The organism is Streptomyces cirratus, from assembly GCF_014650775.1.
Classification (GTDB): Bacteria; Actinomycetota; Actinomycetes; order Streptomycetales; family Streptomycetaceae; genus Streptomyces; species Streptomyces cirratus.
Window position 1 is genome coordinate 338,816 of the sequence record NZ_BMVP01000005.1, and the last position, 55,878, is coordinate 394,693.

The following is a 55,878-nucleotide window of genomic DNA, read 5'->3' on the forward strand; positions in this document are numbered from 1 at the left end:
CACAGCGCGTAGAAGACGGCGGCGGCGACCGTCTGCAGGGCGCCGAACGGCTGGGCCCAGGCGGCCCACAGCAGGGCGCCCGTGCCGACCACGGCCGCGGCGAGGCCGGCGCCGGGTGCCGTCCGGCCGACGGCCCGGGCCACGAGTTCGGCGAGCGGGCCCGAGTCGGCGAGGTCGGCGAGCGCCCGGGCGGCGCGGTCGGTCCTGTCGGCCTTGCGGGTCAGCGAGCGCAGGACGCGGCCGGCGGTGGTGTAGAGGGCGCCGAACGCGCAGCCGATGAGGAGGGCGTAGAAGACGGTTCGGGGGCTGGTCACGGCGGTCAGTACGGCGATCATCGCCCAGCGCTCACCGATGGGGAGAATGATCATCCGCCGGACCCACACCGTCCAGCCGACGCTGTCGAGGCGGTCGGAGAGCGCGGCCGTCGGGCTCGTGTTGGCCGCCGCGTCGTGGTTGGCCTCGTTGAAGGCGAAGTCCACGACGTGCCGGCAGGTCATGAGGATCATCGCGCCGAGCGCGAGGGCCCAGACGTCGTCACCGTTCCGGGCGGCGCCGAGCGCGAGGCCCGCGTAGAAGGAGTACTCCTTCGCGCGGTCGAAGGTCGCGTCGAGCCAGGCGCCCATCGTCGAGTACTGGAGCGAGTAGCGGGCGAGCTGCCCGTCGGTGCAGTCCAGGACGAAGGAGACGAGGAGCAGCACCCCGGCGGCGATGTAGCCGCCGCGCTCTCCGGTGGCTGCGCAGGCCGCCGCTATGAGGGCGGTGATCAGGGAAGCGGTGGTGACCTGGTTCGGGGTGAGGCCGCGGCGCGCGCACCAGCGGGCGATGTAACGCGAGTACGGGCTGATGAAGAAGGTGGTGAAGAACCCGTCGCGGGACTTGACGGCGGTACGCAGGCGCACGGCTTCGTCGTCCACGGCGGCGACGGCGGCCGCGGCCGCGCCGCGCTCGGCCGTGGTGGCGGGGACGGCGGCGACGAGGGTACCGAGGTCGGGGCGCTGGACCGGGATCCCGGCGGCCTCGACGGCGGACGCGAGGCGGTCCGCGTAGGGGTCCGGGCCACCGGGTGCGAGGGCCGCGGCCGCGTCGAGAGCGGCGCGGGCACCCGGCTGGACGGCGAAGGCGCCGGTCACGGCGCAGGCCTCGAAGCGCGGGTCGGTGAGGGCGAGGCGCAGGGCGTGCCGGTGGCCGACGAAACCGCTGTCGACGACGGCGACCCGCTGGTCGGCCGGTACGCCGGCCAGGGCGCTCGCGGCGTCTTCGGGTCCGGCGACCGGGCGGACCTCGAAGCCGAGCGACCGCAGCTCGTCGGCGAGCGGTGATCCGGGTACCGGCAGGCCGGTGAGGATGACGGTCGGCAGACGAACCCACTCCTTGCAGCGAACACTGGACGGCCGCCGCGCGGGGCGGCGGCACGACGGCAGAGGCTATCGGATGAACGGAAGCCGGGGTTCACCAGCCGTTTACGCCCGCACAAGCCGAATGTCCCGGGCGGCGGCCCCGGCCCCGCCATCATTGACGATCACGCCGAGGGACCACAAACCGCCTGTGTGTTCCGCCGGCCGGTCCGCAGTTCGACTTCCGGCGGGCCGGGTAGTCCTCACGTGCCCCGCTCGCGGAGCGACGGCCCCGACGGCCGCCGCGTACCACGCGTCAGGGGGCAGACATGCGCGGATCGGTGAAGTGGGGACAAGCCGCTTTTGTACGGCAGACTTGCAAGCCGAAGTCCGAAGCGAAGGATGGGTATGCCGATCACACCAGCCACCGCCGGGAACAGCGCGTCCGCCGGCACCGGGACCCAGGAACCGATCATGCTCGAACTGGTCGACGAGTCCGGCAATACCATCGGCACGGCGGAGAAGCTCTCCGCGCATCAGGCGCCCGGACAGCTGCACCGGGCGTTCTCCGTGTTCCTCTTCGACGAGCGGGGCCGCCTGCTGCTCCAGCAGCGCGCCCTCGGGAAGTACCACTCCCCCGGCGTCTGGTCGAACACCTGTTGCGGTCACCCGTACCCCGGCGAGTCGCCGTTCGCGGCCGCCGCCCGGCGGACCCACGAGGAGCTGGGGCTGTCGCCGTCGCTGCTCGCCGAGGCGGGGACCGTGCGGTACAACCACCCGGATCCGGCGTCGGGGCTGGTGGAGCAGGAGTACAACCACCTGTTCGTGGGACTGGCGCAGGCCGCGGTGCGGCCGGACCCGGCAGAGGTCGGGGACACCGCTTTCGTCACCGCCGAGGAGCTGGCGAAGCGGCACGCGGAGGCGCCGTTCTCCGCCTGGTTCATGACCGTGCTGGACGCTGCCCGGCCCGCGATCCGCGAGCTGACCGGTGAGGCTGCGGGCTGGTAGCCCTCACGCCCGCGGAACGGGTGCGGGCACGGGCGCGGTGAGCGGCAGGGCCGCCCAGATGACCTTGCCGCCGGTGGAGGTGTGCTCTACGTCGCACACCCCGCCGGCCTCCAGGGTGATCTCCCGGACGAGCAGCAGGCCCCGGCCCCCGGTCTGGCCGAAATCGGCTTCCAGCGCCTTGGGGCGGTAGGGGTGGTTGTCCTCGACGGCCACCCGCACCCATTCGCGGCCCACCGCCACCTCGACGGCGACCTCCGGGGAGAGCAGGGCGGCGTGCCGGACGGAGTTCGTCACCAGTTCGGAGACGATCAGCAGCAGCGAGTAGACCAGGTCCTGATGGGCGGGCACCCCCTGCCGGCCGAGGAGGTCCCGGACCGCGCGGCGGGCCTGCGGAACGGATTCTTCAACCGCCGGCGCGGTGAACCTCCACACTCCCTCGTACGCGAGGGGGTCCGCCGGACCGTCCGGCTCACCACCCCTGGCCGGCGGGACACTCCCGCTGTCGTCCATCTTCACGCCCCCGTCTTCGCGCTCGATCGTCTCCACGGTTCAAGGGTGGACAACAGCCAGGTCCGGACCGCATCGCTGACCAGAAGTCAGCGTCAATCGTGCACTTTCTGACCATTGGCGTATGACAGCGTCAGTTGTTCGACCGTTCCTGATCCCCCGGCACGGTCTTCCCCGCTGTCCCCCGCACCCCGTCCGCCTCGCCCGGGCCGGTACCGACCTGGTCCTCCTTCACCTGGCCGAGGATCCGGCGGGCCGCCAGGCCCAGGGCCAGCAGGCTCAGCCCGTCGAAGAGCAGGGCGAGCGAGAAGAAGGTGCCGATGACGTACAGGCTGTTCCCCGGCCAGTTGGACAGGATCAGCAGGCCCAGCAGGATGCCGAAGGCACCCTGCACGAGGGTCAGCCCGAAATTCGACCCGCGCACCACGAGGGAACCCACCAGCCGGAACACGCCGCCGGTGAGGAAGAGCAGGGCGGCCAACATGGTCAGGGCCTCCGCGCTCGCCTCGGGGCGGCGCAGGATCACGAAACCGGCGGCCATGTTGACGGCGGCGACGACGACCGCGAGCCAGAAGTAGTTGCTCTTGCGGGCCTGCACCGCCTGCGCGAGGCCGATCACTCCGCCCGCCAGCAGGAGCCAGCCGAAGAGGAACATGGAGGTGAGGGTGGCCACGCCGGTGTACACCAGGCCCACGAGCCCGGCCGCCACCAGCAGCAGCCCGAGCAGGGCCAGCACTCCGAAGCTGCGGCTCAGCTGCTTCTTCTCCCGCTGTGGCTCGAAGTGGCCGCGGTGGGAGGTGCTCCGGCCGAACCGGCCGGGCTCGTCCTGCTGGTCGCTCCGGTCTGCGCCCATGAAGCTGCCGCCTTTCAGCGCCCCCGGACGGACACCACCGATCATAGGTTCGACGGACCCGGATAGCATCCGGCACATGGACGCAGCCCTCCTTCACACGGTGGCCGACGGGGTCGCCACCGTCGTCATCTCGCACCCGGCGAAGCGGAACGCCATGACGGCCGGCATGTGGCGGGCGCTGCCCGGGCTGCTGTCGGCGCTGGCACAGGACTCGTCCGTACGGGTGGTCGTGCTGACGGGGGCCGGGCCCACCTTCTGCGCGGGAGCCGACATCACCTCGCTGCGGGGTGACGACGATCCGCAGGCGCTTTCCGTGGCCGCGGAGGAGGCCCTCGCCGCGTTCCCCAAGCCGACGATCGCCGCGATCCGGGGCTTCTGCGTGGGCGGCGGGAGCCAGCTGGCAGCCGCGTGCGACCTGCGCTTCGCGGAGGCGGGGGCGCAGTTCGGGGTGACCCCCGCGAAGCTGGGCATCGTCTACCCGGCTTCCTCCACGCGGCGGCTGTCCGCGCTGGTCGGCCCGTCCACCGCCAAGTACCTGCTCTACTCGGCGGAGTTGATCGAGGCGGAGCACGCCTTGCGGGCCGGCTTCCTGAACGAGCTGCTGCCGGCCGGGGAACTCGACAAGCGTGTGGCCGAGTTCGCCCGGACGCTGACGGCCCGCTCGCAGCTGACGCAGGCCGCGGCGAAGGAGTTCGCGGACGGCCGGACGGACCGGGACGCGCACTGGGCCGCCCAGGCGGCCGGAAGCGACGACACCGCGGAGGGTGTCGCCGCGTTCCTGGAGCGCCGGGCGCCCGCCTTCACCTGGACTCCCCCAGCGGATTAGCCCCGCGGGCTCAGACCCGCGGATCAGACCAGCGGGATCAGACCAGCGGGATCAGACCAGCGGATTGGACGCGCGCAGCCGTGCGACGAGCTCGGCCGGGGCCTTGGCGGGGGACCCGGCGTCGTAGGGCGGCTGGGGGTCGTACTCGATCATCAGCTGCACCGCTCGGGCCGCGTCGTCGCCGGCGATGCGGCCGAGGAGGGTGAGGCCCATGTCGATGCCGGCCGACACCCCGGCGGCGGTCACGTACTTGCCGTCCAGGACCACGCGCTCGCCGGTCGGCTCGGCGCCGAACTCGGGGAGCCGGTCGAGGAACATCCAGTGGCCCGTGGCCCGGCGCCCGTCGAGCAGGCCGGCGGCGGCCAGCAGGAGGGAGCCGGTGCAGACGGAGGCGGTCCAGGTCGTGGTGGCGTCGACGGTCCGCAGCCAGTCGAGGACGGCGGGGTTGTTCATCTCGACGTCGGGATACGGGCCGCCGGGCACGATGACGATGTCCGGCCGGGTGACCTCGTCGAGCCCCTTGTCCGCGACGAACGCGAGCTGCCCGGAGTCGCCCCGCACGGGGCCCGGCCGCTCGGCGACGAAGACGACCTCGGCGCCCGGCAGGCGCCCCAGGGTCTCGAAGGGTCCGACGGCGTCGAGAGCGGTGAAGCGGTCGTAGAGCAGTACGGCGATCTGCATGGCTCCTCCGGAGCGGTAGTGGTCGGTTTCGGGTGACGGCTCCCCCGGCGGGGGCCGGCGGGGGCCGGCGGGGGTGCGTCGGTGGTCGCGGGTCACGGCGGAGCCGGGGGCGGGACGGTTCCGGGTCGACCGGCCGGTGGCGAAGGCCCGGCGCCAGGGCCGAAGCGGCGGCGGTATTCGGACGGGGGCTGGCCGAGGGTGCGCAGGAAGGCGCGGCGCAGGGCCTCGGGGTTCCGGTAGCCGGATGCGCGGGCGATCCGGGCCACGCCCTCGCCGCCCTCCTCCAGCAGCCGCCGCGCGTGCTCCACCCGTACCCGCTCGACGTACCGCCCCGGTGTCACCCCCGTCTCCGCCTGGAACGCCCGCGCGAAGTGGCGCGGCGAGAGCGCGGCCCGCGCCGCGAGCGCCTCCACGCCGAGGTCCTCGTCCGGGTGCTCGGTGATCCACTGCTGGACGTCCCGCAGCGGTTCCCGCTGTGCCGTCTGCGCCGCCAGCTGTGCGCTGAACTGGGCCTGGTTGCCGGGCCTGCGCAGGAAGACCACCAGGTGCCGCGCGATCAGCAGCGCCACCTCCCGGCCGACGTCCTCCTCCACCAGCGCCAGCGCGAGGTCGATCCCGGCCGTCACCCCGGCCGAGGTGGCCGTCCGCCCGTCCCGCACGTAGATCGGATCGGGTTCGACCGTGACGGCCGGATAGTCCCGCGCCATCCGCTCGCAGGCGTCCCAGTGCGTCGTGGCCCGGTGGCCGTCCAGCAGGCCCGCTTCCGCCAGCAGCAGTCCCCCCGTGCACACCGACACCACCCGCTCCGCGCGAGCCCCGTGCGCGCGGAGCCAGTCGGTGAGCCCCGGGTCGAAGTCGCCCGAGTACCGGCCCCCGGGCACCAGCAGGGTGGTGCCGGGCCCGGGCCGGGCGCTCTCCAGCTCCCCGTCCGGGACCAGGGTCAGCCCGCTGGTGGTGCGTACGGGCACACCCCCGGGGGAGACCGTCCTGATCCGGTACCCGGCGTGTCCCGGGAACCGGCCGACCCCGCTGAACACCTCCACCGGGCCGGTCACGTCCAGGCTCTGCACCCCGTCATAGAGCAGGACGAGCACGTTTCGCGACGACATGCCTCCATCGTGTTACCCCGGCGGTATGGCCGCAATGACGTACATCCCACCTATCCGGCCACCGGCGGGGCCCTGCCGCCCGCGCGGATAGGATCGACGGACCATGACTGCAACCCTCGTCGCCAAGAACCTCACCGCCGCGCACGGTGAGCGCACGCTCTTCGCCGACCTCGACCTCGTCGTCGCACCCGGCGACGTCATCGGCCTCGTCGGCGTCAACGGCGCCGGGAAGTCCACCCTGCTGCGGCTCCTCGCCGGGCTGGACGCCCCCGAGACGGGTGAGCTCCGGCTCTCTCCGCCCGGCGCCGCCGTCGGGCACCTGCCGCAGGAGCCCGAGCGCCGCCCCGGGGAGTCGGTGCGCGAGTTCCTCGCCCGCCGTACCGGCGTCGCGGCCGCGCAGGCCGAGCTGGACGCGGCCACGCAGGGCCTGGTCGACGGCACCCCGGGCGCCGACGACGCCTACGGGGAGGCCCTCGACCGCTGGCTGAACCTCGGCGGCGCGGACCTCGACGAGCGGGCCCAGGAGGTCGCCGACGACCTCGGCCTGTCCGTCGGCCTCGACCTGCCGATGACGGCCCTGTCCGGCGGCCAGGCGGCCCGCGCCGGTCTCGCCTCCCTCCTCCTCTCCCGGTACGACGTGTTCCTGCTGGACGAGCCGACCAACGACCTCGACCTCGACGGCCTGGAGCGGCTGGAGCAGTTCGTGAAGGGGCTGCGCGCGGGCACGGTCGTCATCAGTCACGACCGCGAGTTCCTGGCGCGGACCGTCACCAAGGTCCTCGAACTCGACCTGGCGCAGCAGCAGATCAACCTCTACGGCGGTGGCTACGAGGCCTATCTGGAGGAGCGCGAGCGGGCCCGTACGCACGCCCGCGAGGAGTTCGACGAGTACGCGGACAAGCGCTCCGCGCTCGAAGGCCGGGCGGCGATGCAGCGCGGGTGGATGGACAAGGGCGTCAAGAACGCCCGCCGCAAGGCCAGCGACAACGACAAGATCGGCAAGAAGTTCCGCAGCGAGGCGAGCGAGAAGCAGGCCGCCAAGGCCCGCCAGACGCAGCGCGCCATCGAGCGTCTGGACGTGGTGGACGAGCCCCGCAAGGAGTGGGAGCTGCGCATGGAGATCGCGTCGGCCCCCCGCTCGGGATCGGTGGTCGCCACGCTGCGCGAAGCGGCCGTCAGCCGGGGGGATTTCCACTTCGGCCCGGCCAGCTTGCAGATCGACTGGGCGGACCGGGTCGCGATCACCGGCGCCAACGGAGCGGGCAAGTCCACCCTGTTGGCCGTACTGCTCGGCCGTCTCGCCCCCGATTCCGGCGCGGCGAGCCTCGGTTCGGGGGTGCTGGTCGGTGAAGTGGACCAGGCGCGGGGGCTGTTCCTCGGCGACGAGCCGCTGCTGGAGGCGTTCTGCGCCGCGGTGCCGGACACCGAACCCGCCGAAGTCCGCACGCTGCTGGCCAAGTTCGGCCTCAAGGCGGCCCACGTGCTGCGCCCGGCGGCCACCCTCTCCCCCGGTGAGCGCACCCGCGCGGCCCTGGCGCTGCTCCAGGGCCGCGGGGTCAACCTGCTGGTGCTGGACGAGCCCACCAACCACCTCGACCTGCCGGCGATCGAGCAGCTTGAGTCGGCGCTGGAGGCGTACGAGGGCACCTTGCTGCTGGTCACCCACGACCGCCGGATGCTCGACGCGGTGCACGTGACGCGCCGCCTGGAGGTCTCGGACGGCAAGGTCGTCGAGCTCTAGTGGGTTTCGGGCGCCCGTCGGGTGCGGGCCATGCGGCGGGCCACGAAGTCCCGCGGGAGGTGGCGGGCGGCGAGCGCGTACGCCTGGTAGCGGCGGCTGGTGACGCTCACGGGGCGGCGCCGGGCCAGGTCCACGAGCGCCTTGGCCACCACCGCTTCGGGCTCCAGCCACACCGCGTCGCGCAGGGCGCTGACGTCCATCCCGGCGCGTTCCTGGAACTCGGTGCGGGTGAAGCCGGGCACCACCGCCAGCACGCGCACCCCGTACGGCTCCATGTCGATCCGCAGGGATTCGCTGAACGCGGTGAGCCAGGCCTTCGCGGCCCCGTAGGTCCCGGTCGGCAGCAGTCCCGCGACCGACGACACGTTCAGCACCGCGCCGCGGCGGCGCTCGCGCAGGCCGGGCAGCACCGCGTGGGTCAGCCGCAGCGGAACCTTGGCCAGCAGGTCGAGCATCCGCTCCTCGTCGCCGACCGGGCTGTAGGGGAAGGGTGCGGGCAGTCCGAAGCCGGCGTTGTTGACCAGGACGTCGACGGGCCGTAGCCGGTCGGCGAGCCGCTCGGCCACCTTCCCGCACTCGGCGGTGTCGAGCAGGTCCGCGGGCAGCACCTCGCAGGACGTCCCGAACGCGCGGCCGAGCTCCTCGGCGAGGGCGGTGAGCCGGTCCTCGTCCCGGGCGACGAGGACGAGGTCACAGCCCTTGGCGGCGAGGCCCCGTGCGAAGGCCGCACCGAGGCCCGAGCTGGCGCCGGTGATCAGGGCGGTCGTCACGTGGGGTCACTCCTGCGGTGTCGGGACGGGCGGCGCGTTCACGCCGGCTGAGGCGTGAAGGAGGTGGTCGCGGGCGACGCGTACGCCTGGGCGACGTGCACCAGGAAGCGGGCCTCCTCGTCCAGGTCGCCGCCTTCCGCGGAGGTCTGGATCGCGGCGGGCAGCTCCAGTGCGGAGGCCTCCCCCGACTGCTGCCCGGGCAGTCCGGCCAGTTTCGCCCGCCGGGCCTCCTTGAGCAGGCAGGCCAGCGCGGCCGCGGACCGCCGCTGCTCGGGCACCCCGCTCCCGGCGACGTGGCTTCGCGCCAGCTCCGCCAGACCCGGGGCCACGTACTCCCCCAGGATCAAGATCGCGTCGCGCGTCTCGATGACCTTGCGGTACACCAGCAGGTTGCGCGGCAGCGGCGGCCACACCAGCTCGGCGACCCGCCCGGCCCGCCGCTTCGACAGCACGACGTGCGGTACGGCCTGGACCAGGTCCCGCCACAGGGGCCACAGCCGCCACGCGGTGGCGATGTCGGCCGTCGTACGGCGCAGCGTGAAGAGGGTCGGGACGACGATGGCGGCGGCGCGCAGCAGCCCGTGCAGGTTCATCATCAGCGGCAGGGCCGGCATGGCCCAGGTGCTGCCGAACAGGGCCTTGAGCAGGTACACGAACCAGAACACGCCGGCGAGGGCCGTGCCGAGGCCGAACAGCCGCAGCCCGAGGGCCAGTCCGCGGCTCTCGGTGCGGCGGCTGTAGCGGGCGCACACGTACACGCAGGTGGTGTTGGCGACGAGGTGCGCCGAGATCAGCACCAGCCAGTACGCGAGGGAGGGCACCGGGTCCCCGACGGGCGGGATGGTGTGCGTCCCGTGCGCGGGCGCGAGGGAGTCCAGCAGGATCAGCGTGCCCAGCCAGAGCACCGTGCCGCTCCAGGAGGCCAGTTGGAGGCGGCGGCCCCGGGTGGCGGCGGCGACGAAGTAGAGCACGGCGCCGGCCGACAGGACGCCGATGAGGTTGCGGACCAGGCCGATCGCGTGCGCGTATCCGGCGTCCCGGCTGGTGGCGTAGGCGACGACGTCGGGCAGGTTCAGGGTCATCGCGGCCGCGGCGGTCGCGACGGCGAGCCACAGGCCGCGCTGCTGCGGGGAACGCAGGGCGCCGGGTGCGCGCAGCAGGACCGCGATCCACAGGACCACCACGCTGGGCACGGCGAGCCAGTCGCCGAAGGCCGTCAGGTCAGCCGCCATCGTGCGCACCCCGTCCGTATCCCATGGCGGACTCGAGGCGGGCGAGGGCGCCGCGGGGCGCGGTCCGCGACTGGGGGCCGTTGCCGGCGGTCCGCATGCGGATCATGCTCGCGAGCATCTCCGCCTCCTGCTCCTGGCGGGTGGTGTAGTTGGTGCGTCCGAGGACGACCGGGGCCTTGCCGTCGGTCTCCTCGCCCTCCAGCGAGTGGTGGCCGAACAGGATGTGACCGATCTCGTGGAGCACGATGTGCTCGCGGTGCAGGGGGGTGGTCTGGGCCTCGTAGAAGACGTAGTCCACGCCGGCCGTGCCGACCCACAGGCCGCAGACGCCGGATTCGGCGGCTTCCTTGGGCAGGGGGTGCAGCCGGATGGGGCGTCCGCGCTGTTCGGCTATGTCCGTGCAGAGGTTCTCGAGCGAGAACGGGCGGCTCAGGTCCAGATGGCCGAGAATCGTCTCGCACCGTTTACGCAAGTTGAGATTCCGATAGGGCATGTGTTCCCTCTTCGGACCCTTTCTCGTGCAGCGTCGATAGGCGGCGTGCGTGGGCATGGGCGTTACATCCTGTGCCTTGAGGCGGCCCCGGGGGTGCGGTCCCTGAGGGGAAAGCGGAAGCCCGTCCGCGTCAGGACGAACGGGCGTTCCACCCATGCCTACAGATCATGTACGGGAATTGGCAAGGCGGTGCGCCCAGGTGGGGAACCTATTCGGCCAACCCGTACGTGTTCACGCGCGGGGCCGCTACCGCTTGCGGCGCTCCTCCTTGCCGGTGAGGCCGGCCCGGCGCAGGGCGTCCGCCATCGCGCTGTTGGCGGGGGCCGGGGAGCTGCCGCCGCCCTGGCCGCCGCTGCGGCTCTGGCCGCCTTGGCCGCGCTGGCCGGTCTGACTGCCCTGCGCGCCCTCGCCGCGCCGGCCACCCTGGCTGCCCTCGCCGCGCCGGCCGCCCTGGCCGCCCTGGCCGCGCTGCTGCGGGGGGCGGCCGCTACCGCGCCGCTCCTCGCGCTGCCTCGGGGCGCCCGGGGAGCGGTCGTCCGTCGCCTCGTCGTCGATCCGCAGGGTCAAGGAGATCCGCTTGCGCGGGATGTCCACGTCCAGGACCTTCACGCGGACGATGTCACCGGGCTTGACCACGTCCCGCGGATCCTTGACGAAGGTCTTCGACAGGGCCGAGACGTGCGCGAGGCCGTCCTGGTGGACACCGATGTCGATGAAGGCGCCGAACGCGGCCACATTGGTGACCACCCCTTCGAGGATCATGCCGGGGGCGAGGTCGCCGATCTTCTCCACGCCCTCCTTGAAGGTGGCCGTCTTGAAGGCGGGGCGCGGGTCGCGCCCCGGCTTCTCCAGCTCGCGCAGGATGTCGGTGACCGTCGGCAGGCCGAATGCCTCCGTGACGAACTGCTCCGGCCGCAGCGAGCGCAGCACGCCGCCGTTGCCGATCAGGGCCGCCACCTCGCTGCCCACCGTCTTCGCCATGCCCCGCACCACCGGGTAGGCCTCGGGGTGCACGCTGGAGGCGTCCAGCGGGTCGTCACCGCCGCGGATCCGCAGGAAGCCGGCGCACTGCTCGTACGCCTTCGGGCCGAGCCGGGCCACGTCCTTGAGGCCCTTGCGGCTGCGGAAGGGGCCGTTGGCGTCGCGGTGGGCGACGATGTTCTCGGCGAGGCCGCCGCTGATGCCCGACACCCGCGAAAGCAGCGGTGCGGAGGCCGTGTTGACGTCGACGCCGACGCCGTTCACACAGTCCTCGACGACCGCGTCCAGCGAGCGGGAGAGCTTCACCTCGGACAGGTCGTGCTGGTACTGGCCGACCCCGATGGACTTGGGGTCGATCTTCACCAGTTCGGCGAGCGGGTCCTGGAGGCGGCGGGCGATGGAGACGGCGCCGCGCAACGAGACGTCCATGTCCGGCAGTTCCTGCGATGCGAAGGCGGAGGCCGAGTACACGGAGGCGCCCGCCTCCGAGACCATCACCTTGGTCAGCCCGAGCTCCGGGTGGCGGGAGATGAGGTCGCCGGCGAGCTTGTCCGTCTCGCGGGAGGCGGTGCCGTTGCCGATCGCGACGAGTTCGACCGCGTGTTCCTTGGCCAGCCGGGCCAGCTTGGCGAGGGACTCGTCCCACTTGTTGGCGGGCACGTGCGGGTAGATCACATCGGTGGCCACGACCTTGCCCGTGGCGTCGACGACGGCCACCTTGACGCCGGTGCGGAAGCCCGGGTCGAGGCCGAGGGTGGCGCGGGTGCCGGCGGGGGCCGCGAGGAGCAGGTCGCGGAGGTTGGCCGCGAAGACGCGTACGGCCTCGTCCTCGGCGGCGGCGCGCAGCCGGGTCCGCAGGTCGATGCCGAGGTGGACCTGGATCTTGGTGCGCCAGGCCCAGCGGACGGTGTCGGCGAGCCACTTGTCGCCGGGCCGACTGTGCTCCGAGGGGGCCCGCACCCCGAAGCGGCGGGCGATCATGCCCTCGTACGTGGACGGGCCGGGCGTCTGGGCCGGCTCTTCCGGCTCCAGGTCGAGGACGAGCACGTCTTCCTTCTCGCCCCGGAGCATGGCGAGGACCCGGTGCGAGGGCAGCGCGGTGAAGGGCTCGGCGAAGTCGAAGTAGTCGGCGAACTTGGCACCCGCCTCCTCCTTGCCCTCGCGCACCTTGGAGGCGAGCCGGCCGCGGCTCCACATCCGCTCGCGCAGTTCACCGATCAGGTCTGCGTCCTCGGCGAACTTCTCGGTGAGGATGGCCCGGGCGCCCTCCAGGGCCGCAGCCGCGTCCGCGACGCCCTTGTCCGGGTCCACGAACGCGGCCGCGGCGGCGGCCGGTTCCACGGACGGGTCGGCCAGCAGGCCTTCCGCGAGGGGTTCGAGGCCCGCCTCCCGGGCGATCTGCGCCTTGGTGCGCCGCTTGGGCTTGAAGGGCAGGTAGATGTCCTCCAGCCGGGCCTTGGTGTCGGCCGCCCGGATGCGGGCCTCCAGCTCGGCGTCGAGCTTTCCCTGCTCGCGGACGGAGTCGAGGATCGCCGCCCGCCGGTCCTCCAGCTCGCGCAGGTAACGCAGCCGCTCCTCCAGGGAGCGCAGCTGGGCGTCGTCGAGCATCTCGGTCGCTTCCTTGCGGTAGCGAGCGATGAACGGCACGGTGGAGCCGCCGTCGAGCAGCTCGACGGCGGCCTTGACCTGCCGTTCCCGTACGCCGAGCTCCTCGGCGATCCTGCCTTCGATGGACATCGTCACGGTGCGGTCCTGCCTGCCTTCGTACGTGTGCGTGGGCTGCGTGGAAGGCTGCCAATTGTGGCAGGTGGCGGTGGCGTCCGCCCGGACGACCCGGCTCAGGCCTTGGCGAAGAGGTCCTTCGGGAAGGCTCCGGCGCCGACGGCCTTGGCGACGAGCGCGCCGCCGAGTTCGGCGAGGCGGGCCAGTCCGTCCGCGCCGAGGTGCTCGTAGGGGGCGGCGTCGAGGCGGTCGGTGTCCGCCTCCAGCTGCTCGCGTACGGCGGCGCCTTCCTCGGTGAGGTCGCCGGCCGCGTCCAGGATGCCGCGCTCGCGCAGCCGGTCGGTGGCGGCGTCGAGGTCGCTCTGCTCCCACCCGCGGATCGACTTGAGCCACTTGTGGCTCATGCCGCGGCCGGTGGCGGTGTGGCTGAGCAGGGCCTCCAGCGGGTCGAGTTCCGCGAGGAGGAGGGCGGCGAGGTGGCCGTCGCCGCGGTGCTCGCGCAGCAGGGTGGTGGCGTGCCACAGCCGCAGGTGCGGCTCCTCGGGTACGGGCAGGTCGGCGTGGGCGGCGTAGAGGGTGCGGCCGTGCCGGGTGCAGGCCTCGGTGGCCCGCATGGCGAGGTCGGCGGCTTCGGCGACCTCCGGCGAGGCGATCGTCTCGTCGCCGAGGAGGCGGCGCAGCGTGCTGTCGGCGGCGCGCAGCCGGGCGGCGAGTGCCTGCTCGGGCGAGGCGGTCTCCCACACCGCGGGCACGTGCCGGGCGATCAGGTCGTGGCGGTAGTTGTAGAACGTGGCGGTGACCACCCCGGCTCCGACGGCTCCCATGGCGGCGGAGCGGGAGGCGAGGTTCACGGCTGCGCGGTCCGTGACGCCGAGGGCGGCGAACTCCTTGCCGAGGTCGGGCGAGAAGTAGATGGTGGCGTGCAGCGGGTTGATCGCTGCGTGCCAGCAGTGGCGGGCGGCGCGCGGGGAGAGAGTCATGCGGAGCAGATTACCGACTGCTTAGTATGCGGACCAGGCCCGATCCCGCCCCTCCCGTGCGAACCCGCCGTTTCCGGCCGATCTTCGACCCCCGATGGCGCGGACGCGGCTGTTCGCGGCGCTGCGCCGCGGCCTGTGACGGCCGAATGGCGATCATGTGACAGCAGGCGCCATGGACATGACGCGGGCCCTCGCGCGTGAATACGGTCGGACCACGCATCCGCGAACGGAACTGTCTCCCCTACCCCTTGGAGCTCTTCGTGCACCGCAAAGTCATCGCCCCGAGCGTGCTCGCCGCTTCCCTGCTGCTGGTGATCCCGGCGTCGGCGGCCAGCTCCGTCCCGGGCGCCCCGGGCATAGGCGACTCCTACTACCCGACCAGCGGCAACGGCGGATACGACGTCTCCCACTACGACCTGCGCCTCAAGTACGAGCCGAAGACGGACCTGCTGGAGGGCACCGCCACCCTCCTGGCCACCGCCACCCAGGAGCTGTCCCGCTTCAACCTGGACTTCGGCCTCAAGGTGAGCGAGATCCGGGTCAACGGCGCCAAGGCGAAGTTCGCGACCTCCGGCGCCCACGAGCTGGAAGTCACCCCGACGCAGGCGCTGGAGAAGGGCAAGCAGGCCTCGGTCGTCGTCAAGTACGCCGGAAAGCCCTCGGAGTTCAAGGTCGACGGGTGGTCGGCCTGGCAGCGCACCCCCGACGGCGGCGTCGCGGCGCAGGAGCCCGATTCGGCCGTCTGGTGGTTCCCGAGCAACGACCACCCGCTGGACAAGGCCACCTTCGACATCTCGGTCAACGTCCCCGACGGCACCCAGGCGATCAGCAACGGCGTTCTGCAGTCGCAGACCTCGAAGCTCGGGTGGACCCGCTACAACTGGCGCTCGAACAAGCCGCAAGCCACGTACCTCGCCACCCTCGCCGTCGGCAAGTTCGACATCACCACCGGAACGACGGCGAGCGGGCTGCCGATCCTCAACGCGTACAGCAAGGACCTGGGCGACAACGCGGGCGCGGCGCGCGCGAGCGTGGAGCGGACCGGCGAGGTCGCGGAGTGGCTGGAGAGCGTCTTCGGCCCGTATCCCTTCAACGCGCTGGGCGGGTACGTGCCGAACGTGCCGTCCGGCTTCGCCCTGGAGACCCAGAGCCGGCCGTTCTACAGCCCGCGCCAGTTCGCGAACGGCGCGAACGTCTCGGTGGTCGTGCACGAGCTGGCGCACCAGTGGTACGGCGACAGCGTGTCCGTCGACAACTGGAAGGACATCTGGATCAACGAGGGCTTCGCACGCTACAGCCAGTGGCTGTGGTCGGAGAAGGAGGGCGAGGGCACGGCGCAGGAACTCGCCGACTGGACGTACCGGACCCGTCCGGCGGACGACCCGTTCTGGCAGGTCAAGCCGGGTGACCCGGGTGCGGACAACCAGTTCCACGGCGCCGTCTACGACCGGGGCGCGATCGCCATCCAGGCGCTGCGCAACGAGATCGGCGACGAAAAGTTCTTCAAGATCCTCAAGGGCTGGCCGACCGAGCACGCCTACGGCAACGCCAAGGTCGGGGACTTCGTGCGGTACGCGGAGAAGGTCTCCGGCAAGCCGCTGGCCCAGCTCTTCGAGACCTGGCTGTACACCCCGGGCAAGCCCGCGTTCGCCCCGCCGTCGAGCCAGTCCCCGCTCGCCCGGTCCTCGAAGGCCCCCGCCGCCGAGCCGGTGGAGCCCAAGTCCTGGAAGAAGATCGCCGCGACGAACTCGATCCACGAGCACTGACGCGTCCCACACCGGTGCTCCGCGCGCCGTCGCCCCTCAGCGGGCGGCGGCGCGCCGGCGTTCCTCAGCGGGCGGCAGCGCGCCGGCGTTCCCGTGCCGCGCGGGCGATGGGCAGGTAGCGCAGCCGCTCGGGCAGCAGCGGTACGAGGACCCGCACGACCGCGCTGAACCGCCGGAGCCTGCGCTCCTGGGCGCGGGTCCACTCCAGCCCGATGGCGGCGCGCGCGTCGGGCGGCATGTAACCGACGGTGACGAAGGCCCGCAGCCGCAGGAACGCGGCCCGCAGCACCGGCCAGGTGAGCCGCAGCAGCAGCCGCAACGGCAGCGGGCCGCCCTCGGGCCGGGGCAGTGCCACGTCCGTGGCGACCAGTTCGCGGGCGACGGGGGTGGGCTCGATCTCTTCGGCGAGCATCCGGCGGTAGTAGACCCAGTACTCCTCGATGCTCTGCGGCATGTCCCGGTCGTGGATGCCGAGGATCCGGCCCACCTGGAGCCACTCGCGGTACAGCTGCCGTTCCTGGGCCGGGGTGAAGCGGCGCAGCAGGTACCGGCCGGCGTAGAGGTAGACCGGGAAGCCGGTGGCGTGGACCCAGGAGTAGCAGGCGGGGTCCAGGGAGTGGTAGCGGCGCCCGCGGGTGTCGGTGCCCCGGATCTCCTTGTGCAGGCGCCGCACCCGGCGTCCCTCCTCGGCGGCCCGCTCGCCGCCGTACACCCACAGCTGGACGGAGCGCAGCGAGCGCTCGCCGCGCCCCCAGGGGTCGGTCCGGAAGACGGAGTGCTCGTCGACACCGGCGCCGATCGCGGGGTGGGCGACCTGCATCGTGAAGGCCGCGGGGAGCATCAGCAGCGCGCGGACGTCCCCGGCTATGGTCCACAGCACCCCACCGGGCGGGGGCGGCTCGGGGTCGCGGCGGTGGGTGGCTGTCCGGGTGGCGGACTCCGTGTCGCTCATGGTTCAAGTATGCGAGTTCCATACGGTCGTGCTGCGGACAGAAAGTCTCTGCACGGGTGTTACCCAGAGGTAACCGCGGCTGCTTGGATGACGGCGTCGATCTTCCCCCGCAGGAATGACGGAGCCCCCATGACGCACACCCTGAACCGCCACGGTCGCGCCGCCACCGCCCTCGCGGCGGTCGCCGCCGGCGCGCTGGCCCTCACCACCGCCCCGGCCGCCACGGCCGCGGAGAGCGCCGCCGTCCCGCGCCTGAGCGTCCTCACGTTCAACACGTTCCTGATGTCGACGAGCCTCTACCCCAACTGGGGCCAGGCGCACCGGGCCGCGGAGATCCCCAAGGCCTCCTTCTTCCAGGGGCACGACGTGGTGGTGCTCCAGGAGGCGTTCGACAACACGGCCTCGGACGCGCTGAAATCCGACGCGTCGGCGCAGTACCCCTACCAGACGCCGGTCGTCGGCCGCTCCAAGAGCGGCTGGGACGCCACCGGCGGATCGTACTCCTCCACCACCCCGGAGGACGGCGGGGTCACGATCCTCAGCAAGTGGCCGATCCTCCGCAAGGAGCAGGTGGTCTACAAGGACGCCTGCGGCTCCGACTGGTGGTCCAACAAGGGCTTCGCCTACGTCGTGCTGAACGTGAACGGCACCAAGGTGCACGTGGTCGGCACCCACTCCCAGTCCACCGACTCGGGCTGCGGCACGGGCGAGGCGGCGGACATCCGCGGCCGCCAGTTCCGCGCGATAGACGCCTTCCTGGACGCCAAGAACATCCCGGCGGGCGAAGAGGTCATCGTCGCGGGCGACATGAACGTCGACTCGCACAGCGCCGAGTACCCCTCGATGCTGGCCAACGCCGATCTTGCCGCCGCCGACTCCCGTACGGGGCACCCGTACTCCTTCGACACGGCGCTCAACTCGGTCGCGCACTACCGCTACCCGACCGACCCCCGCGAGGACCTGGACTACGTCCTGTACCGCAAGGGCAACGCCCGCCCCGCCGGCTGGGAGAACACGGTGGTCAAGGAGGAGTCCGCGCCCTGGACGGTCTCCAGCTGGGGCACCTCCTACACGTACACCAACCTCTCCGACCACTACCCGGTGATCGGGCGCTGACCCGGCTCGCGGGTGCCCACCGGTCCGTCGGGCACCCGCGCCCCGTCAGGCCCCGTACAGTGCCTCGATCAGGCCCGCGTACTTCTCGCGGACGACCCGGCGGCGGAGTTTGAGGGACGGGGTGAGTTCGCCCGACTCCGGGCCCCACTCCTCGCTCAGCACGCGGTACCGCTTGATCCGCTCGGTGCGGTTGAGCCGGTCGTTGGCCGCCTCCACCGCGCGGGCGACCTCCTCCAGGACCTGCGGGTGCACGGCGAGCGCGGCGGGCGAGGCGGCCGGGATGCCGCGGGCCGCCGCCCAGGCCGGGGCCACCTCCGGGTCCAGGACGAGCAGGGCGACGAGGTAGGAGCGGCCGTCGCCGTGGACGAGGGCCTGGCCGATCAGCGGGTGTTCTTTGACCGTGTTCTCCACCAGGGCGGGCGAGACGTTCTTGCCGTTCGAGGTGATGATCAGTTCCTTCTTGCGGTCGGTGAGCCAGAGGAACCCGTCCTCGTCCAGCCGGCCTATGTCCCCGGTGGGGAACCAGCCGTCCGCGTCGCTCGCCCGCTCCACCGAGCCGTCGGGGCGCAGGTAGCCGGCGAAGACGGTCGCGCCGCGGGTGAGTATCTCGCCGTCTTCGGCGATCTTGAGCTCGACGCCGTCGATGGGACGGCCCACCGAGCCCAGCCGGAAGCCGTCCGGGCTGTTGACCGTGCACACCCCAGCCGTCTCGGTCAACCCCCAGGCGTCCATGATCGTGATGCCCCAGCCGGCCCAGAACCGCACCACGTCGATCGGCATCGGCGCGGTGGCGCTCGCCGTCCAGACCAGCCGGTCCATCCCGGCCCGGGCCAGCAGCGGGTCCAGCACCCGTTCCCTGGCCCTGGCGTACGAGGCCTCCAGCGCGGCCGGGACCGGCTCGCCGCGCTCCCGGTGCCCGGCCACGGCGCGGGCCACACCGCCCGCCGCTTCGATGGCGGCCCGCTGCTCCTCGGGGAGCCCGGCCAGCACCGCCCGTACGGCCGCGGCCAGCTTCTCCCAGACCCGGGGCACGCCGAAGAACTGCACGGGGCGGAGTTCCCGTACGGCGCCCGCGACGGCGGCGGGGTCTGCGACGAGGCGGACGTGCGCGGCCCGCAGCAGGGGCAGGTAGATCCCGAGGATCCGCTCCGCGATGTGTGCGAAGGGCAGGTAGCAGATGTGCTCGGCGTGCTCGGGCAGGTCCGTGCGCCGGTCGAGGCGGACCGCCTGGAGCATGATGTTGCGGTGGGTGAGGCGCACGCCCTTGGGGTCGCCGGTGGTGCCGGAGGTGTACACGACGGTCAGCGGGTCCTCGGGCCGTGCCCGGCGCCACCCCTTCTCGAAGTCCTCGGCCCACTGCGGCGGGACGCCGGCCGCGCGCAGCGAGGCGTAGGTGCGGTGCGGGCCGGCGTCGGCCGCCTCGGCGACGACCAGGGCTTCCAGGGCCACACCGGGGTCCTCCAGCAGCGGTTCCCACCGGGCGAGTTCGCGGGCGCCCTCCACGACGGCGAACCGGGCCCTGCTGTGGCGGGCGATGTGGGCGACCTGCCCGGGCGCGGAGGTGCCGTAGACGGTGACGGGGACGGCGCCGAGGTGGACGAGGGCCAGGTCGGTGAGCCAGTGCTCGGGCCGGTTGCCCATCATCAGCAGCACGTGTTCGCCGCGCTCGACGCCGAGGGCCGCGTATCCGCAGGCGAGGGCGGCGACCTCCTGGCGGACCTCGCGCCAGGAGAGGGTCCGCCAGCCGGCTCCCTCGCGCCAGGAGAGCGCGGGGAGGTCCCCGTGTTCCCCGGCATTGCGGGCGAGCAGGGCGGGGAGGGTGAGCTCCTCGGGGGGTCCGGGCAGGGGGAGTGTCGTGGTCATGGGCAGCTCCTGGCCGTTTCACATCGTTGGTGCGACAGCAATACTGTTGAACCCAAGCTGTGGAGCAGAGAGCGAGGCGCAGACGATGGCCGACCGGGCACCCGAGCCGATGCTCACCGTCGACGAGCTGGCCGCCCGGGCGGGTGTCACCGTCCGCACCGTACGGTTCTACAGCACGCGCGGGCTTTTGCCCCCTCCCGTGATCGGCCCGCGTCGGGTCGGGCACTACGGGCCCGAACACCTCTCCCGGCTCGCCCTGATCGAGGAGTTGCAGCACCAGGGCATGACACTGTCGGCCATCGAGCGCTATCTGGACGCGCTGCCCGACGACCTGAGCGCGCACGACCTCGCCATCCACCGGGCACTGGTGTCGTCCTGGGCCCCGGACTCGGCGTTGGAGTCCTCGCGGGAGGAACTGGAGAAGCGGGCCGGCCGGGCGCTGACGGAGACCGACATCCGGCGGCTGACGGCGATGAACGTGGTCTCCGTCTCGGGGGACGGGTTCCGGGTGGACGTGGGCCTGCTGCGGCTGGGGGTCGCGCTGCTGGACGTGCCGATCGCGCACGGGACGATCCTTGCGGCCCGGCGGGTGCTGACGGAGCACACCCGCTCGGCGGCGCACGAGCTGACGGCGCTGTTCCGGGACGAGGTGTGGGGGCCGTTCACCGAGGGCGAGAGCGATCCGGAACGGGTGGAGTCGATGAAGGCGCTGTCCGCGCACATGCAACCCATGGTCGTGCAAGCCCTGGTGACGGCCTTTCAGCGATCGCTGAGAGAGGAGTTGCGGGCGGCTTTCACCCCGGAAGGGTAGGTTCGCGGGCATGGCGATCATTCACAAGACCACGATGACACCGGGCAAGATGGAGCTGCTCGCGGACTGGCTACCGGCGCAGCCCTGGTACGTGCCCACCGGGCGGCCCCCGGGTCCGTCCCGTGCGGGCGGCTTCCGGCTCGACGATCCGCAGGGTGAGGTGGGCATCGAATTCATGGTGCTCACCGAGGAGTCGGAGGGCGGGCCCGTCGCCTACCACGTTCCGCTCACGTATCGTGGGGCGCCGCTCAAGGGCGCCGAGGCGGCTCTCATCGGCACCTCCGAGCACGGTGTCCTCGGCCGGCGCTGGGTGTACGACGGCACCCGCGACCCGGTGCTGGTCGGACAGCTGCTGTCGCTGCTCCAGGGCCGGGCCGCGGCGCAGGCGCAGGGCCTTTCGGACACGCGGGACCCGTCCGTCACCACCGAGTTCGACGGGCGGACCCTGCCGGTTCCGCTCCTGCCCCCGGTGCGGCCGAGGACCGCGCACACCGCCCGGGACACGGAGATCGCCCTGGGCGACGGTCCGAGGCTCGCCGTGTCACGCGTACTGCGGCCGCTGGACCCGGCCGGCGCCGCGCCCGGGGCCATCGGCCGGGTCACGGCGGGTTGGAACACCCCGGACGGGACCGCGCACCGGGGGATCTTCGCAGCCCTGTACACGGGTTAGACGGCCCAGGGCTCGGGCGCCGGCCCGGAGCAGTCTTCGCAGTCGGTGGGCCGGTCAGGCGTCCGGCTCCGGGGGGGTGCCCCCGGAGCCGGGCCCGGCGGTCAGTCGGCGTACGTCTCGCCGCGCTCCGCCTTGGCCACGAGCGACGCCGGCGGGGTGAACCGCTCGCCGTACTGGGCGGCCAGCTCGCGGGCGCGGGCGACGAAGCCCGGCAGGCCGCCCTCGTAGCCGTTGATGTACTGGATCACGCCGCCGGTCCAGGCCGGGAAGCCGATGCCCATGATCGAGCCGATGTTGGCGTCGGCGACGGAGGTCAGTACGCCCTCGTCGAGGCAGCGGACGGTGTCCAGCGCCTCGGAGAACAGCATTCGCTCCTTCATGTCCTCGAACGGGATCTCGGCGTCCGGCTTGGCGAAGTGTTCGCGCAGGCCCGGCCAGATGCGGGCGCGCTTGCCGGCCTCGTCGTACTCGTAGAACCCGGCGCCGCCGCTGCGGCCGGGGCGGCCGAAGTCGTCCACCATCCGGTCGATGACCACGTCCGCCGGGTGCTCGGTCCACGCGCGGCCCTCGGCCTCGAAGGCCTTGCGGGTCTCGTTGCGGATCTTGCGCGGCAGGGTCAGGGTCAGCTCGTCCATCAGGGACAGCACCTTGGCCGGGTAACCGGCCTGCCCCGCGGCCTGTTCGACCGAGGCGGGCTCGATGCCCTCGCCGACCATGGCGACGCCCTCGTTGATGAACTGGCCGATGACCCGCGAGGTGAAGAAGCCGCGCGAGTCGTTGACCACGATCGGGGTCTTGTTGATCTGGCGGACCAGGTCGAAGGCGCGGGCGACGGCTTCGTCCCCGGTGCGCTCGCCCTTGATGATCTCCACCAGCGGCATCTTGTCGACGGGCGAGAAGAAGTGCAGCCCGATGAAGTCGGCGGGCCGCTTCACGCCCTCCGCGAGCCCCGTGATGGGGAGCGTGGAGGTGTTGGAGCAGAGCAGGGCGCCGGGGGCGATGACGTCCTGGACCTCCTGGAACACCTTGTGCTTGAGGGCGGTGTCCTCGAAGACGGCCTCGATCACGGCGTCACAGCCCGCCAGGTCGGCGGCGTCCGCGGTGGGGGTGATCCGGGCGAGCAGCCCGGCGCGCTTGGCCTCGGTGGTGCGGCCGCGCGCGAGGGCCTTGTCGAGCAGCTTCTCGGAGTACGCCTTGCCCTTCGCCGCGGCCTCCGGCGTGACGTCCTTGAGCACCACCTCGATGCCCGCGCGGGCGCAGGAGTACGCGATGCCCGCACCCATCATCCCGGCGCCGAGGACCGCGACCTTGCGCACCTGGCGGGGCGCGATGCCCTGGGGGCGGCTGCGGCCGGCGTTGACGGCCTGGAGGTCGAAGAAGAACGCCTGGATCATGTTCTTGGCCGTCTGGCCGGTGACCAGCTCGGTGAAGTACCGGGCCTCGATGGTCAGCGCGGTCTCGAAGTCGACCTGCGACCCCTCGACGGCGCAGGCCAGGATGTTGCGCGGCGCCGGGTAAGGGGCCCCGTTCAGCTGCTTCTTGAGGTTCGCGGGGAACGCCGGGAGGTTGGCGGCGAAGCGCGGGTTGGACGGCGTGCCGCCAGGGATCTTGTAGCCGGGGACGTCCCACGGCTGCTTCGACTCCGGGTTGGCTTCGATGAAGGCGCGGGCCTTGGCCAGCATCTCCTCGGGGGTCGCCGCCAGTTCGTGGACCAGGCCGTTGTCCAGGGCGCGCTGCGGATCGTACTGGGTGCCCTGGAGCAGGACCTTGAGCAGCGCGTCCGCGATGCCCATCAGGCGCACGGTGCGGGTCACGCCGCCGCCGGCCGGGAGCAGGCCGAGCGTGACCTCGGGCAGGCCGATCTTGGAGCCGGGCACGTCCAGGGCGATCCGGTGGTGCGAGGCGAGGCAGATCTCGTAACCGCCGCCGAGGGCCGCGCCGTTGATGGCCGCGACGACGGGCTTGCCCAGGGTCTCGATGCGGCGCAGCGAGCGCTTGATCTCGGTGCCGGTCTCGAAGGCCAGCTGCGCGTCCTCGGGGCGCAACCGGATCATGTCCTTGAGGTCGCCGCCGGCGAAGAAGGTCTTCTTCGCGGAGGTGTAGATGATGCCCCGGATGGAGTCCCGCTCGGCCTCGGCGCGGTCGGCGATCGCCGCGATGGAGTCCTTGAAGGCCTGGTTCATCGTGTTGGCGGACTGGCCGGGGTCGTCGAGGACGAGGGTGACGACGCCGGTCTCGTCCTGTTCCCAGCGGATCGTGGTGGACTCGCTCATGTTCGCTACTTCCGTGTCGGAGGGTTCGGTGGTCACAGGACGATTCAGAGACGCTCGACGACGGTCGCGACGCCCATGCCGCCGCCGACGCAGAGGGTGACGAGCCCGTAGCGCTTGTCCTGGCGCTCCAGTTCGTCGACGACGGTGCCGAGGATCATCGCGCCGGTGGCGCCGAGCGGGTGGCCCAGCGCGATGGCGCCGCCGTTGACGTTGACCTTGTCGAGGGAGAGGCCCATGTCCTTGACGAAGCGGAGCACCACGCCCGCGAAGGCCTCGTTGATCTCGACCAGGTCGATGTCGTCGATGGTCAGGCCTGCCTTGGCGAGGGCCTTGCGGGTGGCCGGGGCCGGGCCGGTGAGCATGATGGTGGGCTCCGAGCCGGAGACGGCGGCCGAGACGATCCGGGCGCGCGGCGTCAGGCCGTTGCGCTCCCCCGCCTCGCGCGAGCCGATGGCGACGAGCGAGGCGCCGTCGACGATGCCGGAGGAGTTGCCCGCGTGGTGGACGTGGTCGATCTTCTCGACCCAGTGGTACTTCTGGAGCGCGACGGCGTCGAAGCCGCCGAGGTCGCCGATGTCCGCGAAGGACGGCTTGAGCTTGGCCAGGGTGTCGGCGGTGGTGCCCGGGCGGATGAACTCGTCGTGGTCCAGGACCACCAGGCCGTTGCGGTCGGTGACGGGGACGACGGACTTCGCGAAGCGGCCGTCCTTGACGGCGTTCGCGGCGCGTTCCTGGGACAGCGCCGCGTACTCGTCGACGTCGCGCCGCGAGAACCCCTCGATCGTGGCGATCAGGTCGGCGCCGATGCCCTGCGGGACGAAACCGGTGTCCCAGTTGGTCATCGGGTCGGCGAACCAGGCGCCGCCGTCGGAGGCCATCGGCACCCGCGACATGGACTCGACGCCGCCCGCGAGGACGAGGTCCTCCCAGCCGGAGCGGACCTTGGCGGCGGCCATGTTGACGGCTTCCAGGCCGGAGGCACAGAAGCGGTTCTCCTGGACTCCCGCCACCGTGTCCGGCAGGCCGGCGGCGATCGCCGCGATGCGGGCGATGTCGGAGCCCTGGTCGCCGACCGGGCCGACGACGCCGAGCACGATGTCGTCGATGGTGGCCGGGTCGAGGCCGGGGTTGCGCTCGCGCAGGGCGTGGATGAGGCCGACGACCAGGTCGATCGGCTTCGTGCCGTGCAGGGCGCCGTTGGCCTTGCCGCGGCCGCGCGGCGTGCGGATCGCGTCGTATACGTACGCTTCGGTGCTCACTGGTCAAGCCTTTCGGAAGGTCTGTGGTTAGCCGAGGAGGGAGCGGCCGATGATCTCTTTCATGATCTCGGTCGTGCCGCCGTAGATGGTCTGGATGCGGCCGTCGGTGAAGGCCCGTGCGACCCGGTAGTCGCTCATGTAGCCGTATCCGCCGTGCAGTTGCAGGCAGCGGTCGGCGACCCGCTTCTGGAGCTCGGTCGCCCACCACTTGGCCATCGAGGCGTGGACGTGGTCCAGCTCGCCGTTGGAGTGGTCCACGATGCACCGGTCCAGGAACGCGCGGGTGACGGCGCACTCGGTGGCCATCTCCGCTATCTCGAACCGGATGTGCTGGAGCTTGGAGAGCGGCCGGCCGAAGGCCTCGCGCTCCTTCACGTACGCGGTCGTGATCTCCAGCAGGTGCTCGGCGGCGGCGATGCCCGCGATCGCGATGCCCATCCGCTCCTGGGCCAGGTTGGTCATGAGGTGGAGGAAGGCGCCGTTCGGTTCACCGAGCAGGTTCTCCTTGGGGACCCGTACGTCGTTGAAGAACAGCTCGGCGGTGTCCTGCGCCTTCTGGCCGATCTTGTCGAGGTTGCGGCCGCGCTCGAAGCCCTCCGCGCCGCGCTCGACGACCAGCAGGGACAGGCCGTGCGCCCCGCCCTCCGGGGTCGTCTTCGCGACCACGATGACCAGGTCGGCCAGGATTCCGTTGGAGATGAAGGTCTTGGAGCCGTTGAGCACCCAGTGGTCCCCCCGGTCCTCGGCGCTCGTGCGGATCCCCTGGAGGTCGGAGCCGGCGCCGGGTTCCGTCATCGCGATCGCCGTGATCGTCTCGCCCGAGCAGAACCCGGGGAGCCAGCGGCGCTTTTGCTCCTCGGTGGCCAGGGAGGTCAGGTACGGCCCGATGATGTCGTTGTGCAGGCCGATCGCGAGCCCGGGCGCCCCTGCCCGGGTGAACTCCTCGGCGATCACGGCGGCGTAGCGGAAGTCGGTGTTCCCGCCGCCTCCGTACTCCTCGGGTACGGCGAGCCCCAGCAGGCCCTGCCTCCCGGCGGCCCGCCAGGCCTCGCGGCTGACGATGCCGTCCTTCTCCCACTGTTCGTAGTGCGGCAGCACCTCCTTGGCGAGGAAGGTGCGTACGGTCTCGCGGAACGCCTCGTGGTCGGCGTCGAAGATGCGGCGTTGCATCGGGCCCCCTAAAGCCAGCTCTTGACGGTTTCGATCAGCCGGGCCGGCTCGGGGCCGACGGGCGTGACGTTGAGCATGGTGACGCCCGCGGCGCGGAACGCCTCGACGCGCTCGCGCACGTAGCCGGCGGGTCCGCACAGCGTCATGAGCTCGCAGAACTCGTCCGGGACGGCGGCCGCGGCGTCGCGCTTGCGGCCGGAAAGGTAGAGCTCCTGGATCTTCCGGGCCTCCTCCTCGTAGCCGTAGGCGACGGCGAGGTCGTTGTAGAAGTTCTTGCCGGCCGCGCCCATGCCGCCGACGTACAGCGCGATCTGGGGGCGCGCGAGTTCCCGTACGGCGGCCGCGTCCTCACCGATCGCGAGGAGGCCGCCCGCGACGACCTGGAGCGGTCCCAGTTCGGGGGCCCGGCGTGCGGCGCCTTCGGCGAGGGGACCGCCCCACACGGCGTCCGCCTTCTCCGGGAGGAAGAGGGTGGGCAGCCAGCCGTCGGCGATCTCCGCGGTCATCGCCACGTTCGCCGGGCCCAGGGAGGCGACGTAGACCGGTACGGACGGGCGCACGGGCCGGGTCAGCATCTTCAGCGGCTTGCCGTGCCGGCCGCCCTTGGCGGGTGGCAGGGGCATGTCGGTGATGCCGTGGTGGTCGATGGTCTCGCGGCGCCAGATCCGGCGGCACAGCTCCACCGTCTCGCGGGTACGGCCGATGGGCTTGTCGTACGGCTTGCCGTGCCAGCCCTCGACCACCTGGGGGCCGGACGCGCCGAGGCCGAGCATGGCCCGGCCACCGGACATCGCGTCGAGGCCGGCGGCGGTCTGGGCGATGAGGGCGGGGGTGCGCGAGTAGACGTTCAGGATGGCGGAGCCGATCCGCATGCGCTCGGTGCGGGCCGCCAGGTAGCCCATGATCGTCGGGGAGTCGAAGCCCCAGGCCTCGGCGACCCACACCGCGTCGAGCCCGGCCGCCTCCAGCGCGGCCGCCTCGTCCGCGGCCCGGCGCGGATCGCCCGAGTAGTCGAGCATCATGGACAGTTCCATCAGGCGTCCTTCCCCAGCAGGCTCGGTACGCTCCAGTCCCTGGCCACGGATTCCGTGTCCGCCCCCGGTTGCGCGGGGCCGCTCGTGACGGTCGCAGGGGTCGCGGAGAAGCGGGGCGCGGGGGCGGGCTGGGTGATCCCGCCGAAGTCGGTGAAGGTGCCCCGGGCCACGAGGTGGGGGTGGTGCGGAGCCTCGCCCAGGGACAGCACGGGCGCCACGCAGGCGTCGGAGCCCTCGAAGACGGCCGTCCACTCGGCCCGCGTACGGGACTTGAAGCGTACGGCGACGGCCTCGCGCAGCTCGGCCCAGCGGGCCGGGTCCTTGCGGGCGGGAGCCTGCTCCTTGATGCCGAGCAGCTCCACGAAGGTGTCGTAGAACTGCTGCTCCAGCGCCCCGACCGCCATGTACGCGCCGTCGGAGGTCTCGTAGGTCCCGTAGAAGGGGCAGCCGCCGTCGAGCAGGTTGGCGCCGCGCCGGTCCTGCCAGCCGCCTGCCGCCATCATGCCGTGGATCATGGCGGTGAGGTGGGCCGTCCCGTCGACGATGGCGGCGTCCACGACCTGTCCGCTCCCGCCGGGGGTGCGGGCGTGCCCGAGGGCGGCGAGGACGCCGATCACGAGGTAGAGCGATCCGCCCGCGTAGTCGCCGACCAGGTTGGCGGGGACCGCGGGGGGCTCGCCGGGGTTCCCGATCATGCCGAGGGCGCCGGTGACGGCGATGTACGCGATGTCGTGGCCCGCCGTGTGGGCGAGGGGGCCCTCCTGGCCCCAGCCGGTCATCCGGCCGTAGACCAGCTTCGGGTTGCGGGCGTGGCATTCGGCCGGGCCGACGCCGAGGCGCTCGGCCACCCCGGGGCGGAACCCCTCGATCAGCGCATCGGCCCGTTCCACGAGCTCCAGTACGCGGCCCGGGCCCCCGGGGGATTTCAGGTCGATCAGCACCGAGCGCTTGTTGCGGTTGGTGACGTCGTACGCCGGGTCGACGGCGAGGCCGCCGCCCCCGGGACGGTCCACGCGGACCACGTCCGCGCCGAGGTCGGCGAGGAGCATCGCGGCGAACGGTCCCGGGCCGATCCCGGCCAGTTCGACGACGCGCACTCCGGCGAGCGGGCCGGTACCGGACACTGCCATCGAGCCCCCAGCGTTTCCGGGTGAGTGGGTAAGCAGAGTGTGTGACACAACTGATGTAACACCAGTGATGCTAGGAACGTGTTCCACTCAGCACAAGAGCGGGCGCTTAGCCATCTGCCCCGATCCGCGCGTCGAGCTCCTTGACGTGGCGTTTGAGTGCGACGGTGCGGTAGCTCTCCTCGACCCACTCGCACAGCACCTCGGCCGGGGGCGCGCCCTCCTCGCCCAGCGGGAGAAAGACCCATCCGGCCCGGCCGAGGCCGTACCCCGTGGGCTCGGCGCCGGGAAAGGTCATCGCGTGGCCGTGCAGCGCCTCGTCCTTGAGCTTCACGGAGAGGCCGGGCGGCTGCGGGCCGTCGGAATTGCCGAGAAATACGAAGATCTTCTTGTTGACCTTGACCACGCGGTCCTCGGGCCCCCAGGGGAACTCCTCGACCGCCTCGGGCAATCTCAGGGCGAACTCCCGCACCTTCTGCCACTTGCGCACGGCAGCCTTCATCGACGCCTCCACTTACCGCAGGTCACACCTGCTCGTACGGACAGTCGACCATCACGCTAGCCTCAGCCACCGACACCAGCTGGGAGGAGCGTCATGAACGAGCAGGTTCACCGCACGGAACGGCAACGCGCCCACGACCTCGTGCTTTTCGGTGCGACCGGATTCGTGGGCGCCCTGACGGCCGAGTACCTCGCCGCACACGCCCCGGCCGGCTGCCGGTGGGCCCTCGCGGGCCGGGACCTGGACAAGCTGGAGCGGCTGCGCGAGCGGCTGGCCGCCCTGGACCCGGCGTGCGCGACCCTGCCGCTGATCCGGACGGACGCCCGCGACGCCCGGGCCGTACGCGAACTGGCCGCCTCCACGCGGGTCCTGGCGACGACCGTCGGGCCGTACGTCTGGTACGGCGCGGAACTGGTCGCGGCGTGCGCCGAGGCCGGTACCGACTACGTGGACCTGACGGGCGAGCCGGAGTTCATCGACCGGATGTACGTCGCCCACGACGCGCGGGCCCGGGAGACCGGGGCGCGACTGGTGCACGCCTGCGGGTTCGACTCGATCCCGGCCGATCTGGGGACGTACTTCACAGTGAACCGGCTGCCGGCCGGGGTGCCGCTGCGGGTCGACGGGTACATGCGCTCCAACGCCCTTCTCTCGGGCGGAACCCTGGCCTCCGGCCTCACCGCGATGAGCCGCGGCCCGCAGACCCTGGCCGCCGCCCGGGAGCGCCGGCTGTACGAGCCGCGGCTGCCGGGCCGCCGCGTACGGGGCTCGGGGGGCGCGCCCCGGTTCAGCCGCGAGACCGGCGCGTGGGCGCTGCCGCTGCCGACGCTGGACCCGCGCGTCGTGGCCCGTTCGGCGGCCGCCCTGGAGCGTTACGGCCCGGACTTCCGGTACCGGCACTACGCGGCCGTGGAGCACCTGCCGGTCGCGGTGGGCGCCACGGCCGCGGTCGGGGCGACGGTGGCGCTGGCCCAGGTGCCCGCCGCCAGGCGGTGGTTGATGAGCCGTTGGGAGCCGGGCCGGGGCCCGGACGCGCAGCGGCGCGCGCGCAGCTGGTTCACCGTTCGTTTCGTGGGGACGGGCGGCGGCCGAAGGATCTTCACGGAGGTCTCGGGAGGCGACCCGGGCTACGGCGAGACGGCGAAGATGCTGGCGGAGTCGGCGCTGTGCCTGGCCTACGACGCCCTCCCGGAAGCCTCCGGCCAGCTCACCACGGCGGTGGCCATGGGCGACGCCCTGCTGGACCGCCTCCAGAAGGCCGGCATCCGCTTCCGCGTGGCGGCCGAAACGGCGGCCTGAGACGGACGGGGACCGCCCGGGCCACGTCGACTCCCGTACCGGTAAACGGATAGCTCATCCACATGTGTGCTACGTTCGGCATCAAGCGGATGAGCTATCCGAATGTGCGTTGTGGGGGTGGGTGTGGCATGAAGAGGACTGCTGTCGTCACGGCCGGAACGGCCGGCATCGGCCTGGAGACGGCCCTGGGGCTGGCCGCCGCCGGGTTCGCGGTCACCGTGGTCGGACGAAATGCCGAGCGCGGCGCCCGGGCGGTCAGCCGGATCAACGGGGCGGTCCCGGCACACCCCGCCCGGTTCCTGCCCACCGACCTCGGCTCGCTCGACGAAGTCCGCTCGCTCGCCGACCGGATCGCCTCGCACCACGCCGCCACGGGCGAACCGCTGACCGTACTGGTCAACAACGTGGGGGCGATGTTCGCGGATCGACGGGAACTGGACGGCGTCGAGGCGTCGTTCGTCGTCAACCACCTCTCCCCCTACCTGCTGACCGAGCTGCTCCTGCCCACCCTGACGTCCGGCGCCCCGAGCAGGATCGTGAACGTGACCTCGGGTGCGGTCGGGCTCGGGAAGCGGGTGTTCGACTCCGTCGAGCCGCCCGGCGGCTACTACGGATTCCACTGGTACGGCCGCGCCAAGCTCGCCAACCTCGCCTACGCGCTCGACCTGGCCGGCCGGCTGGACGGCACGGGCGTCTCGGTCTTCGCAGCCGACCCCGGAGGCGCCGCGACCGACATGACCAACGGCACCATGACCGACCCGAGGATCGTCTCGCCCGCCCTGCGGCTGCTGTGGCCGCTGGTGCGGCGCACGTTCCGAAAGTCCACTTCCGGCCCGGCGTCCGTGGCGGCCAGGCCCTCGATCGTCGCCGCCACCGACGCCGCCCTGACAGGCCGGACGGGCATCGTCATCGGCGCCCAGGCGAGCCCGGTCGCCCCTTTCCGCGCGGCGACCGACCCCCGCATCGCCCGGGCCGTACGCCGACTCAGCGAACGGCACGCACCTCTCGCGGCCCCGTAGCCCGCCCGGCGGATCCGCCGGGCAGCAGGCAGGGACAGCCGGATGGGCCATCCGATTAGCATGTCCCCATGACGACGACGCCCCTGCGCAAGGACGCGGCCCGCAACTGGGACCGGATCATCGCCGTCGCCCGCGACCTGGTCGACCAGGGCGCGCCGTTGCAGCTCAACGACGTCGCCCGCCGCGCCGGGCTCGGTGTCGGCACCGTCTACCGGCACTTCTCCACGCCCGAGGCGCTGCTGGAGACCGTCGCAGCCCCCTGCCTGGAGGCCCTGGCCGCCCATGGCGAGCAGGCGCTGGCCGACACCGACGCCTGGCGCGGGCTGGAGGGCTTCCTCACCCGCACCGTCGAAGCGCAGGTGACCGACACCTCCCTCGCACCGGTCACCGCGTCACCACGAGACGCCCTCCCGCGCACCACGGAACTCAAGAAGTCGCTGTGGTCGACCGGCACCATCCTCCTCGACCGCGCCCGCCGGGCCGGGGCGGTCCGCCCGGGCCTCGCCGCGGCCGACCTGGTCCCGCTCATGTGCGGCATCGCCTACGCCGTGCAGGTGCACGGAGGCGCTCCCGACGACCGCATCCACACGGCCCACCGCTACCTGGCCACTCTGCTCGGGGGCCTGCGCGCCACACCGCCGGACGACCACGCGCCCCTGCCCCCTCCTCCACCGCCCGGCTAGCCGGTCCGCGTCGCCTCGCGCAGGGCGCGCCGGCACAGGGAGTCGGCGCGGCGGGTGGTCTCGGGGAGCCGGTAACGGGGGCTGAGGGCGAGGGTGTGGGCGCAGGCGTTGTCCAGCGAGACGCGGTGGCCGACGGAGACGTAGACCGGCTTGATCCCGCCCTGGGTGCGCAGTGCCCGCCCCACGACGGCGCCGTCGGCCGCGAGGAGCGGGGCGGCGTCGCCGCGCCGGGCGCCCGGTTCCTCGTAGGTGAAGGTGAACGGGTTCTTCGCGACGCCGATGCTCGGCAGCCCGGTCACCACTCCCAGGTGGCAGGCGAGGCCGAAGCCGCGCGGGTGGGCGAGCCCGTAGCCGTCGCAGACGACGAGGCCCGGCGTGACGGTCAGGGCGTCGAGCGCCGCCAGCACGGTGGGCAGTTCGCGGAAGGCGAGCAGCCCCGGTACGTAGGGGAAGCTGACGCGGCCGACCGCGGTGCGCTCCTCGACCACCTCCAGGGTGCCCGCGTCGAGGACCACGGCCGCGGCGGCGACCAGGTCGCGTTCGTCGTCGTAGGCGACGTCCACTCCGGCCACGAGCCCCGTACCGGGCGGCGGCCCGGGCTCGTCCAGCACCACGCCGCGGCGCAGTTCGTCCTGTATCGCGCGGGCTTCCGTCTCGTCGGCGGGGGTCTCGGAGGTCGTCATAAGGTGCGAGAGTAGCCTGGCGATCATGTTCATCATGGAGCTCACCTACACCGCGCCCATCGAAGCCGTCGACGCTCAGATGGACGCGCACATCGCATGGCTGGACCGTTACTACGCGTCCGGCGTCTTCCTCGCCTCGGGGCGCAAGGTCCCGCGCGAGGGCGGCGTCATCCTGGCCACCGGTGTCTCCCGCTCGGAGGCCGAGGAGATCGCCGCCGAGGACCCGTTCGTCGTGGCCGGCGTATGCGCCTACCGCATCACCGAGTTCATCGCCACGAAGACCTCGGCGGAACTCGCCGCCGTACGGGAGGACCTCCCCGCGGTCTGAGCGGGCCGACGGGCCGGCCCCGCCCGGCTCGACTCCAGGTCCTTCACGACGCCGGGCAGTCCGTCGTACCGGCCGGTGAACTCCCGGCCTGCGTTTCAGCGCCGCTCCAGCCTGCCCACCCGTCCCTTCTCCCCCGCCGCCCAACAGCCGCCGTCCGGCGAGCAGTCGACGGTGTCGTAGGAGTCCGCGTCCAGCGCCCGCCACGTCAGGCCCCCGTCCGGCGTCACGTCCGTGCCGGTCGGCCCCACGGCAAGCGCTGCGCCCCGGGAGCGCGGGTACCAGGCCGCGCCGGACCGGTAGGCGGGCGGAGGTGCGGCGGAGGCGCGCCAGGTGCGGCCCCCGTCCGAGGACACGGCCGCGGCCCGGGGCGAGGCCTCGCCGGTGCGGTAGTCGCCGCCGACGGCGAGGCCGGTCGTACGGTCGCGGAAGGCGAGCGCGAAGACGCCCTTGGCCGGATCCCCGGCCGGCACGGGCGATTCCGTGGCGCTCCAGGTGCGGCCGCGGTCCCCGGAGCGCAGTACGCGCGACACCGCGCCTCCTCCGGTGGCGATCAGGACGTCCCGCGGCCCGGCGGCCACCAGGCACTGCCCGCTCGCGGCGAAGCCCGCCTCGCCCGCCAGCGCCTCGGGCATCCCGGTGGCCGGGAGCGCCTGCCAGCTCCGCCCGCCGTCGTCGGTGGCGAGGAGCCGGAACCTGCCGTCCACGGGGTCGCTCAGTGCGAGCCCGTGGCGGGCGTCGAAGAAGGTCAGGCAGTCGTAGAAGGCCCGTGGGTCGGTGTTGCGGAAGCTTTCGGTCCATGTCTGCCCGCCGTCCTCGGTGCGCAGCACCCGCGAGGCCTCGCCCTCGCCGATGGACAGGGCGACCGCCCGGCGCTCGTCGAAGGCCTCGATGTCGCGCAGCTCCAGCCCCTGTGCCACCGCTTCCGGCGGGGAGACGTCGCGCCAGCTGCGGCCCCCGTCCGAGGTGCGCAGCACCGTCCCCTTGGAGCCGGCCACCCAGGCCGCGGAGCGGCTGACCGCCGCGAGCCCGCGGAAGCGGACCGCGTCCTTGCCCGTGGCCTTGAGCGCCCAGCCCGCGCCGCGGAAGTCCCGTGGGACCTCGCCCGGACCCCCCGTGTCCGCCTGCGCGGGAACGGCCGGCGCCGCCACCGCCAGCGCCACCAGGCACATGCCGACTCCCAGAAGTCTCATGGCGCGGGAAGCTAACGCACGCCGGATTTCCCGTCCAGGGTGCGTCGGGGCTCCCGCGTTCCTAGGCTGGCGCCATGCCTCCCGAGGACGAGCATCCGCAGCACCCGTCGCAGGACCCGAAGCCCTACGCGGGCAAGCACATCACGGTCACGTACGAGACCCGTCGCTGTCTGCACGCCGCCGAATGCGTCGGCGGGCTTCCCGAGGTCTTCGACTCCGGGCAGCGCCCCTGGGTGCGGCCCGACGGCGCCGAGCCGGAGCGGGTGGCGGAGGTGGTCCGCCGGCCCTTCGGGAGCGCTCCAGTACCGGCTCGAAGAAGGGCCGGCCGAGGAACCGGACCGGCCGACGAGTGTCGTACGGTCACCGGCCGGCCAGTTGGTCCTGCGCGGCGAACTGAGCGTGACCAGGCCGGACGGCACGGTCCGGCGGGAGACCAGGGCGATGCTTTGCGCCTGTGGGGTGAGCGGTAATCAGCCGTACTGCGACCACTCCGGGCCCTGCGGCCACGACTGAACACCTTGCCGCACCCACCCTCTTCGGTCACTCTGTGCGATAGGACGGTCGCGATCAAGCCAATCGGTGACACAGCTCACTCGAATGCGCCTGCACGGATTTGCCCTTTCGGGCGTCTATCCGGTTGCCGGGTCCCACCCCAAGCCCGGCAGGAGATCCGCCGCAAGGGAGCGAGCCTTGATCACTGTCATCGAGCAGGCCGTGCAGGCCCGACTGGTCGCCACCGCGCCGAAGGTCGAGACCGTACCCGTCACCCTGTGCTACGACCGTTCGGATCCCTTCGCCGTCCGGATGGCGTTCCCCGGCCCTGCGACGCTGGAGGGCGTCGAGGTCTCCTGGACCTTCGCGCGCGAGTTGCTGGAGGCCGGACTCCACCGTCCCGCCGGCTCGGGTGACGTGCGCGTGCGCCCGTACGACCGTGAGCGGACCAGCATCGAGTTCCACGCGCCGGAGGGCGTCGCGATCGTGCTCGTGGGGACCCCCGACCTCCACCGGTTCCTGGAGCGGGCCGCGACGGTCACGCCACCGGGGCTGGAGCACCTCTACCTCGACCTTGACCACGGTCTGGCCGAGCTGATGCGCGGCCCCCGCTGAGCTCGCGCCGGCCGGCCGCCCCGGTCGGCCGCCCCCCGCGGTTAATCCGTTGCGGGTGGCTCCGGCCGCCCGTAGCTTCGTAGGCGACCCATTGCCGCCGAAACGGAGTAGGACATTGCTCTTCTGAGGTTCGAGACACCGACCACGACCACCCTTCACCACCCGTCGGCTGTCTCCCCACGTTGCTCGCACCACTTCACGCAACCTGGAGGCCTCCATGAGTCTTGTCCCCACCTTCGTCACGTGCTCCGCCCTCTCCTTCGACTGGCCGGACGGAACCCCCGTCCTTGATGACTTCCAACTGACCGTAGGGCCTGGCCGAACCGGCCTGATCGGTCTCAACGGGTCCGGGAAGTCAACCCTGTTGAGGCTCATCGCGGGAGAACTCACCCCGTCCGCGGGGCAGGTCTCCGTCGCCGGAACGATCGGCTACCTCCCCCAGAACCTCATCCTCGACACCGCCCTGCGCGTGGACGAGGCGCTCGGCATCCACGCCGCCCGCACCGCCCTGCACGCCATCGAGGCGGGCGAGGCCACCGAGGCCAACTTCGCCGCCGTCGGCGACGACTGGGACGTGGAGGAACGGGCGCTGGCCACGCTCGATTCGCTCGGCCTCGCCCGGATCGGCCTCGACCGCACGGTCGGTGAGCTGTCGGGCGGCGAGGGCGTGCTGCTGCGGCTGGCGGCCCTGCTGCTCGCCCGCCCCGACGTCCTGCTCCTGGACGAACCCACCAACAACCTGGACCTGCGGGCCCGGCGCCGGCTCTACGCGGCCGTCGAGTCCTGGTCCGGCGTGCTGGTGGTGGTCAGCCACGACCGCGAGCTGCTGGAGCGGGTCGACCAGATCGCCGACCTGCGCGACGGCGAAGTGCGCTGGTACGGGGGGAACTTCACCGACTACGAGGAAGCGCTCGCCACCGAACAGGAGGCGGCCGAGCGGATGGTCCGGGTCGCGGAGGCCGACGTTCAGCGGCAGAAGCGCGAACTCGCCGACGCCCAGATGAAACTGGCCCGGCGCAAGCGCTACGGCCAGAAGATGTGGGACACCAAGCGCGAGCCGAAGATCGTGATGGGTGCCCGCAAGCGCGCCGCCCAGGAGTCGGCCGGCAAGCACCGCATCATGCACACCGAGAAGCTGGCGGACGCCCGCGAGCGGCTCGACCAGGCGGTGGAGGCGGTGCGCGACGATGACGAGATCCGCATCGAGCTGCCCGCCACCCGGGTGCCGCCGGGGCGGCGGGTCCTGTCCTTCGGCGATCTGCACCCGGCCCACGGACCGGCGATCGCGGGCGAGTGGGAGCTGCGCGGGCCGGAGCGGATCGCCCTGGTGGGCCGCAACGGCTCGGGGAAGACGTCCCTGCTGCGGACGGTCGCCGGCCTGCTCGCGCCGGTCTCGGGCGAGGTGTCGGCGCACGTGCCGGCGCGGTTCCTGCCGCAGCGGCTGGACGCCGACGTACTGGACGACGACCGCTCGGTCGTGGAGAACGTGGCGCGGTACGCCCCGCACGCCACGAACAACGTGATCCGGGCGCGGCTCGCGCACTTCCTGTTCCGGGGTGCCCGGGCGGACCGGCCCGTCGGCACGCTTTCGGGCGGCGAGCGGTTCCGGGCGGCGCTGGCGGCGCTGCTGCTGGCGGAGCCGGCGCCGCAGCTGCTGATGCTGGACGAGCCGACGAACAACCTGGACCTGGCGAGCGTGCGGCAGCTGACCGGCGCCCTGGAGGCGTACGAGGGGGCGCTGCTGGTGGCGAGCCACGACGTGCCGTTCCTGGAGTCGCTGGGAATCACGCGGTGGCTGCTGCTGGACGGCCGGGCGGGGCTCCGGCCGACGACGGCCGAGGAGGTCCGCGAGTCGCTCTGGCTCGGCTGAGCAGGGGCGGTCGGTGGCCGGCGCGGCCGGCCACCGCAGCCCCAGGCGCGTCAAGACATCGGCGGCGGACCACCTACGGGCGTGATTTCGGTTCCGATTTGCCCTTTCGCACGCCCTCCCACAGGGCCTCAAACTGCACATATAACCGGACGTAACCGCCCATAGGTAGGGGTGGGGCTTGGCTGGTCCTTGATGCCGTGCTTAACCTACGACTCCGTAGGCTACGCAACCGTAGGTAATTCGCTTGTTCCCCCTGGAGTACCCGTGACGATCACCTCCCCCCACCTCAACAGCTCGGAGGCGTGGACCGACGCCAAGTTGCTGTTCGCGCTGGAAGAGGTGGTCGAAAAGGAACTCAACCGCCATTTGCAGGTCACCAAGGACTGGATGCCCCACGAGTACGTCCCGTGGAGCGACGGCCGCAACTTCCCCGGCTTCTTCGAGGACGGCGAGGCCTGGGACCCGGAGCAGTCCAAGGTCACCGACATCGGCAAGATCGCCCTCGTCGTCAACCTGCTGACCGAGGACAACCTGCCCAGCTACCACCACGAGATCGCCTCGCTCTTCGGGCGCAACGGCGCCTGGGGCACCTGGGTGCACCGGTGGACCGCCGAGGAGGGCCGCCACGGCATCGTGATGCGCGACTACCTCCTGGCGTCGCGCGCCGTGGACCCGGACAAGCTGGAAGCGTTCCGGATGCAGCACATGTCGGAGGGCTTCGAGTCCGACAACCGGCACTCGATGCTGCACTCCGTGGCGTACGTGGCCTTCCAGGAGCTCGCGACGCGCATCTCGCACCGCAACACCGGCCACCAGTCCGGTGACCCGGTATGCGACCGGATGCTGGCCCGCATCGCGCAGGACGAGAACCTGCACATGATCTTCTACCGGAACCTGCTGGGCGCCGCCTTCGAGCTGGCCCCGGACCTGACGATGCAGGCCGTGCGGGACGTAGTGGTCAACTTCCGGATGCCCGGGCACGGCATGCCGGGCTTCGAGCGGATGGCCGCGCAGATGGCGATCGGCGGGGTGTACAACCTGCGGATCCACCACGACGACGTGCTGAGCCCCGTGATCCGGTTCTTGAAGATCATGGACATCGACGGTCTCGGCCCCGAGGGGCAGAAGGCCCAGGAGGAGCTCGGCCTGTTCATGGGCGGCCTGGACTCCGAGGCCCGCAAGTTCGACGAGCGGCTGGCCGCCCGCGCGGCGCGCGTGGCGGCGCGCAAGGGCTGATCCACGGCGTTGAAGGCCCCGGCTGGGCCATGTGCCCTGCCGGGGCTTCGCCCTGCCGGGGCTTCGCCGTGCCGGCTGCGCGCGTCCCGGGGCCGGGGGCGGGGCCAGGCCCGGGGGCGAAGCCGGGTACGCGCCGCCGCCGGTCAGGCGCGGGGACGCAGGGCGAGGCGCTCGGACTCAGAGAGGCCGCCCCAGACGCCGAAGCGCTCGTCGTTCGCCAGGGCGTACTCCAGGCACGCGGCCCGGCCCTCGCACGCCCCGCACAGCCGCTTCGCGTCGCGCAGCGAGGAGCCGGGCTCCGGGAAGAAGAAGGCCGGGCCCGTCTGCGCGCACAGGGCGAGGTCGTACCAGGCGGGTGCGGCGGCGGCAGTGGTCGGGCGGTCGCTCGTGTTCATCGACATGACGGAGATCCTCACCGCCGCCGATGGACGTCCGATCAACGCCTCATCAACACGGTGTCTTACGTACCGGGGGCCGGGGCGCTGGTGATGACCGCGAAGCGGGCGCCGAAGGGGTCGGCCGCCTTCGCGAAGCGGCCGACGCCCTCCATGGAGAGGGGGGTGAGGCGGACCTTGCCGCCCGACTCCTCCACCCGGGCCGCCGTCGCGTCGCAGTCGGCGACCTCGAAGTACGGCGTCCAGTAGGGGCGTTCGGTGTCCTCCACCGGGTCCGTCGCGATCGGAACCAGCCCGCCGAAGGCCTCCTCGTCGGGCGCGCCGGCCGGCTTGACCATGGTGTAGGTGCCGCCGTCGAACGGCATCTCGGTGGTCTCCCAGGAGAAGACGGCCCGGTAGAAACCGGCGGCCGCAGCAACATCGGGGGTGTACAGCTCCGTCCAGCACAGGGTGCCGACGGCCGTCACGGCCTCCAGGCCCTCGTGCCGGCCGGGCTGCCACGCCGCGAAAGCGACGCCCGCCGGGTCGGTGAACACCGCCATGCGGCCGAGGTCCAGTACGTCCATCGGCTCGAACGCGACCGCGCCGCCCGCCTTCCGCACGGCCGCCGCCGTCGCGTCCAGGTCCGGCGTCTTGAAGTACACCGTCCACGCGGAGGGCCCCTGCTCGGGAGTGACGGTCATCCCGCCCGCGACGGTCTTCCCGCCGAGCCGGAACATCCCGTACCCGCCGACCTCCTGACCGCCCGGCTCGTAGTCCCACCCGAACAGGCCCCGGTAGAACCCGGCCGCGCCTCCGATGTCGGGAGTCCCGAGGTCCAGCCAGTTCGGGGAGCCGTCCCTGTAGTCCGTGCTGAGCATGGCCGTACCCCTTCCCTGCGCCGGCGACTGCTGCCTCCTTCGAGCATGGCACCCCCCACTGACAACGGCCGCCCTACGCCCCAGCCCCACCCGCCGTAGCCGGCCCTCGAGCACGCCGAAGTCCGCGCCGGTGAGCCCCGTACGGGGGTCGACGTGGTGCAGAAGTACCCGGCCGGGGTGGTGCGCGGCCACCCGGTCGCGGTCGTCGGGCGTCCGCCATCCATGTCGTCGCCCACACCAGTTCGCAGGGGCAGCGCCGCCAGCCGGGGTCCAACGCGGGATCGAGCCGGTCCAGCAAGGGGTTGCCGCCGGTGCCGGCAGGGCCGCGAGGGCGGCACGGTCGCAGCCTACGCAGCGCGGGACGTCAGTCGTCGGCGGGTTTGGCGCGGCTGGGTTGGACGCGCTTGGGTTCGCCCGGCATCTTGGGGTAGTCCGGGGGGTACGGCATGTCGCCCAGGCCGTGGTCCTGTTCCTGGCGGTCCGCGAGCTCCAGGACGGTGTCCAGCGCGAACGCGTGCTCGTCCATGTCGGCGTGCAGGTCACCGAGTTCCGCGAAGCGCCCCGGCATCGTCACGATGTCGAAGTCCTGCGGCTCCGCGTCGTCCACCTCGTCCCAGCGCAGTGGCGCCGACACCGGGGCATGGGGGCGGGGGCGGACGGAGTAGGCGGAGGCGATGGTCCGGTCGCGGGCCGTCTGGTTGTAGTCCACGAAGATCCGCTCGCCGCGCTCCTCCTTCCACCAAGCCGTCGTCACCTTGCCCGGCATCCGCCGTTCCAGCTCCCGGCCCAAGGCGATCGCACACCGCCTGACCTCCGTGAACGTCCACCGCGGGGCGATCGGCACGAACACGTGCAGCCCGCGCCCGCCCGAGGTCTTCGGCCAGCCGCGCAACCCCACCTCGTCCAGCAGCGCCCGCAGTTCGTGGGCGGCGGCGACCGCGTGGTGGTAGTCGGTGCCCGGCTGCGGGTCCAGGTCGATCCGCAGCTCGTCGGGCCGGTCGGTGTCCTCGCGGCGCACCGGCCAGGGGTGGAAGGTGAGGCAGCCCAGGTTCGCGGCCCACAGGACGGCGGCCGGCTCGGTCGGGCAGATCTCATCGGCCGTGCGCCCGCTGGGGAAGGCGATGTGCGCGGTCGGGATCCAGTCGGGCAGGTTCTTCGGGGCCCGCTTCTGGAAGAAGGACTCCCCCTCCACCCCTTCCGGATACCGCTCCAGCGTCGTCGGGCGGTCGCGCAGGGCTCGGGTGATGCCGGGGGCGACGGCCAGGTAGTACTCGGCGACGTCCCGCTTGGTGAGGCCGCGCTCCGGGAAGTACACCTTGTCCGGGCTGGACAGCCGAACCGTCCGCCCGCCCGCGTCCAGCTCGATCGCATCACGCGCAGCACCCATGTCCGCCACGGTAGGCGGCCCCGGCCCGGCCCGCACACCGGACGGATCCGCCCGGGCGCGCACACCGCGCGGCCCCCGACGGGCCGCCGCAGAATCGAAGGCATGGATCTGCCGGTGATGCCCCCCGTGAAACCGATGCTCGCGAAGTCCGTGACGGCCATCCCGCCGGGCATGCAGTACGAGGCCAAGTGGGACGGCTTCCGGGCCGTCGTCCACCGCGACGGCGCCGAGATCGAGATCGGCAGCCGCACCGGCAAGCCCCTGAACAGGTACTTTCCCGAGCTCGTGACGGCCCTCAAGGACAATCTGCCCGACCGCTGCGTCGTGGACGGCGAGATCGTGATCGTCCACGACCGCCGGCTCGACTTCGACCGCCTCACCGAGCGGATCCACCCGGCCGCCTCCCGGGTGAAGATGCTCGCCGAGACGACCCCGGCCAGTTTCGTGGCCTTCGACCTGCTCGCGCTCGGCGACGATTCGCTCCTCGACACCCCGCTCGTCGCCCGCCGCAGCGCCCTGGCCCGTGCCCTCTCCACCGCTCGGCCCCCCGTCCACCTCGCGCCCGCCACCACCGACCCCGCACTCGCGCACGACTGGTTCGAGCGGTTCGAAGGCGCCGGACTGGACGGTGTGATCGCCAAGCCCCTCGATCTCCCGTACCGGCCCGATGCCCGCCTGATGTTCAAAATCAAGCACGAGCGTACGGCGGACGTCGTGGTCGCCGGTTTCCGTTTCCACAAGAGCGGTCCGATTGTCGGATCGCTGCTCCTGGGCCTTTACGACGCCCACGGCACCCTCCAGCACGTCGGCGTCTGCGCCGCCTTCCCCATGAAGCGCCGCGCCGAGCTGCTGACGGAGCTCGAACCGCTGCGGATGCCCGATCCCGGCGGCCACCCCTGGGCCGCCTGGGCCGAGGAGGCCGCCCACGAGAGCGCCCGGCTGCCCGGCGCGCAGAGCCGCTGGACCGGCAAGAAGGACCTGTCCTGGGTCCCGCTGCGCCCCGAGCGGGTCTGCGAGGTGGCCTACGACCACATGGAGGGCGACCGCTTCCGGCACACCGCGCAGTTCCGCCGCTGGCGCCCCGACCGGCTGCCGGAGAGCTGTACGTACGCCCAGCTGGAGGAAGTCGTCCGCTACGACCTGGCCGAGGTGCTCGGCACCCCGGAGAACTGACGTCCCTCTCAGCCCTTCGTCAGCTTCTCCCACTCCCCCCGGTCCGGCCCGGCCACGTTCGGCGCGTAGTCCGGCCGGTCCGCCAGCCACCGCGCCACCCGCGCCCGGATCTCCGGATCCGCGTACGCCCGTTCCGGCGGCTCCACCAGGTGCCGCACCCGCGCCCGGGCCCGCATCACCTCCGGATCCTCCAGCGCGCAGTCGAACAGCGCGGCCACCTCCCGCGCCGTCCCCGTACGACCCGCCCTCGTCGCGAAGCGCTCCCCGATCGCCGCGTCCGCGACCACCTGGAAGTCGAACCAGGGCTTCAAGGTCCGCACCGCCCACGCGTGGTAGCCGGCGGCGAACCCGGCCGACCCCGGGTCCTGGTGCGCGGTGCGCGCCACCCGGCTCGCCGCCCACAGAGTCAGCGAAGTGCCCTGTCCCAGCGTCGGGTTGGTGTGGGTGATGGCGTCCCCGACCGGTACCAGCCCGCTCACCACCGGTCCCCGCCCGTCGCTCAGCGCGCTCCACCGGTTGTCGAGGCTCGCGGTGGCCAGTACCTCCGACAGCGGCTCCGCGTCCAGCCGCAGCCACGCCTCCCCCGGCGGGAAGGCCCGCGCCGCGGCTTCGAAGACGGCCGGATCGCGCAGCGCCGAGCGCGTGGGGTCCTCGGTGTGGACGAACAGGGTCACGGCGAAGACCCGGTTGTCGGCGGGGAAGACGGCGCACCCGGCGAAGGTGCCGCCGGTGATCGCCCAGGGGCGGTGCGGCCCGTCCGTCAGGCCCGCGGGCAGCCGGTACCAGCGGCAGAAGTAGGCCAGCCCCGTACGGTGCCGCTCCACCACCGGCGGCCGGCAGCCCGCCGCGGCCAGCCACCGCTCGGTGGCCCCTCGCCGGCCGGCCGCGTCGATGACCAGGTCCCCTTCGTAGGTCCCGGTCACGGAGGTCGCGCCCGTGACCCGGTTCCCTTCGAACCGCAGTCCCGTCACCGGTTCCCCATAGCGCGCCACGACGCCGGGCTCGGTGCGCAGCGCGGTGGCCATGGCGCTCTCCAGCAGGATGCGCCGGGCCTGGATCATGACGAGGTCGTCGTCGCCCGGCCGGGTCGGCGGGCGCTCGTCGAACCAGTCGAGCTCGTTGCGCTCGCGCGCCCCCAGCCTCAGCATCTCGGCGTACACGTCGGGCAGTTCCCCGCGCAGTACGGTGCGTGCGGCGCCGAGCAGGGCGTGCGGCTGGGTGGCCTGGGGCACGGTGGGGCGGCGCCAGCCGAAGAAGTCGCGGTCGAGGGCGGTGCCGGGGGCGCGGGAATCGCGTTCGAAGAGCTCGACGGTGTGTCCCCGCCGGGCCGCGAGCAGCGCGGTCGCCTGCCCGCCGATCCCTCCGCCGATGACCAGTACGTGTGCCATTGCGCCCCCCTGAGCCGACGAACCGTACGACGATCGGACCGCCCAGAGCCTGCGCGGGCGGGCCCTGACCGAAACCCGCACGGTTGTCCGAGCCGCGTCCGGGGGCATCGCATCCGGCGCCGCTTGACAAATGGGATTGCCGAACCGGCAAATGGAGTCATGTCCACCGATGAGCAGGAGCCGGCCGAGGACCTCGCCGGCGTCATCACCGCCGTCGGCCCCCGGCTGCGCGCGTTGCGCCGTCGGCGCGGCACGACCCTGGCGCAGCTCAGCGAGGCCACCGGCATTTCGCTCTCCACGCTGTCGCGGCTGGAGTCGGGGCAGCGCCGGCCCACGCTGGAGCTGCTGCTCCCGCTGGCCAGGGCCCACCGGGTGGCGCTGGACGACCTCGTCGGGGCGCCGGACACCGGGGATCCCCGGATCCGTCCGCGCCCCTTCGTCCGGCACGGCTGCACCTACGTACCGCTCTCCCGCGACTTCGGCGGGGTGCACGCGTTCAAGCAGATCCTGCCGCCCCGCGACCCTTCGCAGCCCCTGCCCGAGCCGAAGGTCCACGAGGGCTACGAGTGGCTGTACGTCCTCTCGGGCCGGGTCCGGCTGCTGCTGGGCGAGCACGACCTCGTCCTCACGGCGGGCGAGGCCGCCGAGTTCGACACGCGCACGCCGCACGCCTTCTTCAACGCGGGCCCGCAACCCGCCGAGTTCCTCAGTCTGTTCGGCCCCCAGGGCGAGCGGATCCATGTCCGCGCCCGCCCCGCCACCGTCTCCCCGGAAGGACGCCCATGAGCAATCAGCGCCCCGAACGCGCCGTCCCGCAGCCCAACGCGGTGGTCGGCGTCGGCCTCGTCGTGGTCGCCGCCGACGGCCGGATCCTGCTCGGCCAGGCCCACGACGGCCGCTGGGAGCTGCCCGGCGGCAAGGTGGACCCCGGCGAGGGCTTCGAGCAGGCCGCGGCGCGGGAACTCGAAGAGGAAACGGCACTGCGCGCGGCCCCGGGGGACATCGAGGTGCTCGGCGTCCAGATCGACGCGCGCTCCGGCCTGACCCGTCTGACGGCGGCCGCCGTCACCCACGCCGCCGAGGGCACCCCCGCCGTGACCGAGCCCCACAAGATCGCCCGCTGGTCCTGGTTCGCCCCGGCCGACATCCCCACGGCCCTCTACGCCCCCTCGGCGGCGGTCCTGCGCACCTGGCGCCCCGACCTCACCCCCGCGCTCCCCCACGTCCCCTCGCACGACTACCTCGCCACCCCGCACGAAGCCCGCTAGGTGTATTGATCACGAGCGTGGTGGACGCTCGTGATCAATACACCTGGGCCGGGCCCTGGCGGGGGGCGAAGTTGCCCTCCGCCAGGTCCTCCGCCAGGAGGCGCTTGGCGATGGCGTCCGCCGCCGTGCGCAGTGCCGCGCTGCGGGGGCGGCCCCCGTCGCGCTCCAGCCGGTCGCCCAGCCAGTCGGCCCACGCCAGGGAGATCACCGCGGCCTCCCGCTCCCCCGCCGGGGTGAGCGAGAAGAAGACGCCCTCGTGGCTCAGGTAGCCCTCCTCCACCATCCGGTCGAAGACCGGCAGCAGCACCTCCGGCGGCACCGACCGTCTGGCCGCGACGAGCCCGAGGCTCGCGTGTCCGACCGTCCGGGTCAGCAGGTCCACCTGCATCACCGTCCACGCCCCCGCGATGTCCAGCCGGGTGTCGGAGCCGTTCACGATCGCGCGCGCCGTGTCGGGGCCCATGCCCCGTACGAGTTTGCCGACCGCCAGCTCCAGCAGCTTCGCCGAGTCCCCCGAGGCGGTGACGGGCGAGGCGAAGCCCTCGCCCATGTCCGTCGACGACGCCCGGACGCTGTCGCGCAGCCGGACCTCCTTGAGGAACAGTGCGACGACGAAGCCCAGCGCCGCCACGGGCACCGTCCACAGGAACACCGTGTGCAGGGTGCGCGCGTACGCGTCGATGATCGGCCCGGCGGCGGCCGGGTCGAGGGCGTGCACCCCTTGCGGGCTCCGCGCGGCCAGGCCCAGCAGTCTCGGGTCCCGGCCGGTGGCGCGGGCCGCCTCCGCGACGCCCGCCGCGAGGTGGGGCGCGAGGGTGTTGGCGTAGATCGTGCCGAAGACCGCGGTGCCGAAGGCACTGCCGAGCGTGCGGAAGAACGTCACACCGGACGTGGCGGTGCCGAGATCGGAGTAGTCGACGGTGTTCTGCACGGCGATCGTCAGGACCTGCATGCACAGTCCGATGCCGGCGCCCAGGACGAACATGTACAGCGATGCCGACCAGGCCCCGGTGCCCGGCCCCATCAGGGACAGCAGGTACAGCCCGGCGCCCATCACCGCGCACCCCACGATGGGGAAGATCCGGTAGCGGCCGGTCTTGGAGGTGACGTTGCCGCTGAAGACGGAGGCGATCAGCAGCCCGATGACCAGCGGCAGGGTCCGCACGCCGGAGACCGTGGCCGAATCGCCGTCCACGTACTGCAGGTACGTCGGCAGGAAGGTCATGGCGCCCAGCATCGCGAACCCCACGACGAAGCTGAGCACCGAGCACACGCCGAAGACGGGGTTGGCGAACAGCCGCATCGGCAGCATCGGTTCGGCGGCCCGCGTCTCGACCACGCAGAACAGCGCGAGGGCCGCGGCGCCGACTGCGAAGAGGCCGACGATCACGGGCGAGGCCCAGGCGTACTCGTTCCCGCCCCAACTGGTGGCGAGGATGAGCGCGCTCGCCCCGACCGTGACCAGCGCGATGCCCGGGTAGTCGATGACGGGCCTGCCCGCCGCCCGTACCGAGGGGATCGTCCGGGCGGCGGCGATCACCACCAGGATCGCGAGCGGGACGTTGACGTAGAAGGCCCAGCGCCAGCTCAGGTGGTCGGTGAACAGCCCGCCGAGCAGCGGCCCGATGACGGTGGCGACGCCGAACACGGCGCCGATCGCGCCCTGGTACTTGCCCCGTTCGCGCAGCGGCACCACATCGGCGATCAGCGCCATCGAGGTGACCATCAGGCCGCCCGCGCCGATGCCCTGGAGGCCGCGCCACAGGATCAGCATCGTCATGTTGCCGGACAGCCCGCACAGGAACGATCCGGTGATGAAGACGACGGCCGAGACCTGGAAGACGAGTTTGCGCCCGAAGAGGTCGCCGAACTTGCCGACCAGGACCGTCGCCACGGTCTCCGCCAGCAGGTAGGCGGTCACCACCCACGACATGCGGGCCGCGCCGCCGAGGTCCGCCACGATCGTCGGCAGGGCGGTGCCGACGATGGTCTGGTCCAGAGCCGCCAGCAGGACGCCCAGCATGATCGTGCCGAACACGACGTTGCGCCGCCGCCGGTCGAGCACGGGTGGCGCGGCGGCCGTGGCGGGGGCTGTGGTCACATGTCGCACTCTCACAGCGCCCCCGTCCCGGCGCATGCGGCGCGGGGCCGTACGGGTGACGCGGATCCCGGATCAGCGCAGGTAGGCCAGGCCCGGGTGCTCCGCCGCGTACCCGGTCAGGAGCCGCCGGGCCACGGTCACCGAGTCCACGAGCGGATGGAGGGCGAAGGCCTTGACCGCGTCCGCCCGCGAGCCGCTCGCCGCGGCGGCCAACACCTCCCGTTCGACCGCCTTGACCGAGGTCACCAGTCCCACGGCGTGCAGCGGCAGCGGGTCGACGGCCACCGGGTGGGCGCCGCCCGCGTCGACCAGGCACGGCACCTCGATGACCGCCTGCGCGTCGAGCACGGAAAGCGTCGAGCCGTTGGGCACGTTGAGGATCAAGGTGGCCCGCTCGTTCCGGGCGATCGCCCGCATCAGCGCGAGCGCCACCTTCTCGTACCCGCCGGACTCCAGGTCGCTCTCGTCGCGCTCGCCGACGCCCGCCGCCTCCCGGTTCTCGGCCATGTACGTGGCCTCCCGCTCGGCCCGGGTCCGGTCCCAGGCGGCCAGCGCCGACCCGGGCGGCTGCCCCTGCCGCCCGGCCCGGGCGTAGAACTCGCGCTGCTGGTCGCGCAGGAAGGCGCCGCGGGTCTGGCGGGCCTCCAGGTAGCCGCGTACGGTCTCGCGGTTGAAGTAGTAGTAGTGCAGGTACTCGTTCGGGACCGCGCCGAGCGAGCGCAGCCACTCCGGCCCGAAGAGCCGGCCCTCCTCGAAGGACTCCAGCGCCTTGGTGTCGGCCAGCAGCCGGGGCAGTTCGTCGCGGCCCGCCACGCGCAGCCCGCGGATCCAGCCCAGGTGGTTCAGGCCGACGTAGTCGATCCACGCCTCCTCGGGCCGGACGCCCAGCAGGCCCGCGATGCGCCGACCGAGGCCCACCGGGGAGTCGCAGATGCCGATGACCCGGCCTCCGAGCACCTCGGCCATCGCCTCGGTGACCAGCCCGGCCGGGTTGGTGAAGTTGATGACCCAGGCGTCCGGGGCGACGCGGGCGATCCTGCGGGCGATCTCACGGACCACCGGCACGGTGCGCAGGCCGTACGCCACTCCGCCCGCGCCCACCGTCTCCTGCCCGAGGACCCCCTCGGCGAGGGCGATCCGCTCGTCGGCGGCGCGCCCTTCCAGGCCGCCGACGCGGATGGCGGAGAAGACGAAGTCGGCCCCGCGCAGCGCCTCGTCGAGGTCGGCGGTGGCGGCGACCGCCGGGGCGTCCGGTACGCCGGCGGCCTGGTCGGCGAGGACCCGGGCCATCGCGGTGAGCCGGGACGGGTCCTCGTCGTAGAGGGTCACGTGGGTCACCCTGCCCTCGGCGCGGTCGCCCAGGAGTGCCCCGTAGACGAGCGGGACGCGGAAGCCGCCCCCGCCGAGGATGGTCAGCCGCACGTCCCTACCGCCCTTCGCCAGTGCCACGATCGGTGACACGGCGGGCGCGATCCCGCTGGGTCGGCGCGGCGCGGCACACGATCAAGGCCTCCAGTGTCCCCTGCCGGAAGCGCCCGCGGGGCACCTCCGGCCGCGCCCTCGGCCCGAAGGCCACACCCTCGGCCGCAAGGCCGCGCCCTCGGCCGGTATCAGTCCCCGAGCGACGGCACCGCGCGCAGCCGCGCACCTTGCTGGTGCGCGAACCCCTGGCCGGGACCGGCCGGCCCGGCGGGCCGGCCCTGCGGCGTCGAGAGGACCAGGGTGATCCGGGTGAGCCCCATCGCGTCGAGCATCCGGCTGGACTCCGCCACCATCCGGCAGCGCACCAGGCCCCAGCCCGGATCCGGGTGGCGCACCGTGCGCACCGCCCCGTCCTGCTCGGCGGCGTCCGACCCGTGGGTGCTGAGCCAGTGCGGGACGCCGTAGCGGTAGGCGGCCTCCATGAACGGGTCGCGGGCCACTTCCTGGCGGATGCTCCGCAGTCCCTCGTCGTCCGGGGAAGCGGCCAGCGCGGTCGCGAACCGGGCCAGCAGCGGGACGCACCAGGCCGGTTCGTGGTCCTCCAGCACGGCGGCGGCGTCCGGGTGGAACAGGACGAAGCGCAGGAAGTTGTCGTCCGGCAGGGCCGTGGGGTGCGGGCGCACCGTCTGGAAGAGCTTGTCGAAGGCCGAGTTGGTCAGGGCCACGTCCCAGCGGTGGTCCACCAGGAAGCTCGGGTAGGGCACGGCTTCCATGAGGGCCGCGTAGTCGCACAGGTAGTCGCGCTGGGCGGGGTCCTCGGGCAGCCGGTTCTCCTCGGCGGCCCGCCAGGTGGGCGGCGGGTCCCGGTCGACCATGACCCGGAACAGCCAGAAGCACTGCCGCTCGCTCATCTCCAAGGCCTCGGCCAGGGCGAGCAGTTTGCGGTCCGTCCACTCCTTGACCAGGCCGCGTTCCCAATTGCCGTACGCGCGCACGCTGATGCGCAGTCGTGCGGCGAGGTCCTCCTGGCTCAGGCCCAGTTCCTCGCGGCGCTGGCGCAAAAGCTCCTTGCGTCGCTCCGACCGCACTGCGCCACGGGCCGAGTCATCGCCCGTCAGGCGTTCCTCGCCGGCTCGGACGAGGCCATCGGACGGGCCCACCGCTGCGAGATGTGGCACCGAGAGCTCCCCCTCCTCACGGTCTGGATCTTCATTTCCGTGTTGCGATCCTGCTACCGACTTCATTCGAGTGTCAACTATTGTGGCAATTCCAGCCTGACGACAGCTCATTCCCGCCACAGCTGTGGCAAGTTCTGGCCCTCCGGGGGGAGACCGGATAGATTCCCTGGGGCCGACCCCGTGCCCGTATTGACCCCGCGCGATCTAGGAGAACCACTGGTGACAGACGGCTTCCCGGCTCCCGTCGCGGTGGCCAACGCGTCTCTGGCAGCCACCGTCACGCGGGTCGCCGAACTCGCGGGCAAGATGGGCCGAGACCTGAACCAGGTATTCGACCTCCGCCGGCTCTCCGAGGCCTCGGGTGTCCCGACGGACGTGATCAAAACCCTGCTCGACGGCCGGCGGGCCGGTGAACCCGACCTGCAGACCCGATTCCTGCAGCGTCTGGACCTGCTCCGGCGCACCAGGGTCAAACCCAACGGCCGCCGCTACACCCAGCAGGAGATCGCGGACGGAGCCGGCATGTCCCGGCAGCAGGCGGGCGCCCTGATCAACGGCGACCGCCGGCCCACGATGGAGCACTGCGACGCGATCCAGCGCTTCTTCGGCGTGCACGCCGGCTTCCTCACCGCCCACGACGCGGACGCCCTCACCGACGCCCTCCAGCGCACCGAGCAGCAACTGCTCCAGGACTTCGCCGGACGCGAGCGCGAAACCGTACCCGCCGAGGCCGCATCAGCCGGCGATCCGCTGGCAAGACTCCTGCAGAACCACGGCGTACGGGGCATCGCCTGGCGCGCCGCCCAACTGCCCAGCGACAAGCACCGGGACAAGGTGACCGAATGGCTGGACATGCTCCTCGAAAGCGTCAAACCGAACGAATCATGACCCAGTCGAAAAGCCTGGATCTGATCCTTGAGTCCTGATCCGGATCCGCGCCGACGGGGAGAACGGTGAGCATAGGCAGAGAGCAGCGGCGGTTGTGCGGGGAGCTGGTGGCCGGCATCAAGCTGACCGCCCCCGTCGAGCCAGTGGACCTTTACGCCGCGCTCTGCGAGGGCATGAGCAGACTGCGGGGCCGGCCGGTGGAGTTCCGGACGGCCGCGTTCCCCGAGGGGACGGCCAGCGGGCTCTGGCTCGACCTGGCACACCGCGACCTGATCGTCATCGAGGAACGCACGGCACCCGACCACCAGCTGGTGATCCTGGGCCACGAACTGTGGCACATGAAGGCGGGCCACTGCAGCCACCACGTCGACGGGGCAGCCGTCGCCGCGCGGCTGCTGGCCGACGAGGCCGACATCGGCGAGACGGTCCGCCGCGTCGCCGCCCGCACCCGCGCCGACGTCCGGGAGGAGACGGAGGCGGAGACCTTCGGGCTGCTGCTCGGCAGCCGGTGCAGGAACTGGCTCGCCGGGTCCGGCGGACACCGCGCCCCCGCGCAGCGCGACCAGCTCGCCGGCAGGATCGAAACGTCCCTCGGCTACCGGGGGCACAGGAACGAGCTTTGAACGGACAGGACTACTACATCCCCGCGGCGGCGATGGCGGTCTCCCTCGCCTTCAAGGTGCCGGCCCTGCGCGCCGACTGGCGCGATCCGCTGCTGCGTTCCGTCTGCGCCCTGCTGATGCTGGCCGGGGCGGTGTTCACCTTCGCCGCCCCGCCGACCATCGCGGCCGTCAACCGCTGGACCGGTGTCCCCAACTTCTCGGCCCCCCTGGTCTACTGCCTCATCACCGCGTTCAGCGCCTCCTGCCTGGTGCTGATCTTCAACTGGCGCGGCGGCGAGCCCGAGGAGATCCGGCGCACCTCCCGCCGCTGGATCTCCGGCTACTCCGTCGTGATCGCCGCGATCATCGTCGTGTACGCCCTCGGCTCCGCCCCGGTGGAACGGCTGCGCGACTTCGACACCTACTACGCCAACACCCCGTACATCCGGCTGATGATCGCCGCCTACCTGCTCGCCCACAACGTGGCCGCGATCACGATGACGGCCATGTGCTGGCGCTGGGCCCTCCAGGTCCGCGGCTGGCTGCGCACCGGCCTGTTCATCATCGTCGGCGGCTACGCGTTCAGCCTCGCCTACGACGCCGCCAAGATGTCGGCCGTCGTCGCCCGCTGGACCGGCCACGACCTGGACGACCTGAGCACCCTCGTCGCCCCGCCGCTCGCCTCCATGGGCGCGCTCGTCAGCGCCACCGGCTTCGTGCTGCCGCTGCTGTGCCAGCACCTCTCCGACAGCTGGCGCACCTGGTCGACCTACCGGCGCCTGGGCACGCTCTGGCACGAGATGCAGAGCACCGCGCCCGCCGGAACCCCCTCGGTCCGCATGTCCTGGTGGTCACCGGCGGAAATCAGGATGATCCAGCGGGAGTCGGACATCCACGACGGCTTCCTGCGCCTGGGCCCCTGCTTCGACCGCCGTCGCCGGGACCTCGCCTACCAGCAGGCCCGCGCGGACGGCGCCGACGAGGCCACGGCCCGCGCCGTCGCCGACGCCGCGATGGTCGCGGCGGCGGTGCGCACGAGCGTCACCGACCCCGAGGGCGCCTGCGGCCCGAACGGGGCGGACCGGGTCCACGTCACCGCCGACGGGCCGCGCGACCTCGTACGGATCTCCCACGCCCTGCGGCACTCGCCCCTGGTGGCGGCGGTACGACGGCAGGCCGCGGCCCTGTCGGGACTCTGACGAACGGGCCTACCGCGCCGCCGCGATCGACACCGTCGGGAAGAGGTCCTCGAACGGCCCCGCCGAATCGGAGCCGTCCCGCCCGTACGGCGCGTCGAAACTCCACACCATGAACAGCAGGAACACGATCAGCGCGCTGAACAGCCCCGCCAGCAGCAGCTCGCGGCCCGAACGCCGGATCTGGAGCGTGAAGATCAGCCCGACCGTGACCAGGCCGCCCACCAGCAGTCCGAACCACACCACCCCCGGCAGCGTCGACTCGTCGCTCTGCACCCGCGAGTGCCGGGCGTCGTCGGCCGCCGCGATGTGGTCGAGCAGCGGCTGGTAGGCCTGCGCCTGGAGTTCGGTGGCCGGGCTCTGGTGGGTGACGTCGGTGCGCAGCGTGCCGAGCAGCTTCGCGCCCTCGGTGGAGGCGGCCTGCCCGGAGGTCAGCCGCGGCCAGTCCACGTTGACGGTGTGGGAGACGTACGCGTCCACCTCCCCGCGGATCCGGTCGCGCACCGGTGCCGGGTAGACGTCGGCGCGCTGGGTGACCTCGTACAGCGACTGCGCCTCGCGCCGCACGCTGTCCTCGGCGGAGCCGCGCGCCTCCCAGACACCGGCGATGGCCAGGCCCAGCACGATCGCGTAGACCACGCCGACCATCATCGTCATGTACTCGATGACGTCGGGGGTTTCGCTGGTGTCCTCGTCCTCCGCGACCCGGCGGTGCCGGAGCAGGGTGCAGGCGAGGACGAGGGCGCAGACGAGCGCCATGGCGATGGCCAGGACCAGCCATTCGGACACGAGGGTTCTCCCGTTCGAGGGTCGGAGGGTCGGAGGGTGGAAGGACTACCGGGCGCTCTTGGAGCGGGGGCGCAGCGCGACGGCGGCGAGCACGGCCGGGGTGGTGACGACGACCATCAGCATCATGGTGGAGATGCCGTTCGGGCCCCTGCGCTCAAGAGCCGATGAGTGGTACGCCGGCACGTGGAAGCGGCCCACGGGCGCGGCGGCGGCCTTTCGTGGGGGCGGAGCGGAAGCCCTGGCCAGCGCCGCCTGCGCCTGCGGCCCGGCAGCCGCCCGGACCGGCGGCGGCTGCGCCCCCTCCCCCGGCGTCCCCGGCCGGACCGGGAGGCCGGGGGCCAGCCCGGGGTGTCGCACGGTCGGCCGCCGGTCCCCGGGCGCGGTCACCCGCACGGAAGGCTCCCTGATGAGCGCCGGGGGCTTCGGCGCGGCCGGCGGCCGCTGATGCCCGGCGGGCACGCAGATGTCGACCCGGGCACCGTGGCCGGCTCCGTCGTCGGCGACCGCCACATGGCCGTGCAGCGGGCACAGCGCACCCGCCAGCCCGGCCCCGGCGACGTACTGCCAAGCGGTCACCACGTGACTGGCCCTCCCGATCCGTTTCGGCGGCAGCCGGCAGTGGATGCGGGGCTGCTGTTGAAGAAACGATCACGGCCCGGGTACGACACGCCTGGCGGGTACGCGAGAGGGGCGCGACCCGGTGGGTCGCGCCCCTCTCATGTCTGCGTTCAGCGGCCTCAGGCCTGCGGGGAGCCCCCGAAGCGCTCGCGGTAGGACTCCAGGTCCTCCTCCGTGACCCGGGCGAAGAGCACCGGCGGCACGGTGAACGGCGTACCCGCCGGGACGGCGTCCAGCGACTTGGCCTGCTCCGGGGAGATCCACGTGGCCGTGTCGTCGGCGAGCGCGAACGCGGAGCGCATGGCGCGCGCCGAGGCCGGGATGAACGGCTCCGAGACGACCGAGTAGAAGTGGATCAGGTTCATCGCGGTGCGCAGGGTGAGCGCCGCGCCCTCCAGGTCGGTCTTGACCTCCAGCCAGGGGGCCTTCTCGTCGAGGTACGCGTTGCCGGCGGACCACAGGGCGCGCAGCGCGGCCGCGGCCTTGCGGTACTGGAGGGACTCCATGTGGCCCTCGTACTCGGCCAGCAGCTCGGCGATCTGCTCGCCCAGCCTGCCTTCGGCCTCGCCGGCCGGGCTGCCCGCCGGGACCTCGTCGCCGAACTTCTTGCGGGAGAAGGTCAGCACGCGGTTGACGAAGTTGCCGAGCGTGCCGCCGAGGTCCTTGTTGACGGTGGCGGCGAAGTGCTCCCACGTGAAGGACGAGTCGTCGGACTCGGGGGCGTTCGCGATGAGGAAGTAGCGCCAGAAGTCGGCCGGGAGGATCTCCAGCGCCTGGTCGGTGAAGACGCCGCGCTTCTGCGAGGTGGAGAACTTGCCGCCGTAGTACGTCAGCCAGTTGAAGGCCTTGACGTAGTCGACCTTCTTCCAGGGCTCGCGGGTGCCGAGCTCGGTGGCGGGGAACATCACCGTGTGGAACGGGACGTTGTCCTTGGCCATGAACTGCGTGTAGCGCACGTCCTCGGCCTCGTACCACCAGGACTTGTAGTCGCGGTTCGCCGGGTCGGTGTCCGCCCACTCCTTGGTGGAGGCGATGTACTCGATCGGCGCGTCGAACCAGACGTAGAAGACCTTGCCGTCGGCGGCGAGCTCGGGCCACGTGTCGGCCGGGACGGGGACGCCCCAGTCGAGGTCACGGGTGATCGCACGGTCGTGCAGGCCCTCGGTCAGCCACTTGCGGGCGATGGAGGAGGCCAGCTGCGGCCACTCCTCCTCGTGCTCCGCGACCCAGGCCTCGACCTCGTGCTGGAGCTTGGACTGGAGGAGGAAGAGGTGCTTGGTCTCGCGGACCTCCAGGTCCGTGGAGCCGGAGATGGCCGAGCGCGGCTCGATCAGGTCCGTGGGGTCCAGGACGCGGGTGCAGTTCTCGCACTGGTCGCCGCGGGCCTTGTCGTAGCCGCAGTGCGGGCAGGTGCCCTCGACGTAGCGGTCCGGCAGGAAGCGCCCGTCGACCGGCGAGTACACCTGGCGGATCGCGCGCTCCTCGATGAAGCCGTTCTCCTGGAGGCGGCGCGCGAAGTGCTGGGTGATCTCGGCGTTCTGCTGCGAGGAGCTGCGGCCGAAGTAGTCGAAGGACAGCTCGAAGCCGTCGTAGACCGCCTTCTGGGCGTCGTGCGCCTGCGCACAGAATTCGGCGACCGACAGGCCGGCCGCCTTGGCGGCGAGTTCGGCGGGGGTGCCGTGCTCGTCGGTGGCGCAGATGTAGAGGACGTCGTGGCCGCGCTGGCGGAGGTACCGGGAGTACACATCCGCCGGAAGCATCGACCCGACCATGTTGCCCAGGTGCTTGATCCCGTTGATGTAGGGAAGCGCGCTGGTGATCAGGTGTCGAGCCATCCTCGGATGCTCCATTTCATATGTGCGGTATGTGCGGTGACAACGGGCCGTGACGGACTGTGATGCTGTTCATCGTATCGAACCGCCGAAAGGCCCGGCGCCCCGTTTTTCCACGGGTGGACGTAACGCAAAAGCGAGGGAAGTGACCTCTGCGTCACGGCCCTCGCGCTGGGGTCATGTTACAGGCGCGGCGGCGGGGCCCCGGACCCGTGACCGGAGGGTGGGCGCGGGCGGACGGCGGGGTCCGTCCCGTCGCGTCGACGCCGTTTTGCCGGGTGGGAGCACCTGCCGGGGGGCATATGCGTGTGCGCTGGTTGAGCCGTCACCCGATCGAAGGAGATCACGAGTCGATCGTCACCGAACGCTTTGCTTCCAGGTTTCCTCTCTGCGCCCACCGAATGCGCCCGCGCTGACAGGCTGACGGCGAGAACGCCGGGCAGACGAGAGCCGCGAGGGACGCTCGGCGTACGAGGGCGGGGCACGGCGACGAGGGTTCGGCACATCCGGCGGGCTTCGGGTTCAGCGGGTTCAGGCGGGTTCAGCGGGTTCAGGGGACGAGGTGGAGCGGTGAGTGATGGCGGAC

The 55,878-nt window shown here is 72.4% G+C and carries 51 protein-coding genes and 1 pseudogene (1 of these 52 running past the window's edge); 22 read left to right on the top strand and 30 right to left on the bottom strand.

Annotation, left to right across the window (positions count from 1 at the left end; translation table 11 throughout):
* Positions 1-1,130 carry the 5' portion of a DUF5941 domain-containing protein gene (locus tag IE207_RS16890; protein WP_229873778.1) on the bottom strand. It extends 424 nt beyond the left edge of the window, so the window shows 1,130 of its 1,554 coding nt (coding positions 1-1,130); it begins with the start codon at positions 1,128-1,130; its stop codon lies off the left edge, out of view.
* Positions 1,131-1,181: 51 nt separating this feature from the next.
* Between IE207_RS16890 and IE207_RS33200 the strand changes: the two genes are divergently transcribed.
* Both IE207_RS33200 and idi read left to right on the top strand, forming a co-directional pair.
* A complete protein-coding gene (locus IE207_RS33200; protein ID WP_229873779.1) occupies positions 1,182-1,319 on the top strand; it encodes a hypothetical protein in 138 nt (45 codons plus the stop codon).
* A 423-nt stretch (positions 1,320-1,742) separates the two neighbouring features.
* The gene (gene idi, locus IE207_RS16895; RefSeq protein ID WP_190185030.1) at positions 1,743-2,342 is read left to right on the top strand and encodes an isopentenyl-diphosphate Delta-isomerase; all 600 of its coding nucleotides are present in this window, start codon (positions 1,743-1,745) and stop codon (positions 2,340-2,342) included.
* 3 nt (positions 2,343-2,345) lie between these two features.
* Here idi and IE207_RS16900 read toward each other — a convergent pair whose 3' ends face one another.
* A complete protein-coding gene (locus tag IE207_RS16900; protein WP_229873787.1) occupies positions 2,346-2,852 on the bottom strand; it encodes an ATP-binding protein in 507 nt (168 codons plus the stop codon).
* 130 nt (positions 2,853-2,982) lie between these two features.
* Entirely contained in the window at positions 2,983-3,702 is a 720-nt protein-coding gene (locus IE207_RS16905) for an HdeD family acid-resistance protein (protein ID WP_190185032.1), read from the bottom strand.
* Positions 3,703-3,778: 76 nt separating this feature from the next.
* On the opposite strand from IE207_RS16905, the gene IE207_RS16910 reads away from it, so the two are divergent.
* Positions 3,779-4,528: an enoyl-CoA hydratase/isomerase family protein gene (locus tag IE207_RS16910; RefSeq protein ID WP_190185033.1), complete on the top strand. Its 750-nt coding sequence runs from the start codon at positions 3,779-3,781 to the stop codon at positions 4,526-4,528.
* A 51-nt stretch (positions 4,529-4,579) separates the two neighbouring features.
* Here IE207_RS16910 and IE207_RS16915 read toward each other — a convergent pair whose 3' ends face one another.
* Positions 4,580-5,209, bottom strand: coding sequence for a DJ-1/PfpI family protein (locus tag IE207_RS16915; RefSeq protein ID WP_190185034.1), 630 nt, complete (start codon positions 5,207-5,209; stop codon positions 4,580-4,582).
* Between the two features lie 92 nt (positions 5,210-5,301).
* Positions 5,302-6,318, bottom strand: a complete 1,017-nt coding sequence (locus tag IE207_RS16920) for a GlxA family transcriptional regulator (protein ID WP_190185035.1) — start codon at positions 6,316-6,318, stop codon at positions 5,302-5,304.
* A 103-nt stretch (positions 6,319-6,421) separates the two neighbouring features.
* Here IE207_RS16920 and IE207_RS16925 point away from each other — a divergent pair, with 103 nt between their 5' ends.
* Positions 6,422-8,059 (top strand): ABC-F family ATP-binding cassette domain-containing protein, encoded by a 1,638-nt coding sequence (locus IE207_RS16925; RefSeq protein WP_190185036.1) that lies wholly within the window; start codon positions 6,422-6,424, stop codon positions 8,057-8,059.
* On the opposite strand, the gene IE207_RS16930 is transcribed toward IE207_RS16925, so the two are convergent.
* The 5 genes from IE207_RS16930 to IE207_RS16950 all read right to left on the bottom strand — a co-directional run bounded on the left by IE207_RS16930 (position 8,056) and on the right by IE207_RS16950 (position 14,237).
* Complete coding sequence (locus IE207_RS16930) at positions 8,056-8,829, bottom strand: SDR family NAD(P)-dependent oxidoreductase (RefSeq protein ID WP_190185037.1); 774 nt, start codon at positions 8,827-8,829, stop codon at positions 8,056-8,058. The genes IE207_RS16925 and IE207_RS16930 overlap by 4 nt on opposite strands.
* A gap of 38 nt (positions 8,830-8,867) precedes the next feature.
* Positions 8,868-10,061, bottom strand: coding sequence for an MAB_1171c family putative transporter (locus tag IE207_RS16935; protein WP_190185038.1), 1,194 nt, complete (start codon positions 10,059-10,061; stop codon positions 8,868-8,870).
* Positions 10,051-10,554, bottom strand: a complete 504-nt coding sequence (locus IE207_RS16940) for an ImmA/IrrE family metallo-endopeptidase (protein ID WP_190185039.1) — start codon at positions 10,552-10,554, stop codon at positions 10,051-10,053. The genes IE207_RS16935 and IE207_RS16940 overlap by 11 nt, the downstream gene beginning before the upstream one ends.
* A gap of 246 nt (positions 10,555-10,800) precedes the next feature.
* On the bottom strand, positions 10,801-13,278 hold the full coding sequence (locus IE207_RS16945; RefSeq protein WP_308433616.1) for a Tex family protein: 2,478 nt from the start codon (positions 13,276-13,278) through the stop codon (positions 10,801-10,803).
* A 95-nt stretch (positions 13,279-13,373) separates the two neighbouring features.
* Complete coding sequence (locus IE207_RS16950) at positions 13,374-14,237, bottom strand: SCO6745 family protein (protein WP_190185040.1); 864 nt, start codon at positions 14,235-14,237, stop codon at positions 13,374-13,376.
* A 260-nt stretch (positions 14,238-14,497) separates the two neighbouring features.
* On the opposite strand from IE207_RS16950, the gene IE207_RS16955 reads away from it, so the two are divergent.
* A complete protein-coding gene (locus tag IE207_RS16955; RefSeq protein ID WP_190185041.1) occupies positions 14,498-16,003 on the top strand; it encodes a M1 family metallopeptidase in 1,506 nt (501 codons plus the stop codon).
* A gap of 64 nt (positions 16,004-16,067) precedes the next feature.
* On the opposite strand, the gene IE207_RS16960 is transcribed toward IE207_RS16955, so the two are convergent.
* A complete protein-coding gene (locus IE207_RS16960; RefSeq protein ID WP_190185042.1) occupies positions 16,068-16,955 on the bottom strand; it encodes an oxygenase MpaB family protein in 888 nt (295 codons plus the stop codon).
* A gap of 129 nt (positions 16,956-17,084) precedes the next feature.
* Between IE207_RS16960 and sph the strand changes: the two genes are divergently transcribed.
* Positions 17,085-18,071 carry a sphingomyelin phosphodiesterase gene (sph, locus tag IE207_RS16965; RefSeq protein ID WP_190185043.1) on the top strand — a complete coding sequence of 329 codons (987 nt, stop codon included), beginning with the start codon at positions 17,085-17,087 and terminating at the stop codon, positions 18,069-18,071.
* 45 nt (positions 18,072-18,116) lie between these two features.
* Here the strand turns inward: sph and IE207_RS16970 are convergent, their stop codons facing one another.
* Positions 18,117-19,934, bottom strand: coding sequence for an AMP-dependent synthetase/ligase (locus IE207_RS16970; protein ID WP_190185044.1), 1,818 nt, complete (start codon positions 19,932-19,934; stop codon positions 18,117-18,119).
* Positions 19,935-20,019: 85 nt separating this feature from the next.
* On the opposite strand from IE207_RS16970, the gene IE207_RS16975 reads away from it, so the two are divergent.
* Positions 20,020-20,745, top strand: a complete 726-nt coding sequence (locus tag IE207_RS16975) for a MerR family transcriptional regulator (RefSeq protein ID WP_190185045.1) — start codon at positions 20,020-20,022, stop codon at positions 20,743-20,745.
* A gap of 10 nt (positions 20,746-20,755) precedes the next feature.
* Positions 20,756-21,415, top strand: coding sequence for a maltokinase N-terminal cap-like domain-containing protein (locus tag IE207_RS16980; protein WP_190185046.1), 660 nt, complete (start codon positions 20,756-20,758; stop codon positions 21,413-21,415).
* 101 nt (positions 21,416-21,516) lie between these two features.
* Here IE207_RS16980 and IE207_RS16985 read toward each other — a convergent pair whose 3' ends face one another.
* The 6 genes from IE207_RS16985 to IE207_RS17010 all read right to left on the bottom strand — a co-directional run bounded on the left by IE207_RS16985 (position 21,517) and on the right by IE207_RS17010 (position 28,780).
* Positions 21,517-23,688, bottom strand: a complete 2,172-nt coding sequence (locus IE207_RS16985) for a 3-hydroxyacyl-CoA dehydrogenase NAD-binding domain-containing protein (RefSeq protein WP_190185047.1) — start codon at positions 23,686-23,688, stop codon at positions 21,517-21,519.
* A 44-nt stretch (positions 23,689-23,732) separates the two neighbouring features.
* Positions 23,733-24,947: an acetyl-CoA C-acetyltransferase gene (locus IE207_RS16990; protein WP_190185048.1), complete on the bottom strand. Its 1,215-nt coding sequence runs from the start codon at positions 24,945-24,947 to the stop codon at positions 23,733-23,735.
* 27 nt (positions 24,948-24,974) lie between these two features.
* Positions 24,975-26,117 carry an acyl-CoA dehydrogenase family protein gene (locus IE207_RS16995; RefSeq protein WP_190185049.1) on the bottom strand — a complete coding sequence of 381 codons (1,143 nt, stop codon included), beginning with the start codon at positions 26,115-26,117 and terminating at the stop codon, positions 24,975-24,977.
* Positions 26,118-26,125: 8 nt separating this feature from the next.
* Positions 26,126-27,151, bottom strand: coding sequence for an LLM class F420-dependent oxidoreductase (locus IE207_RS17000; RefSeq protein ID WP_190185050.1), 1,026 nt, complete (start codon positions 27,149-27,151; stop codon positions 26,126-26,128).
* Positions 27,151-28,281, bottom strand: a complete 1,131-nt coding sequence (locus tag IE207_RS17005) for a CaiB/BaiF CoA transferase family protein (protein ID WP_190185051.1) — start codon at positions 28,279-28,281, stop codon at positions 27,151-27,153. The genes IE207_RS17000 and IE207_RS17005 overlap by 1 nt, the downstream gene beginning before the upstream one ends.
* 106 nt (positions 28,282-28,387) lie before the next feature.
* Entirely contained in the window at positions 28,388-28,780 is a 393-nt protein-coding gene (locus IE207_RS17010) for an MmcQ/YjbR family DNA-binding protein (protein WP_190185052.1), read from the bottom strand.
* Between the two features lie 93 nt (positions 28,781-28,873).
* On the opposite strand from IE207_RS17010, the gene IE207_RS17015 reads away from it, so the two are divergent.
* From IE207_RS17015 to IE207_RS17025, 3 genes are all read left to right on the top strand, one after another.
* Positions 28,874-30,079 (top strand): saccharopine dehydrogenase family protein, encoded by a 1,206-nt coding sequence (locus IE207_RS17015; protein WP_190185053.1) that lies wholly within the window; start codon positions 28,874-28,876, stop codon positions 30,077-30,079.
* A gap of 128 nt (positions 30,080-30,207) precedes the next feature.
* The gene (locus IE207_RS17020; RefSeq protein WP_190185054.1) at positions 30,208-31,098 is read left to right on the top strand and encodes an SDR family NAD(P)-dependent oxidoreductase; all 891 of its coding nucleotides are present in this window, start codon (positions 30,208-30,210) and stop codon (positions 31,096-31,098) included.
* Positions 31,099-31,166: 68 nt separating this feature from the next.
* The gene (locus IE207_RS17025) at positions 31,167-31,781 is read left to right on the top strand and encodes a TetR/AcrR family transcriptional regulator (protein ID WP_190185055.1); all 615 of its coding nucleotides are present in this window, start codon (positions 31,167-31,169) and stop codon (positions 31,779-31,781) included.
* Here IE207_RS17025 and IE207_RS17030 read toward each other — a convergent pair.
* On the bottom strand, positions 31,778-32,464 hold the full coding sequence (locus IE207_RS17030; protein WP_190185056.1) for an endonuclease V: 687 nt from the start codon (positions 32,462-32,464) through the stop codon (positions 31,778-31,780). The two genes, IE207_RS17025 and IE207_RS17030, sit on opposite strands and share 4 nt — an antisense overlap.
* A gap of 25 nt (positions 32,465-32,489) precedes the next feature.
* On the opposite strand from IE207_RS17030, the gene IE207_RS17035 reads away from it, so the two are divergent.
* Positions 32,490-32,792 carry a YciI family protein gene (locus IE207_RS17035; protein WP_190185057.1) on the top strand — a complete coding sequence of 101 codons (303 nt, stop codon included), beginning with the start codon at positions 32,490-32,492 and terminating at the stop codon, positions 32,790-32,792.
* Between the two features lie 95 nt (positions 32,793-32,887).
* On the opposite strand, the gene IE207_RS17040 is transcribed toward IE207_RS17035, so the two are convergent.
* Complete coding sequence (locus IE207_RS17040; RefSeq protein ID WP_229873780.1) at positions 32,888-33,982, bottom strand: WD40/YVTN/BNR-like repeat-containing protein; 1,095 nt, start codon at positions 33,980-33,982, stop codon at positions 32,888-32,890.
* Between the two features lie 74 nt (positions 33,983-34,056).
* Here IE207_RS17040 and IE207_RS17045 point away from each other — a divergent pair.
* The 4 genes and pseudogenes from IE207_RS17045 to IE207_RS17060 all read left to right on the top strand — a co-directional run bounded on the left by IE207_RS17045 (position 34,057) and on the right by IE207_RS17060 (position 38,195).
* Positions 34,057-34,495: pseudogene (locus IE207_RS17045) on the top strand ((4Fe-4S)-binding protein).
* Positions 34,496-34,672: 177 nt separating this feature from the next.
* Positions 34,673-35,089 carry a spore wall synthesis regulator SsgD gene (gene ssgD / locus IE207_RS17050; RefSeq protein ID WP_190185058.1) on the top strand — a complete coding sequence of 139 codons (417 nt, stop codon included), beginning with the start codon at positions 34,673-34,675 and terminating at the stop codon, positions 35,087-35,089.
* A gap of 217 nt (positions 35,090-35,306) precedes the next feature.
* Positions 35,307-36,959, top strand: coding sequence for an ABC-F family ATP-binding cassette domain-containing protein (locus IE207_RS17055; protein ID WP_190185059.1), 1,653 nt, complete (start codon positions 35,307-35,309; stop codon positions 36,957-36,959).
* 264 nt (positions 36,960-37,223) lie between these two features.
* Positions 37,224-38,195 carry an acyl-ACP desaturase gene (locus tag IE207_RS17060; protein ID WP_190185060.1) on the top strand — a complete coding sequence of 324 codons (972 nt, stop codon included), beginning with the start codon at positions 37,224-37,226 and terminating at the stop codon, positions 38,193-38,195.
* Positions 38,196-38,338: 143 nt separating this feature from the next.
* Here IE207_RS17060 and IE207_RS17065 read toward each other — a convergent pair whose 3' ends face one another.
* From IE207_RS17065 to ligD, 3 genes are all read right to left on the bottom strand, one after another.
* Positions 38,339-38,590: a WhiB family transcriptional regulator gene (locus tag IE207_RS17065; RefSeq protein WP_190185133.1), complete on the bottom strand. Its 252-nt coding sequence runs from the start codon at positions 38,588-38,590 to the stop codon at positions 38,339-38,341.
* A gap of 65 nt (positions 38,591-38,655) precedes the next feature.
* The gene (locus IE207_RS17070; protein WP_190185061.1) at positions 38,656-39,450 is read right to left on the bottom strand and encodes a VOC family protein; all 795 of its coding nucleotides are present in this window, start codon (positions 39,448-39,450) and stop codon (positions 38,656-38,658) included.
* A gap of 364 nt (positions 39,451-39,814) precedes the next feature.
* Positions 39,815-40,837, bottom strand: coding sequence for a non-homologous end-joining DNA ligase (gene ligD / locus IE207_RS17075; protein WP_190185062.1), 1,023 nt, complete (start codon positions 40,835-40,837; stop codon positions 39,815-39,817).
* A gap of 102 nt (positions 40,838-40,939) precedes the next feature.
* On the opposite strand from ligD, the gene IE207_RS17080 reads away from it, so the two are divergent.
* Entirely contained in the window at positions 40,940-42,010 is a 1,071-nt protein-coding gene (locus tag IE207_RS17080; protein ID WP_190185063.1) for an ATP-dependent DNA ligase, read from the top strand.
* 8 nt (positions 42,011-42,018) lie between these two features.
* On the opposite strand, the gene IE207_RS17085 is transcribed toward IE207_RS17080, so the two are convergent.
* Positions 42,019-43,398 carry an NAD(P)/FAD-dependent oxidoreductase gene (locus IE207_RS17085; protein WP_190185064.1) on the bottom strand — a complete coding sequence of 460 codons (1,380 nt, stop codon included), beginning with the start codon at positions 43,396-43,398 and terminating at the stop codon, positions 42,019-42,021.
* A gap of 159 nt (positions 43,399-43,557) precedes the next feature.
* Here IE207_RS17085 and IE207_RS17090 point away from each other — a divergent pair, with 159 nt between their 5' ends.
* Both IE207_RS17090 and IE207_RS17095 read left to right on the top strand, forming a co-directional pair.
* Positions 43,558-44,184: a helix-turn-helix domain-containing protein gene (locus IE207_RS17090; protein ID WP_190185065.1), complete on the top strand. Its 627-nt coding sequence runs from the start codon at positions 43,558-43,560 to the stop codon at positions 44,182-44,184.
* A complete protein-coding gene (locus tag IE207_RS17095) occupies positions 44,181-44,666 on the top strand; it encodes a nucleotide triphosphate diphosphatase NUDT15 (RefSeq protein ID WP_190185066.1) in 486 nt (161 codons plus the stop codon). The genes IE207_RS17090 and IE207_RS17095 overlap by 4 nt, the downstream gene beginning before the upstream one ends.
* Before the next feature lie 34 nt (positions 44,667-44,700).
* Here the strand turns inward: IE207_RS17095 and IE207_RS17100 are convergent, their stop codons facing one another.
* From IE207_RS17100 to IE207_RS17110, 3 genes are all read right to left on the bottom strand, one after another.
* Positions 44,701-46,803 carry an MDR family MFS transporter gene (locus tag IE207_RS17100; RefSeq protein ID WP_190185067.1) on the bottom strand — a complete coding sequence of 701 codons (2,103 nt, stop codon included), beginning with the start codon at positions 46,801-46,803 and terminating at the stop codon, positions 44,701-44,703.
* Positions 46,804-46,839: 36 nt separating this feature from the next.
* Positions 46,840-48,189 carry a 6-phospho-beta-glucosidase gene (locus IE207_RS17105; RefSeq protein WP_190185134.1) on the bottom strand — a complete coding sequence of 450 codons (1,350 nt, stop codon included), beginning with the start codon at positions 48,187-48,189 and terminating at the stop codon, positions 46,840-46,842.
* Positions 48,190-48,377: 188 nt separating this feature from the next.
* On the bottom strand, positions 48,378-49,250 hold the full coding sequence (locus tag IE207_RS17110) for a helix-turn-helix domain-containing protein (protein WP_190185068.1): 873 nt from the start codon (positions 49,248-49,250) through the stop codon (positions 48,378-48,380).
* 336 nt (positions 49,251-49,586) lie between these two features.
* Here IE207_RS17110 and IE207_RS17115 point away from each other — a divergent pair, with 336 nt between their 5' ends.
* The 3 genes from IE207_RS17115 to IE207_RS17125 all read left to right on the top strand — a co-directional run bounded on the left by IE207_RS17115 (position 49,587) and on the right by IE207_RS17125 (position 52,056).
* Positions 49,587-50,255 carry a helix-turn-helix domain-containing protein gene (locus IE207_RS17115; RefSeq protein ID WP_190185069.1) on the top strand — a complete coding sequence of 223 codons (669 nt, stop codon included), beginning with the start codon at positions 49,587-49,589 and terminating at the stop codon, positions 50,253-50,255.
* A 65-nt stretch (positions 50,256-50,320) separates the two neighbouring features.
* Positions 50,321-50,878 carry a toxin-antitoxin system, toxin component gene (locus IE207_RS17120; protein ID WP_190185070.1) on the top strand — a complete coding sequence of 186 codons (558 nt, stop codon included), beginning with the start codon at positions 50,321-50,323 and terminating at the stop codon, positions 50,876-50,878.
* Positions 50,875-52,056 (top strand): MAB_1171c family putative transporter, encoded by a 1,182-nt coding sequence (locus IE207_RS17125; RefSeq protein WP_190185071.1) that lies wholly within the window; start codon positions 50,875-50,877, stop codon positions 52,054-52,056. The genes IE207_RS17120 and IE207_RS17125 overlap by 4 nt, the downstream gene beginning before the upstream one ends.
* A 9-nt stretch (positions 52,057-52,065) precedes the next feature.
* Here the strand turns inward: IE207_RS17125 and IE207_RS17130 are convergent, their stop codons facing one another.
* The 3 genes from IE207_RS17130 to metG form a co-directional block, all read right to left on the bottom strand.
* Complete coding sequence (locus IE207_RS17130) at positions 52,066-52,842, bottom strand: bestrophin-like domain (RefSeq protein WP_190185072.1); 777 nt, start codon at positions 52,840-52,842, stop codon at positions 52,066-52,068.
* A 45-nt stretch (positions 52,843-52,887) separates the two neighbouring features.
* Positions 52,888-53,421: a hypothetical protein gene (locus IE207_RS17135; protein WP_190185073.1), complete on the bottom strand. Its 534-nt coding sequence runs from the start codon at positions 53,419-53,421 to the stop codon at positions 52,888-52,890.
* Between the two features lie 158 nt (positions 53,422-53,579).
* The gene (metG, locus tag IE207_RS17140) at positions 53,580-55,295 is read right to left on the bottom strand and encodes a methionine--tRNA ligase (RefSeq protein WP_190185074.1); all 1,716 of its coding nucleotides are present in this window, start codon (positions 55,293-55,295) and stop codon (positions 53,580-53,582) included.
* Between the last annotated feature and the right edge of the window lie 583 nt (positions 55,296-55,878).

Bases quoted from the DNA above. Each gene is read 5' to 3' on its own strand.
- IE207_RS17030 (WP_190185056.1), bottom strand. From the start codon at position 32,464: ATGACGACCTCCGAGACCCCCGCCGACGAGACGGAAGCCCGCGCGATA.
- IE207_RS16900 (WP_229873787.1), bottom strand. From the start codon at position 2,852: ATGGACGACAGCGGGAGTGTCCCGCCGGCCAGGGGTGGTGAGCCGGAC.
- IE207_RS16940 (WP_190185039.1), bottom strand. From the start codon at position 10,554: ATGCCCTATCGGAATCTCAACTTGCGTAAACGGTGCGAGACGATTCTC.
- IE207_RS16905 (WP_190185032.1), bottom strand. From the start codon at position 3,702: ATGGGCGCAGACCGGAGCGACCAGCAGGACGAGCCCGGCCGGTTCGGC.
- IE207_RS16970 (WP_190185044.1), bottom strand. From the start codon at position 19,934: ATGACCACGACACTCCCCCTGCCCGGACCCCCCGAGGAGCTCACCCTC.
- sph (WP_190185043.1), top strand. From the start codon at position 17,085: ATGACGCACACCCTGAACCGCCACGGTCGCGCCGCCACCGCCCTCGCG.
- IE207_RS17015 (WP_190185053.1), top strand. From the start codon at position 28,874: ATGAACGAGCAGGTTCACCGCACGGAACGGCAACGCGCCCACGACCTC.
- IE207_RS17040 (WP_229873780.1), bottom strand. From the start codon at position 33,982: ATGAGACTTCTGGGAGTCGGCATGTGCCTGGTGGCGCTGGCGGTGGCG.
- IE207_RS17100 (WP_190185067.1), bottom strand. From the start codon at position 46,803: ATGCGCCGGGACGGGGGCGCTGTGAGAGTGCGACATGTGACCACAGCC.
- IE207_RS17065 (WP_190185133.1), bottom strand. From the start codon at position 38,590: ATGAACACGAGCGACCGCCCGACCACTGCCGCCGCCGCACCCGCCTGG.
- IE207_RS16920 (WP_190185035.1), bottom strand. From the start codon at position 6,318: ATGTCGTCGCGAAACGTGCTCGTCCTGCTCTATGACGGGGTGCAGAGC.
- IE207_RS16925 (WP_190185036.1), top strand. From the start codon at position 6,422: ATGACTGCAACCCTCGTCGCCAAGAACCTCACCGCCGCGCACGGTGAG.
- IE207_RS17010 (WP_190185052.1), bottom strand. From the start codon at position 28,780: ATGAAGGCTGCCGTGCGCAAGTGGCAGAAGGTGCGGGAGTTCGCCCTG.
- IE207_RS17080 (WP_190185063.1), top strand. From the start codon at position 40,940: ATGGATCTGCCGGTGATGCCCCCCGTGAAACCGATGCTCGCGAAGTCC.
- IE207_RS17095 (WP_190185066.1), top strand. From the start codon at position 44,181: ATGAGCAATCAGCGCCCCGAACGCGCCGTCCCGCAGCCCAACGCGGTG.
- IE207_RS16995 (WP_190185049.1), bottom strand. From the start codon at position 26,117: ATGCAACGCCGCATCTTCGACGCCGACCACGAGGCGTTCCGCGAGACC.
- IE207_RS16910 (WP_190185033.1), top strand. From the start codon at position 3,779: ATGGACGCAGCCCTCCTTCACACGGTGGCCGACGGGGTCGCCACCGTC.
- IE207_RS16960 (WP_190185042.1), bottom strand. From the start codon at position 16,955: ATGAGCGACACGGAGTCCGCCACCCGGACAGCCACCCACCGCCGCGAC.
- IE207_RS17070 (WP_190185061.1), bottom strand. From the start codon at position 39,450: ATGCTCAGCACGGACTACAGGGACGGCTCCCCGAACTGGCTGGACCTC.
- metG (WP_190185074.1), bottom strand. From the start codon at position 55,295: ATGGCTCGACACCTGATCACCAGCGCGCTTCCCTACATCAACGGGATC.
- IE207_RS16985 (WP_190185047.1), bottom strand. From the start codon at position 23,688: ATGAGCGAGTCCACCACGATCCGCTGGGAACAGGACGAGACCGGCGTC.
- IE207_RS16915 (WP_190185034.1), bottom strand. From the start codon at position 5,209: ATGCAGATCGCCGTACTGCTCTACGACCGCTTCACCGCTCTCGACGCC.
- IE207_RS17090 (WP_190185065.1), top strand. From the start codon at position 43,558: ATGTCCACCGATGAGCAGGAGCCGGCCGAGGACCTCGCCGGCGTCATC.
- IE207_RS17085 (WP_190185064.1), bottom strand. From the start codon at position 43,398: ATGGCACACGTACTGGTCATCGGCGGAGGGATCGGCGGGCAGGCGACC.
- IE207_RS17055 (WP_190185059.1), top strand. From the start codon at position 35,307: ATGAGTCTTGTCCCCACCTTCGTCACGTGCTCCGCCCTCTCCTTCGAC.
- IE207_RS16975 (WP_190185045.1), top strand. From the start codon at position 20,020: ATGGCCGACCGGGCACCCGAGCCGATGCTCACCGTCGACGAGCTGGCC.
- IE207_RS17005 (WP_190185051.1), bottom strand. From the start codon at position 28,281: ATGGCAGTGTCCGGTACCGGCCCGCTCGCCGGAGTGCGCGTCGTCGAA.
- IE207_RS17000 (WP_190185050.1), bottom strand. From the start codon at position 27,151: ATGGAACTGTCCATGATGCTCGACTACTCGGGCGATCCGCGCCGGGCC.
- IE207_RS16950 (WP_190185040.1), bottom strand. From the start codon at position 14,237: ATGACTCTCTCCCCGCGCGCCGCCCGCCACTGCTGGCACGCAGCGATC.
- IE207_RS16935 (WP_190185038.1), bottom strand. From the start codon at position 10,061: ATGGCGGCTGACCTGACGGCCTTCGGCGACTGGCTCGCCGTGCCCAGC.
- IE207_RS17025 (WP_190185055.1), top strand. From the start codon at position 31,167: ATGACGACGACGCCCCTGCGCAAGGACGCGGCCCGCAACTGGGACCGG.
- ligD (WP_190185062.1), bottom strand. From the start codon at position 40,837: ATGGGTGCTGCGCGTGATGCGATCGAGCTGGACGCGGGCGGGCGGACG.
- idi (WP_190185030.1), top strand. From the start codon at position 1,743: ATGCCGATCACACCAGCCACCGCCGGGAACAGCGCGTCCGCCGGCACC.
- IE207_RS16980 (WP_190185046.1), top strand. From the start codon at position 20,756: ATGGCGATCATTCACAAGACCACGATGACACCGGGCAAGATGGAGCTG.
- IE207_RS17035 (WP_190185057.1), top strand. From the start codon at position 32,490: ATGTTCATCATGGAGCTCACCTACACCGCGCCCATCGAAGCCGTCGAC.
- IE207_RS17020 (WP_190185054.1), top strand. From the start codon at position 30,208: ATGAAGAGGACTGCTGTCGTCACGGCCGGAACGGCCGGCATCGGCCTG.